50 protein-coding genes and 5 pseudogenes (1 of these 55 cut by a window edge) are annotated in these 56,254 nt (G+C 69.3%); 22 read left to right on the top strand and 33 right to left on the bottom strand.

What is annotated here, in order from left to right; all coding sequences use genetic code 11:
• The 6 genes from ACWCRB_RS06190 to ACWCRB_RS06165 form a co-directional block, all read left to right on the top strand.
• Positions 1-93, top strand: partial view of a flavin-dependent oxidoreductase gene (locus ACWCRB_RS06190; protein ID WP_450994905.1) — the 3' portion only. The gene continues 1,143 nt to the left of window position 1, outside the view; only the last 93 of its 1,236 coding nucleotides appear in the window; the start codon falls outside the window, past its left edge; it ends in the stop codon at positions 91-93.
• A gap of 47 nt (positions 94-140) precedes the next feature.
• Positions 141-1,151 (top strand): amidohydrolase family protein, encoded by a 1,011-nt coding sequence (locus ACWCRB_RS06185; RefSeq protein ID WP_450994904.1) that lies wholly within the window; start codon positions 141-143, stop codon positions 1,149-1,151.
• A gap of 62 nt (positions 1,152-1,213) precedes the next feature.
• Positions 1,214-2,113: an MBL fold metallo-hydrolase gene (locus ACWCRB_RS06180; RefSeq protein ID WP_450994903.1), complete on the top strand. Its 900-nt coding sequence runs from the start codon at positions 1,214-1,216 to the stop codon at positions 2,111-2,113.
• Positions 2,114-2,287: 174 nt separating this feature from the next.
• A complete protein-coding gene (locus tag ACWCRB_RS06175) occupies positions 2,288-3,571 on the top strand; it encodes an MFS transporter (RefSeq protein WP_450994902.1) in 1,284 nt (427 codons plus the stop codon).
• A 51-nt stretch (positions 3,572-3,622) separates the two neighbouring features.
• Positions 3,623-4,501, top strand: a complete 879-nt coding sequence (locus ACWCRB_RS06170) for a fumarylacetoacetate hydrolase family protein (RefSeq protein WP_450994901.1) — start codon at positions 3,623-3,625, stop codon at positions 4,499-4,501.
• Between the two features lie 88 nt (positions 4,502-4,589).
• Complete coding sequence (locus ACWCRB_RS06165) at positions 4,590-5,282, top strand: class II aldolase/adducin family protein (RefSeq protein WP_450994900.1); 693 nt, start codon at positions 4,590-4,592, stop codon at positions 5,280-5,282.
• A 125-nt stretch (positions 5,283-5,407) separates the two neighbouring features.
• On the opposite strand, the gene ACWCRB_RS06160 is transcribed toward ACWCRB_RS06165, so the two are convergent.
• The 3 genes from ACWCRB_RS06160 to ACWCRB_RS06150 all read right to left on the bottom strand — a co-directional run bounded on the left by ACWCRB_RS06160 (position 5,408) and on the right by ACWCRB_RS06150 (position 8,386).
• Positions 5,408-5,713 carry a hypothetical protein gene (locus ACWCRB_RS06160; RefSeq protein WP_450994899.1) on the bottom strand — a complete coding sequence of 102 codons (306 nt, stop codon included), beginning with the start codon at positions 5,711-5,713 and terminating at the stop codon, positions 5,408-5,410.
• Positions 5,714-6,659: 946 nt separating this feature from the next.
• Positions 6,660-7,604, bottom strand: a complete 945-nt coding sequence (locus ACWCRB_RS06155; RefSeq protein WP_450994898.1) for an LLM class F420-dependent oxidoreductase — start codon at positions 7,602-7,604, stop codon at positions 6,660-6,662.
• Positions 7,601-8,386, bottom strand: coding sequence for an ABC transporter ATP-binding protein (locus ACWCRB_RS06150; protein ID WP_450994897.1), 786 nt, complete (start codon positions 8,384-8,386; stop codon positions 7,601-7,603). Before ACWCRB_RS06150 ends, ACWCRB_RS06155 begins: the two co-directional genes overlap by 4 nt.
• 270 nt (positions 8,387-8,656) lie before the next feature.
• On the opposite strand from ACWCRB_RS06150, the gene ACWCRB_RS06145 reads away from it, so the two are divergent.
• The 4 genes from ACWCRB_RS06145 to ACWCRB_RS06130 all read left to right on the top strand — a co-directional run bounded on the left by ACWCRB_RS06145 (position 8,657) and on the right by ACWCRB_RS06130 (position 12,572).
• Positions 8,657-9,685 (top strand): ABC transporter substrate-binding protein, encoded by a 1,029-nt coding sequence (locus tag ACWCRB_RS06145; protein ID WP_450994957.1) that lies wholly within the window; start codon positions 8,657-8,659, stop codon positions 9,683-9,685.
• 46 nt (positions 9,686-9,731) lie between these two features.
• On the top strand, positions 9,732-10,490 hold the full coding sequence (locus ACWCRB_RS06140; RefSeq protein ID WP_450994896.1) for an ABC transporter permease: 759 nt from the start codon (positions 9,732-9,734) through the stop codon (positions 10,488-10,490).
• Positions 10,491-10,552: 62 nt separating this feature from the next.
• A complete protein-coding gene (locus ACWCRB_RS06135) occupies positions 10,553-10,699 on the top strand; it encodes a hypothetical protein (protein ID WP_450994895.1) in 147 nt (48 codons plus the stop codon).
• Positions 10,700-11,756: 1,057 nt separating this feature from the next.
• Complete coding sequence (locus ACWCRB_RS06130; protein WP_450994894.1) at positions 11,757-12,572, top strand: carbon-nitrogen hydrolase family protein; 816 nt, start codon at positions 11,757-11,759, stop codon at positions 12,570-12,572.
• Between the two features lie 378 nt (positions 12,573-12,950).
• On the opposite strand, the pseudogene ACWCRB_RS06125 reads toward ACWCRB_RS06130, so the two are convergent.
• The 13 genes and pseudogenes from ACWCRB_RS06125 to ACWCRB_RS06065 form a co-directional block, all read right to left on the bottom strand.
• Positions 12,951-13,685 (bottom strand): annotated as a pseudogene (locus ACWCRB_RS06125) (transposase family protein); the annotation flags it as partial.
• 265 nt (positions 13,686-13,950) lie between these two features.
• A complete protein-coding gene (locus ACWCRB_RS06120; RefSeq protein WP_450994893.1) occupies positions 13,951-15,321 on the bottom strand; it encodes an esterase-like activity of phytase family protein in 1,371 nt (456 codons plus the stop codon).
• A gap of 123 nt (positions 15,322-15,444) precedes the next feature.
• Positions 15,445-16,380 carry an ABC transporter permease gene (locus tag ACWCRB_RS06115; RefSeq protein WP_450994892.1) on the bottom strand — a complete coding sequence of 312 codons (936 nt, stop codon included), beginning with the start codon at positions 16,378-16,380 and terminating at the stop codon, positions 15,445-15,447.
• On the bottom strand, positions 16,377-17,498 hold the full coding sequence (locus ACWCRB_RS06110; RefSeq protein WP_450994891.1) for an ABC transporter permease: 1,122 nt from the start codon (positions 17,496-17,498) through the stop codon (positions 16,377-16,379). The genes ACWCRB_RS06115 and ACWCRB_RS06110 overlap by 4 nt, the downstream gene beginning before the upstream one ends.
• On the bottom strand, positions 17,495-19,081 hold the full coding sequence (locus tag ACWCRB_RS06105; RefSeq protein ID WP_450994890.1) for an ABC transporter ATP-binding protein: 1,587 nt from the start codon (positions 19,079-19,081) through the stop codon (positions 17,495-17,497). The genes ACWCRB_RS06110 and ACWCRB_RS06105 overlap by 4 nt, the downstream gene beginning before the upstream one ends.
• 16 nt (positions 19,082-19,097) lie before the next feature.
• Positions 19,098-20,189 (bottom strand): BMP family lipoprotein, encoded by a 1,092-nt coding sequence (locus tag ACWCRB_RS06100; RefSeq protein ID WP_450994889.1) that lies wholly within the window; start codon positions 20,187-20,189, stop codon positions 19,098-19,100.
• 112 nt (positions 20,190-20,301) lie between these two features.
• Positions 20,302-21,039 carry a purine-nucleoside phosphorylase gene (gene deoD, locus ACWCRB_RS06095; RefSeq protein ID WP_450994888.1) on the bottom strand — a complete coding sequence of 246 codons (738 nt, stop codon included), beginning with the start codon at positions 21,037-21,039 and terminating at the stop codon, positions 20,302-20,304.
• 11 nt (positions 21,040-21,050) lie between these two features.
• Positions 21,051-21,800 (bottom strand): glutamine amidotransferase, encoded by a 750-nt coding sequence (locus ACWCRB_RS06090; protein WP_450994887.1) that lies wholly within the window; start codon positions 21,798-21,800, stop codon positions 21,051-21,053.
• Positions 21,801-21,874: 74 nt separating this feature from the next.
• Complete coding sequence (locus tag ACWCRB_RS06085; protein WP_450994886.1) at positions 21,875-22,915, bottom strand: LacI family DNA-binding transcriptional regulator; 1,041 nt, start codon at positions 22,913-22,915, stop codon at positions 21,875-21,877.
• A complete protein-coding gene (locus tag ACWCRB_RS06080) occupies positions 22,905-24,272 on the bottom strand; it encodes an amidohydrolase (protein ID WP_450994885.1) in 1,368 nt (455 codons plus the stop codon). The genes ACWCRB_RS06085 and ACWCRB_RS06080 overlap by 11 nt, the downstream gene beginning before the upstream one ends.
• 380 nt (positions 24,273-24,652) lie before the next feature.
• On the bottom strand, positions 24,653-25,873 hold the full coding sequence (locus ACWCRB_RS06075) for an SGNH/GDSL hydrolase family protein (protein ID WP_450994884.1): 1,221 nt from the start codon (positions 25,871-25,873) through the stop codon (positions 24,653-24,655).
• Between the two features lie 216 nt (positions 25,874-26,089).
• Positions 26,090-27,613, bottom strand: a complete 1,524-nt coding sequence (locus ACWCRB_RS06070; RefSeq protein WP_450994883.1) for an FAD-dependent monooxygenase — start codon at positions 27,611-27,613, stop codon at positions 26,090-26,092.
• Between the two features lie 56 nt (positions 27,614-27,669).
• The gene (locus tag ACWCRB_RS06065) at positions 27,670-28,368 is read right to left on the bottom strand and encodes a TetR/AcrR family transcriptional regulator (protein ID WP_450994882.1); all 699 of its coding nucleotides are present in this window, start codon (positions 28,366-28,368) and stop codon (positions 27,670-27,672) included.
• Positions 28,369-28,517: 149 nt separating this feature from the next.
• On the opposite strand from ACWCRB_RS06065, the pseudogene ACWCRB_RS06060 reads away from it, so the two are divergent.
• Positions 28,518-28,718: pseudogene (locus ACWCRB_RS06060) on the top strand (FAD-dependent monooxygenase); the annotation flags it as partial.
• Here the strand turns inward: ACWCRB_RS06060 and ACWCRB_RS06055 are convergent.
• Together ACWCRB_RS06055 and ACWCRB_RS06050 are read right to left on the bottom strand one after the other, a co-directional pair.
• Positions 28,718-28,924 (bottom strand): annotated as a pseudogene (locus ACWCRB_RS06055) (hypothetical protein); the annotation flags it as partial. The pseudogenes ACWCRB_RS06060 and ACWCRB_RS06055 overlap by 1 nt on opposite strands.
• A 196-nt stretch (positions 28,925-29,120) precedes the next feature.
• Positions 29,121-29,996, bottom strand: a complete 876-nt coding sequence (locus ACWCRB_RS06050) for a PhzF family phenazine biosynthesis protein (RefSeq protein ID WP_450994881.1) — start codon at positions 29,994-29,996, stop codon at positions 29,121-29,123.
• A gap of 554 nt (positions 29,997-30,550) precedes the next feature.
• On the opposite strand from ACWCRB_RS06050, the gene ACWCRB_RS06045 reads away from it, so the two are divergent.
• Complete coding sequence (locus ACWCRB_RS06045; RefSeq protein ID WP_450994880.1) at positions 30,551-31,219, top strand: hypothetical protein; 669 nt, start codon at positions 30,551-30,553, stop codon at positions 31,217-31,219.
• 90 nt (positions 31,220-31,309) lie between these two features.
• Entirely contained in the window at positions 31,310-31,552 is a 243-nt protein-coding gene (locus ACWCRB_RS06040) for a hypothetical protein (protein WP_450994879.1), read from the top strand.
• A 7-nt stretch (positions 31,553-31,559) separates the two neighbouring features.
• Here ACWCRB_RS06040 and ACWCRB_RS06035 read toward each other — a convergent pair whose 3' ends face one another.
• A complete protein-coding gene (locus ACWCRB_RS06035) occupies positions 31,560-31,946 on the bottom strand; it encodes a hypothetical protein (RefSeq protein ID WP_450994878.1) in 387 nt (128 codons plus the stop codon).
• 475 nt (positions 31,947-32,421) lie between these two features.
• Between ACWCRB_RS06035 and ACWCRB_RS06030 the strand changes: the two are divergent.
• Positions 32,422-32,538 (top strand): annotated as a pseudogene (locus ACWCRB_RS06030) (nSTAND1 domain-containing NTPase); the annotation flags it as partial.
• On the opposite strand, the pseudogene ACWCRB_RS06025 reads toward ACWCRB_RS06030, so the two are convergent.
• From ACWCRB_RS06025 to ACWCRB_RS05970, 12 genes and pseudogenes are all read right to left on the bottom strand, one after another.
• Positions 32,507-32,792, bottom strand: a pseudogene (locus tag ACWCRB_RS06025) (PHP domain-containing protein); the annotation flags it as partial. The pseudogenes ACWCRB_RS06030 and ACWCRB_RS06025 overlap by 32 nt on opposite strands.
• Before the next feature lie 116 nt (positions 32,793-32,908).
• Entirely contained in the window at positions 32,909-33,157 is a 249-nt protein-coding gene (locus ACWCRB_RS06020) for a PaaX family transcriptional regulator C-terminal domain-containing protein (RefSeq protein ID WP_450994877.1), read from the bottom strand.
• Between the two features lie 151 nt (positions 33,158-33,308).
• Positions 33,309-34,730, bottom strand: coding sequence for an aldehyde dehydrogenase family protein (locus ACWCRB_RS06015; protein WP_450994876.1), 1,422 nt, complete (start codon positions 34,728-34,730; stop codon positions 33,309-33,311).
• A gap of 1 nt (position 34,731) precedes the next feature.
• The gene (locus ACWCRB_RS06010) at positions 34,732-36,060 is read right to left on the bottom strand and encodes an MmgE/PrpD family protein (protein ID WP_450994875.1); all 1,329 of its coding nucleotides are present in this window, start codon (positions 36,058-36,060) and stop codon (positions 34,732-34,734) included.
• Between the two features lie 30 nt (positions 36,061-36,090).
• A complete protein-coding gene (locus ACWCRB_RS06005) occupies positions 36,091-37,698 on the bottom strand; it encodes a thiamine pyrophosphate-binding protein (RefSeq protein WP_450994874.1) in 1,608 nt (535 codons plus the stop codon).
• Position 37,699: 1 nt separating this feature from the next.
• Entirely contained in the window at positions 37,700-38,707 is a 1,008-nt protein-coding gene (gene tcuB / locus ACWCRB_RS06000) for a tricarballylate utilization 4Fe-4S protein TcuB (RefSeq protein ID WP_450994873.1), read from the bottom strand.
• A complete protein-coding gene (gene tcuA / locus ACWCRB_RS05995; RefSeq protein WP_450994872.1) occupies positions 38,694-40,076 on the bottom strand; it encodes an FAD-dependent tricarballylate dehydrogenase TcuA in 1,383 nt (460 codons plus the stop codon). The genes tcuB and tcuA overlap by 14 nt, the downstream gene beginning before the upstream one ends.
• Entirely contained in the window at positions 40,073-41,098 is a 1,026-nt protein-coding gene (locus ACWCRB_RS05990; protein WP_450994871.1) for an ABC transporter substrate-binding protein, read from the bottom strand. Before ACWCRB_RS05990 ends, tcuA begins: the two co-directional genes overlap by 4 nt.
• Positions 41,095-41,979 carry an ABC transporter permease gene (locus ACWCRB_RS05985; protein ID WP_450994870.1) on the bottom strand — a complete coding sequence of 295 codons (885 nt, stop codon included), beginning with the start codon at positions 41,977-41,979 and terminating at the stop codon, positions 41,095-41,097. The genes ACWCRB_RS05990 and ACWCRB_RS05985 overlap by 4 nt, the downstream gene beginning before the upstream one ends.
• A complete protein-coding gene (locus ACWCRB_RS05980; protein ID WP_450994869.1) occupies positions 41,976-42,737 on the bottom strand; it encodes an ABC transporter ATP-binding protein in 762 nt (253 codons plus the stop codon). The genes ACWCRB_RS05985 and ACWCRB_RS05980 overlap by 4 nt, the downstream gene beginning before the upstream one ends.
• Entirely contained in the window at positions 42,734-43,684 is a 951-nt protein-coding gene (locus ACWCRB_RS05975) for a DUF6282 family protein (RefSeq protein WP_450994868.1), read from the bottom strand. Before ACWCRB_RS05975 ends, ACWCRB_RS05980 begins: the two co-directional genes overlap by 4 nt.
• A 124-nt stretch (positions 43,685-43,808) precedes the next feature.
• Complete coding sequence (locus ACWCRB_RS05970) at positions 43,809-44,480, bottom strand: GntR family transcriptional regulator (RefSeq protein ID WP_450994867.1); 672 nt, start codon at positions 44,478-44,480, stop codon at positions 43,809-43,811.
• A gap of 74 nt (positions 44,481-44,554) precedes the next feature.
• Between ACWCRB_RS05970 and ACWCRB_RS05965 the strand changes: the two genes are divergently transcribed.
• The 7 genes from ACWCRB_RS05965 (at position 44,555) to ACWCRB_RS05935 (ending at position 53,564) form a co-directional block, all read left to right on the top strand.
• Entirely contained in the window at positions 44,555-45,370 is an 816-nt protein-coding gene (locus ACWCRB_RS05965) for a DUF1932 domain-containing protein (RefSeq protein ID WP_450994866.1), read from the top strand.
• 503 nt (positions 45,371-45,873) lie between these two features.
• Complete coding sequence (locus ACWCRB_RS05960) at positions 45,874-46,440, top strand: phosphotransferase (protein WP_450994956.1); 567 nt, start codon at positions 45,874-45,876, stop codon at positions 46,438-46,440.
• Between the two features lie 151 nt (positions 46,441-46,591).
• The gene (locus tag ACWCRB_RS05955) at positions 46,592-47,386 is read left to right on the top strand and encodes an LppX_LprAFG lipoprotein (RefSeq protein ID WP_450994865.1); all 795 of its coding nucleotides are present in this window, start codon (positions 46,592-46,594) and stop codon (positions 47,384-47,386) included.
• 312 nt (positions 47,387-47,698) lie between these two features.
• The gene (locus ACWCRB_RS05950; protein ID WP_235472450.1) at positions 47,699-47,884 is read left to right on the top strand and encodes a hypothetical protein; all 186 of its coding nucleotides are present in this window, start codon (positions 47,699-47,701) and stop codon (positions 47,882-47,884) included.
• Between the two features lie 513 nt (positions 47,885-48,397).
• Positions 48,398-49,156: an FG-GAP repeat domain-containing protein gene (locus tag ACWCRB_RS05945; RefSeq protein ID WP_450994864.1), complete on the top strand. Its 759-nt coding sequence runs from the start codon at positions 48,398-48,400 to the stop codon at positions 49,154-49,156.
• A gap of 512 nt (positions 49,157-49,668) precedes the next feature.
• Positions 49,669-52,554 (top strand): alpha-L-rhamnosidase-related protein, encoded by a 2,886-nt coding sequence (locus ACWCRB_RS05940; protein ID WP_450994863.1) that lies wholly within the window; start codon positions 49,669-49,671, stop codon positions 52,552-52,554.
• Between the two features lie 296 nt (positions 52,555-52,850).
• The gene (locus ACWCRB_RS05935; RefSeq protein ID WP_450994862.1) at positions 52,851-53,564 is read left to right on the top strand and encodes an AAA family ATPase; all 714 of its coding nucleotides are present in this window, start codon (positions 52,851-52,853) and stop codon (positions 53,562-53,564) included.
• An 82-nt stretch (positions 53,565-53,646) separates the two neighbouring features.
• Here ACWCRB_RS05935 and ACWCRB_RS05930 read toward each other — a convergent pair whose 3' ends face one another.
• Entirely contained in the window at positions 53,647-54,606 is a 960-nt protein-coding gene (locus ACWCRB_RS05930; protein ID WP_450994861.1) for a DUF1152 domain-containing protein, read from the bottom strand.
• Positions 54,607-54,753: 147 nt separating this feature from the next.
• Positions 54,754-54,912 carry a hypothetical protein gene (locus tag ACWCRB_RS05925; RefSeq protein WP_450994860.1) on the bottom strand — a complete coding sequence of 53 codons (159 nt, stop codon included), beginning with the start codon at positions 54,910-54,912 and terminating at the stop codon, positions 54,754-54,756.
• Between the two features lie 367 nt (positions 54,913-55,279).
• Between ACWCRB_RS05925 and ACWCRB_RS05920 the strand changes: the two genes are divergently transcribed.
• A complete protein-coding gene (locus ACWCRB_RS05920; RefSeq protein WP_450994859.1) occupies positions 55,280-55,828 on the top strand; it encodes a GNAT family N-acetyltransferase in 549 nt (182 codons plus the stop codon).
• The last annotated feature ends 426 nt before the right edge of the window (positions 55,829-56,254 follow it).

Raw genomic sequence — 56,254 nt, 5'->3', positions numbered from 1 at the left:
GTGGGCGAAGTCTTCGCCCCCGGGGAACGGGAGGCGCTCGCCACCGCATACCAACGTGTCGCCGGTTTCGCTCCGGCAAGTCTGCGGCAGTGACAGCGGCCGAAAGAGCCGGCCGTGACAACGATCGAAAGAAGATGACGATGGTGAATCCGGAGATAGACGTGGCGAGTGCCGTCGCCCGTCTGCGCCGACGCAGCGGCGGCGACCTGATCGACGTCCATGCCCACTACACACCGGCACTGACGGAAGCCGAGCTTGCTGGTCTGCTGGCCTCCTTCCGCGCCGGCCACTTCACCGCACCGCCGGCCGGCCCCTGGTCGGTCGAGAGCGCCCTGGAGTTCATGGACGGTCACGGCATCTCGGTGCAGATGCTGTCGAACCCGAATCGGCTCACTCCCGACGAGGCGAAGTCGTACAACGACTTCGGGGCGAAGGTGGTGCGGGAACACCCCGACCGGTTCGGGCTGCTCGCCAACCTTCCGCTGATCGATCCGGTCAAAGCGGTATCGGAAGTCGGCCGCGCAATCGAGGAACTCGGCGCCGACGGATTCGTCCTCATCACCAACTACGAGGGTGCCTATCTGGGGGACCCGCGGTTCACCGATGTCTTCGCCGCGCTCGACGAGAAGCGGGCCACGGTCTTCCTGCATCCGGTGGTGCCTGCCGGGTTCGGCGGGCTTGCGTGCGGACGTCCGGGGCCGGTCATCGAGTTCCCCATGGACACGGCGCGCACGATCGTCGACGCCGTCTATGCGCGGGTCTTTCTGGATTTCCCGAACATCAACTTCGTCATCTCGCATGCCGGCGGAGTCCTTCCCGTCCTTGCCGAACGCATCGGGTCGACCGGCCTGCTGCCATGGGTGAGCAATTCCCGCGGCGTGACCAAGGACGAGGTGCGCCGGCAGATTGCCGGCCTGTTCTATGACACCGCGCTCGCGACATCACCCAACGCGCTTCTTCCGCTCCTGGAAGTCACGTCTCCCGATCACATCGTGTTCGGGTCCGACTACCCGCCGGGGGATGTCGAGTTGATCGAAGCCCACATGGATGTGCTGAGCCGGACCACGCTACTCACTGACCGTCAGCTGACCCAGTTCTCGGCCACTGCGACAACTCTCTTCCCGCGCCTGGCAGCGCGCTCGGACGCGTAGTCCAGAGCCCCCCAAGTCCTCCTGACGGAAATCAAGCACCACCTGAGAAAAGGAATTGTGGAATGACGGCCAATATCGGAAAACTGGGATCCCAGTCCGCGGTGCGCCGGTGGACGATGGACGAGTTCACCTTCACCTACATCGTCGACGGACCCATGTCGCTCATACCCACCCGCTTCCTCAAGTCGTTCCCCGACGCCTACTGGCGCGAGCACCCCGAGGCGCTGGACGAGGACGGCGGCGTGCCGATGACGGCAGGCGGACTGCTCGTCGAGCGGGACGGCCACCGCATGCTCGTCGACGCCGGACTCGGTGTCATGAACGTCAACTCGCTCTACGGGCCCATCGAGGGCGGCGCGCTGCTGGAGACACTTGCGTCGGTCGGCTACGCGCCCGAGGACATCGATGTTCTCGCCCTGACCCATATCCACATCGACCACACGGGATGGGCGTTCGTCCCCGACGGGAACGGCGCTCGGAAGGCAACCTTCCCGTCGGCGTCGTACGTGATGTCGCGGCAGGAGTGGGAGCCACTCTCCCAAGGGGTGCCGCCGGCCGACATGCCGGACCCGACCACCGTGGTCGAGCCGCTGCTGCAGCATCCGAAGCTCACCCTCGTCGACGACGGCGGAGAGGTGGTGCCGGGCGTGACGGCACTCGTCACCCCCGGCCACACCCCCGGGCATGCCACCTACATCGTGACTTCGTCGAGCGGCAGGCGGCTGGTGGTCTTCGGCGACGCGTTCCACTCGCCCGCGCAGCTGACCCACCCCGACTGGGGCTCGGCACCCGACAGCCACACCGAGTCCGTGCAGGAGGCACGTGCCCGCGTGCTGTCGGAGCTGCTCAAGCCCGACACCTACGCCTTCGCCTTCCACTTCGGCGACCAGCCCTTCGGCCGTGTCGTCCGCGACGAGCAGGGCCAGGTCGCCTGGGAGCCGATCCCCACGCACGTTCTGTGACGACTTCCTCCGCGTCCCGCACCACCTGAGTCACGCGGAACATCTCCTGGGCAGCGGTCGAGCATTCAGGGCCGGCCGCTGCCCGGGTTCGGCACGTTCCTTTTTCCGGCAGGTCATGCAAAGGACCCTTCCATGGCTGTTGCAAAAGAAATCTCGGTTGCGGATCCCACCCACGTGGATCCGTCCACTCTCAAGCGTGTGACGGTCCTCGCCACTCTCGGCAACGTCCTCGAGTGGTACGACTTCACCGTCTACGGCTTCCTCGCCGTTCATATCGGAGCCACCTTCTTTCCCGAACAGGACGGCGTCACATCGATCCTCGCGGCCTTCGCGGTCTTCGCTGTCGGGTTCGTCGCCCGGCCCTTGGGGGCTTTTGTCCTCGGTCCGTTCATCGACCGCAAGGGACGCAAGTCGGTCATGCTGCTGTCGATGCTGCTGATGGCGTCCGGCTCACTCCTTATCGGCCTCGCACCGGGGTATGCCGTCGCCGGCTCGCTCGGTGCCGTCATCATCGTGATCGGGCGCCTCGCGCAGGGATTCTCGGCCGGCGGCGAATTCGGGAGCTCGGCCGTCTTCCTCATCGAGTGGGCCCACCGCGGGCGCCGGGGATTCTTCGGGAGCTTCCATCAGGTCGCGACCTACGGTGGCCTGTTGCTCGGTGTGCTGGTCACCGCCGGGTTGACCGGCGCCCTGGGCTCGACGGCGATGCGCGACTGGGGCTGGCGTGTCCCCTTCATCCTGGGCGCCCTGCTCGCCGTGGTCGCCCTGTTCCTGCGACGACGCATAGAAGAGACCCCGGTCTTCACCGCGTCCCGCGGTCAGGCATCCACGGAGTCCGGCGCGGAGATCGACCACGGAACGAACCCGCGGCCGAGTGTCGGATTCCTGCTGACGGTCGGGGTGGTCGCTCTGTGGGGAGTGACGGCCATGGTCGCGCTCACGTACATGCCCAGCTACGCCTCGGAGTTCCTGGGGATCGAGCTGGAGACCTCGCTGGTGGCGACGCTCATCGGCGCGCTGGTGACGGTTGTCCTGCTGCCTGTCGCGGGTCACATCTCCGACAAGGTCGGGCGTAGAACCCTGATCGTGTTCAGTGCCGTGGGCTACGTGGTGCTGCCGTATCCGCTCTTCCTGCTCATGGTCGACAACAGGTCGTTCGGGTCGCTGGTGATCGCGCAACTGGTCTTCGCGGTGTTCACGGCGGCCATCGCCGGCACCGGCTCCGCAACGATCACGGAGCTCTTCAGCGCCAAGCACCGCGGCTCGCTGGTCTCCATGGGCTCCGCAACCGCTGTGACTGTCTTCGGCGGCTTCGGCGCGATCATCTGCACCTGGCTCATCGACGTGACGGACAGCGCCGTGTCTCCCGCCTTCTACATCTCCGGCGTCGCGCTGATCACGCTCGTGGCGGGACTGTACCTGCCCAGGAACCTCGCAAGCGACGACCTGCGTAGGTGAGAGTCCGGGGCGCGGGACGCTCCGGACGGTATTCATGGAGAGGAAAGTACGTTGAAACTGAGCATGTTCGACGATTTTCGGCTCGGAGTCTGGGCCCGGGACGACTCGATAGTCGACGTGACAAGTGTGCTGCCGGAGACAGCCCGTCCATCGGATCGCATGAGTGCGCTGATAGCGGACTGGGCGAGAGTCGAGTCCGAGATCCGGGACGCCGCACGCAGCACCGGAAGACCCCGCTCCCAGGTCACGTTCAGACCGCCCCAGCCAAGGCCGTCGAAGATCCTCGCCGCCCCGGTCAATCACGGTCCGCATCGTGAAGAGATGATTGCTGCGGGAGCTTTCAAGGACGTGCCGGGAACGATCGAGAAGTATGTCGCTTTCCTCAAGGCGCCTTCGTCGATCGTCGGGCCGGACGGATCGATCGAGCATCCTGATCCGACGCGTCGCATCGACTACGAAGCCGAACTCGGCATCGTCATCGGTGCCCCGGCACGCCAGGTATCCCGTGGGAACGCACTGAGCCACGTCTTCGGTTATCTCGCCCTGATCGACGTGACGATGCGAGGCGACGAGGACCGCTCGTATCGCAAGAGCTTCGACACCTTCACGCCGCTGGGGCCGGCCATCGTCACCGCGGACGAGATCCCGGACCCGTCGGTGCTCGAGCTCGAGCTGCGCGTCAACGGCCGTCTGCGTCAGAAGGGGAGGGTCGCCGATCTCATCTACGACGTCGCGCAGCTGATCGAGGTGTATTCCCGGGCGATGACCCTCGAGCCGGGAGACATCATCGCGAGCGGCACCCCGGACGGGGTCGGACCGCTGACCCCAGGTGACGAGGTGTCGTTGGAGGTGTCGCACGTACCGCCGCTCACCATCCGCGTCACGGCCCGCGACCCGCACCACCAGCCGTCCACACCGGGCACTCCGTGACGGCCGTCTCTCCCCCAGGCGGGCTCTGCCGTCTCCGCGGACTGGCTCCACCAGCCGTACGCCACCCGACCGACTGAAATGGACCCTGATGAAGGAAGAGATCGACGAGACCGTGCGCGCCAGCCGCGCCCTGGCCGCTGCCGGGCTGACCGACATGGTGTGGGGGCACGCCGCCGTGCGTGACCCGGACGGCGACGGAGTCTGGATGAAGGCCTCCGGCTGGGGATTCGAGGAGATCGACACCGAGCGGGTGCTGCTCGTCGGCCGCGCGGGCGACGTCCGCCACGGCGAGGGCAAGCGGCACATCGAGTACCCGATCCACACCGAGATCATGGCGAGGCGCCCGGACGTCGGCTGCGTCGTGCACACGCACGCACCCGCCCTGAGCGCCTTCGCCTCCCTCGACACACCCCTGCTGCCCATCTCCCACGACGGCGTCGTGTTCTGCGATCCGCAGGTGCCGCGCTTCACCGAGACGGGTGCGCTCATCGCGACCCGCGAGCTCGGCGCGGCACTCGCCGAGACGCTCGGCGACGGCCCCGCATGCCTGATGCCGCGGCACGGAGCCGTCACCGCCGGTCCGGACGCCGCGACTGCCGTCATGTACGCCGTTCTGCTGGAACGGGCGTGCCGTACGCAACTCATGGCCATGGCCGCCGGAGGCCCCAAGACCTGGTCCGACGATGCCGAGGCGGCCTTCAAACGCAACCAGGTCTGGAACCCCGCTCAGCGGGACGCAGGCTGGAACTACCTGCAGCGTCTCTCGGAAAGGAGCCTGTGACGACGGAGTCGTTGGGAGAGCGGACGACCACGCGAACCCCGAGCGAGGGCCGAACCCACCGCAACCGTGGAGCAGCGGTACGAGGCCCTCGGCCGGCTCCTCGGCCGGGCCCGCCGGGCGCCGGCTCAGCTCGACGCGAGCTCCACCAGCCTGGGTGCGAACAGGATACGGCGGTGTTTGTAGCGCGGGTCGCGTTCCTCGTCCGGGAGGAGGAGGCCGGCGGCGGGGTGGCCGAGCGCGTGGCCGTCAACGCGGACCAAAGTGAGCTGGATGCCGGCGGTCTGAGCGGCGACGATGTCGTCGTAGCCGACCAGGGGTGGCCGGGTGCGGCGAGGAGACGTTCGGCGGCCCTGTCGGCGGCCGTCGTCGGCCTCGTGGACGAACCGCACGAAGTCCCCGTCGGAGGTGCCCGTGCGGCGGCACTGCTGCACGACTACCGAGATGCCGACCCTGGTGGATGTGGTGCATGTCGCCGCCCATCGCCGACAGCGGACTGGTTTCCGCAGCTCAGAGCAGGGGTTCCGTGTGTGCCACCAACAGACGAAGAACCTGCCGGTGACCGCCCCTCGGCCTTCGGGTTCGGCAGCCGCTAACGCGACCCAGCGTTATTACGTCTGATTCCTGCTGTTGACCTGCAACAACCCACCGAACGAGGCGAAAGGAAGGAAAATTCGACCGGATTCGACCCCGCCCCCATCACGGGAACAACCAGCCTTGATCTGCAGCCATGCGAGTTCTGCCGCCGTACCAGCCGTACGCAGCCGAGAAGTCGCCACAAAGAAACCAAATCGGTCACTCGATCAAACCTGCCTGGTTGGCACCGCCGGTGATCACCGCGAACGGCGGCGCCCGCGACAAAAGCGGGGCAGCCCCCAAAGCGCAGGCGAGTCCACACTCCGGGTGACCGAGACCAGGCCCCACCTCGAACACGCACTGATCAAGGCAGAGTTTCTGACGCAGTTACCCTGGCTGCTCACCACGACGCGAGTCCACCTGGCCCAATCCCGTGGCCAACGACGTGTTCTACGTCCTGAGCCCCGAAAACCCGGTCGCCCTGTCCCTCTTCGTCGCCAGTCTGTTCTGCCCGCAATGCCAGCAGATGGAAGTCTGCTACGCCGCTTGGGCCGCCAAGAGGACCGGGCCAGCAAACTCTCAAGAGCTTCGCCCGAGGACACACCGTCCACTCTTCCGACCTCGGCGACGAGACTCGCTCACTGCCCGACCACCGGCCTGAAACCACCCGGTGAAAGGCGTTGACCGGCGGTGGGGCGTCCCGTCGCCGGAGCCGGACAAGCCACCGCACCTGGAGAGAACGCGGCCGAGCCATGGCTGACGTCGGCCTCTTCCGGCACCGCAGCGTGCCTCGGTTTTCACGCTCTACAGCTGCGGGAGCACCTCAGCGGCGATGAGTTCCAGGTGGTCGAGGTCATTGAAGTCGATCAGTCGCAGATGGATACGGCTTGCGCCGATCGCGGCGAACTCGCCGAGCCGTTCCACGAGTTGGGCCGGGGATCCGATCACCGGATCCTCCGGCGGCAGCGCGCTCTTGGCGTGCAGCGGGGCGGCTCGCCGTTGCGCCTCCGCGTCCGTACGGCCGATGGCCGCCACGACACCGGCCGAGAGCACCAGTGGTGGCCGACCGGCGCCGGACCGCCCGGTCCGGTCGCACGCCTCGGCAACCCGTCGGTACGCCAGGGCAGTCTCCGCCACCGACTTGAAGGGCATGTTGAACTCGTCGGCGTACCGGGCCGCCAGCTCCGGGGTGCGCTTGGGGCCGCGGCCCCCGACGATGATCGGCGGCGCCGGCATCTGCACGGGCTTCGGCAGGGCGGGCGCGTCGACGAGCTGGTAGTGGTCGCCGCGGTGGCTGAAGCTCTCGCCGACCGGTGTCCGCCACAGGCCGGTGATCACCGCCAGCTGCTCCTCCAGACGGTCGAAGCGTTCCGGGGCGGGCGGGAACGGGATGCCGTACGAGGTGTGCTCCCGTTCGTACCAACCCGCGCCGAGGCCCAGCTCGACCCGTCCCCCGCTCATCCGGTCGACCTGCGCCACCATGACAGCCAGCGGGCCCGGCAGCCGGAAGGTGGCCGAGGTGACCAGGGTGCCCAGCCGGATCCTGGAGGTCTCCCGGGCGAGCGCGCCGAGTGTCAGCCAGGCGTCGGTGGGGCCGGGCAGGCCGGGATCGGCGCCCATCGCCTGATAGTGGTCGGCCCGGAAGAAGCCCTCGAATCCGCCGGCCTCGACGAGTTGTGCGAAGCGCAGCTGATCCTCGTAGTCGGCGCCGCGATGCGGCTCGGTGAAGACGCAGATCCGCAGGCTCATCGCCCCTCCGTTTCGGCCGCCAGGGATATGTCCCGTTCCATCAGCAGCTCGTGCAGATCGGCGCTGCACCGGGCCACTTCGTCCAGGTGCGCGGTGCGGCCCAGCGTCCTCGGCCGGGGTATGGCGATGTCGACGATCTTGCGGATCCGGCCCGGGCGCGGGGTGAGCACCACGACCCGGTCGGCGAGCAGCACGGCCTCGTCTATCGAGTGCGTGACAAAGACGACGGTGGACGAGTTCTCGATGTGGATGCGCTGCAGCTCCACCGCTAGGTCCGCGCGGGTCAGCGCGTCGAGTGCGGAGAACGGCTCGTCCATGAGCAGCACCTGCGGCTCGCCGATCAGCGACCGGCACAGCGCGACACGCTGCTGCATACCACCGGAGAGCTCGTGCGGCCGGTGCTTCTCGAAGCCGCTCAGTCCGGCCGTCTCCAGCAGCCGGTACGCCCGCTCGCGATGCTTCGCCTTGTTCCAGCCGAAGATCTCCACGGGCAGCAGGACGTTGTCGAGGACGGACCGCCAGGGCAGCAGTGCCGGCCGCTGGAACAGCATGGCGACATCCCGCCGGGCTCCGGTGACTCGCTCGCCGCCGATGGTGATCTCGCCCTCGGTGGCCGACAGGAGGCCGGCGATCAGCCGGAGCAGTGTGGACTTGCCGCACCCGGACCGGCCCACCACCGCCACGAACTCACCCTCGGCGATGTGCAGTCCGATGTCCTGGAGCGCCGCCGTCGACCCGGACCGGCTGGTGAAGCTCCGGGACACACCGGTGAGTCTGATCATCCGGCGGTCTCCCCATCCCCTGGCAATCGTCATGCCGGCCGGGTCCCAACGCCCAGTCAGGCTACCCGCGGCAGGCGGTCGGCGGTACCTGCCGTCGTATCGCTCCATGCCCCCGTGCCTCACAGCTGGCCCACAACTGCTCATCCCTCGTAGGCTGTTGCCCGCCCCAAGTGTCATGCCCTCGGCAGTTCCGTGACGCCGTTCCGTCTCGTCTTTCTCGACGCCCCTCCGCCGGCGCGTTCGGCGGTCGGAAAGGACACCACTGTGCGCATGATCAGGTTCGCCCGTACGGTCGCCTCGGTAGCCCTGACCACAGCGCTGGCGCTGGTGGCGGGGTGCGGCGGCTCGGATTCCGACGAGGCTGCCGGTGAGGACGGCAAGGCGCTGAAGAAGGTGACCTATCTGACCTCTTTCGGTAACTTCGGCCGGGACGCGTATGCCTGGGTCGCGAAGGACAAGGGGTTCTTCGAAGCGGCCGGCTTCGACGTGACGATCAGGCCGGGCCAGGGCACCGGTGGTGTGATTCCGGCCGTCGTGAGTGGCCAGGCGCAGTTCGGCCCCATCGACCTGACGGGAGGTCTGCTGCATATGGGCAACGGTCAGGCGAAGGACTTCGTCGCGGTGGCCGCCATCCAGCAGCGCACCATGGCCGCGATCGCCACCACCGAGGGCAACGGCATCGCCACGCCGAAGGACCTCGAGGGCAAACGGCTCGCCGACACGCCCGGCTCTGTCGTGCGCAACCTCTTCCCGACGTACGCCCGGCTGGCCGGCGTGGACGCCGCCAAGGTGACCTGGGTCAACGGCGAGGCACAGACCCTGATGGGCACGCTGGCAGGCGGCTCGGTGGACGGCATCGGCCAGTTCGTGGTGGGCAAGCCGACCATCGAGGCGGTGACGAAGAAGAAGGCCGTGCTGCTGCCGTACAGCGACGTGATCCCCGACCTGTACGGAAACGTGCTGATCACGTCGACGAAGATCGCCGAGCAGGATCCGGAGATGGTGCAGCGGTTCACCGCCGCGCTGCTCAGGGGCTTGGAGTACAGCCTCGCCCACCCGAAGGAAGCCGCCGAGGTCCTGAGCCGGAACGTGGACGCCACGAATCCGACCGCTGCGGCAGCCGAGTTGGAGTTGATGGCCGCGTACGTCACACCAGAAGACGGTTCCGGCACGGTGATCGGAACGCTGGACTCCGGGCGGGTGGCGAGGAGCATCAGGATTCTGGAGGACGCGGGCACGCTGCCGAAAGGAATGAACCCTGAGCAGATCATCGACTTCGACCTGGTGCCGAAAGCCTGACCGCGCCGCGCTGGAGCGGAGCGGCGGTCCACGTCGCAGGACGGGCGTGGGCATCGTGCTGCTGCCCATGGCCGGGCTGCTGGTCGCGCTCGGCGTGTGGTGGCTCCTCACGTCGGTGCTGGAGGTGATCCACCCGGCAGTACTGCCTCCGCCAGGTGCCGTGCTCTCGGCGTTCACCGCAACCCCGGTCCGGTTCCTGGAACACACCGTTGACACCACGGTGGAGACAGTTGTCGGGTTCGTTCTCTCCAGTGCCTGCGGAGTTCTGATCGGACTGTCGCTGGCCGGCTCACGGGTACTGGAGCGCATGTTCACGCCGCTGCTGGTCGCCGTCAACGCGGTTCCGAAGATCGCACTCGGACCACTGTTGGTGGGGGCGCTCGGCTGGGGGCAGAAGCCGGTCCTGACCATGGTCTTCCTGCTCTGCTTCTTCCCGATCGTGCTGTCCACCGCAACCGGCCTCACCTCGACCCCGGCGGACCTGGCCGAGTTGGCGCGCTCGATGCATGCCTCTCGCTGGCAGGCATTCCGGAAGGTACGGTTGCCTGCCGCGCTGCCGCAGATCTTCGTCGGGTTGAAGGTGGCCATGCCTCTCGCCGCGATCGGTGCGGTCATCGGCGAGTTCCAGGCCGGTGAGGCCGGGCTGGGCTATCTGATCGTGCAGGCCGGTGGGGTGGGCGACACCGCCACCGCCTGGGCCGCGATCATCCTGATCGGGTTGATGAGCATCCTTCTCTACTTTGCTTTGGTGTCGTTGGAACGGTTCGCGCTGCCCTGGGTCAGGGACACCACCTGGCACGGCTGACGTCTGGGACGCTGTCGCCCGACTCCGGCACCCGGCAAGCGGGCCCGGGTCGCACTCCGGTCGTGGTCGGCACCGAGACCGCGGCGGTGGCGGCCACCCTCGGCACCCGCGTGATGCTGCTCGAACCCGCGCGTGCCCGTCCCACACCGTCCTCGACCACCGCCTCGCTGGCCACCAACGCCCTGGCCATGGCCGGGAGTCGCCCTTGATCTGGTTGAGGTGCTTCTGGATCCCGGGTTTCGTCGGCACCGGCACGCGTACCTTCTTACGAGCCTCGGCCTCCGGCACGCCCTGGTCCACGACCTCCAGGACTTCCGGCCCCACTCCCCCACCCCCCTCAACTCGTGTAGGCGACAGCGTCGTTGAGGACTGTAAAGGCCACCACAGACAATCGGTCCTGGCCTGCACATTCATGTCGAACGCCTACGACTGATCGAGATGGACGAAACCTGCTCGAGGCGGCTCGCACCAGGGCCTGTCCGGCGGATCATGTGACGTCCGGATCTTTGGCTCGTTGTTCTCGGCGTGGGGCGGGGTGATCTGACGCACGCGGAGTGGGCTCGCTTGGAGCCACGGTGACCGGTGCACCGGGACAGCGGCGCAGCGTTTCGGTGAGCGCGGCGCTCTCGGCGGGGTCGACGGCCAGCCGGTAGCGGGTCTTGTCTGCCACCCAGTCGGTGGCGTGCCGGCAGGCGTATCGGGCCGAGGGCGGCAGCCAGGGGCTGGGTCCTGTTCGGCCTTGGGACGGTTGGAAGCCGCGGACACCCCAATCAGCACGCGAGTCGTCGAGGTCGTTGACATGGCCCCGCGTTCCTTCGCCGTCCGAGTGGCGGCCCCGACACCAATTCCGCCTACTTGCTGTCCCATGCTTCGGCGAGCGGGGCCATGCGGTCGACCGGATCTTCGGCCTCAACCGTCCCGGCGCGGGACGGGCACGGGCTGCGCCGGCACGGTGATCCGGCAGCAGATCGGGGGCGCAGGCCCTGCTCGACTCCCGTTTGTCGATGTCGTGCACGCCATGGCCCGGCTCGGCCCCGAATATGCCGAAGTAGTGTCGGCCGGCGCACCGTGCTCCCCCTCGATCACTGATGCAGCATGTACGGGAGTTTATGGCCCTGTCGTCCGCACCGATCGTGCTGCCGGTGTCCAGGTCACCTGCCATCGCTCCCGTCGTTGGCAGAGACCCGCCAGACGACACCAGGTGAAGCGGATGATGGGACTGCCATGCCTAGGGTGCTGTTCGTGGCCTCTCCATCTTCGCTTCGTATGGCGATCGCCCAGACAACGATCAGTGCCGACGCCCGCCAGAACGGCCTGACAGTCCGGCGGCTCATGCGGGAAGCCGCCGAGGCGGGCGCCCGCCTGATCCAGTTTCCCGAAGGCTGCCTGTCGGGCTACGCCAAGGAGCAGATCCGCGACTGGGACCAGGTGGATTGGCGTGCGATCGAGGAGGAGCACCGTCATGTGGCCGCTCTCGCGGCCGAGCTGCGGCTGTGGGTGGTACTGGGCAGCGCCCACCGGCTCACCCCACCGCACCGCCCGCACAACAGCCTGTATGTCATCGCCGACAACGGACAGGTGGCGGGGCGCTACGACAAACGCTACTGCTCCAACACCGAAATCCTCCGCTACTACACCCCTGGGGTCAGACCGACCGTCTTCTCCGTCGACGGATTCAGGTTCGGCTGTGCCATCTGCATCGAGGTCAACTTCCCGGAACTCTTTGAGGAGTACGAACGCCTCGGGGTGGACTGCCTACTGCTGTCCGCCTATCCGGTCGACACGGTCTTCGAAGTCAAGGCCCGGGCGCATGCCGCGACCAACAACTACTGGCTGGCGATGGCCACACCGGCGCAGACGACCGCTCTTCTCAACTCCGAGCTGATCGGGCCGGACGGCACCGTCCTGGCACGAGCCGACGCCACGACCGAGCTGATCATCGGTGAACTGGACCGCCACGCGCCCGAGTTCGACACCGCTCTCAACCAGGCCCGCCCCTGGCGAGCCGGCGCCCGGCAGGGCGACATCTACCGCAGCCGCCACGTCTCCGATCCACGCAGTGACGATCTGACCGGCTTCTGACAACCGGAGCGCTTCCGTCGTGGCGCATGTTGATCACCCCGGGTGACCGGTGCGATCGGTGCAGCGGCTGAGATGACGGCCAAGTTGTCCAGCGAGTTCAGCCGGCGCCTGTTCGCGAAGCCGAGCCACCCCTCGAAGGCCTGCCGGCACGCCTCGGGTGCGCCCTCACAGGCTGCGAGAGCGCACACCGGACTCCCCGCCCCGGCCACGGAGATCCGCGACGTCCTCAACCTCTCATCCGCGCCGGTGAGCTGGACCCATGGGCGCGAGGGTCACACCAGGTGATCAGCAGCCGATGGCGCCGACAGCGTGACGTACGGCCGCAGCCGCAACCGAAGCGGCCCTCGCGGCGCTCTGGACCTGTGATCCGCAATTCACGGCAAGGAGAGCGTCAGCGGTGACGACCGCCCCAGCGAGGTCCACGTCGTCGACCTGGTCGAGCAGGGGCTGGAACTCGGGGATCTCGTTCGTCTTCGCACCGATCTCACGCGAGGCCAAGGTGATGCCGGCGCCATGGCGGACTGCGGACAGCACGAAGTCCCGGCTGCCGTCAGGGCGTCTGGCGCCGCGCAGGGACTTGCCGTCCACCGCGATCGCCTGGCGCAGGCGGCGCAGCGGATCGGCCTGGGCGGCCGCCCGATGGGCCCGGCGCTGTTCGCGCTCCGGGCCGCCATCGGGCGTCAGCGGCACGGGAGTTGCGGGCGCGGCGGGCAGCAGGGACTTCACGTGGGCGAACCCGGCCGCGCTGAGCTCGGCCGGATCAAGGCGCCCCAGCACACTGCCCAGCGTCTTCTCGCTCGGCACCCGGTAGCGGCCCAGGAGCGGGTGGTAGGGCGGACCGAAGGCGGCCAGTTCCTCGGGGACTGCACGCCGGCACCACTCCGCTGCCACGGTGAGCGAGTCGTGGTCTGCGGATGTCATCACACAGACCACCGGGGCCAGCAGCGAGGAGAGCCGGTAGTGCACGCCGCTGGCTCCGCGTGGATCGGTGAGCGATCCGAACTCGGCGACCAGGCTCCGGACTTGATCCTGCGAGGCACCCTCGCGCAGGGCTTCCAGACGGGGCGCGGGGCAGGCGGGGGCAGTGGAGTTCTCGGTGGTGATCCGCTGGATGGCCTCCTCGGTCCGCTCTGCTTCCAAGTCCCGGATCTGTCCGAGGAGTTCGCCGATGCGGGTGCGCTGGGTGAGGATCTCGGCGTGGGCGGCTTTGAGAGCGGCCTCGGCGTTCAGCGCCCGCTCACGGCAGGTTGCCTCGCGTTCGTCGTCCTGCTCGACGAGGATCCCCGACCGTCGTTCGCCGGCCCCCGCCCCGACGCTGAACGCCGGCGGACGCATCCCCGCACAGGTCGAACTGGGCATCCTCGCCCAGGAGTCCAACCTATGGCAGGCCGAATCCGGTGCCATCCCCGGGGAAGGCGCGGGTGTACGAGATCCACAGGCGGACGTCGGCGGCGTCCGTACGGCCGTTGCCGTCGAGGTCTCCGGCCGGGCCGGCAGTCGGGACGGCCGCCAGGTCCTTGGCGCTGACGGCGCCGTCGCCGTTGACGTCCGGTGTGCGGCTCGCCAGCAGCCCCGAACGCACCGACAGCAGATGGAACTTGGTGACGCTGCCGTTGAAGCCGAAGTTGTCGTCGGCGACGAGGACGAGCGAGCGGGAGCCGTCGGGCAGTCGCGGCCCCCAGGTGATGCCCTCGACGTTGTCGGCGTCGGTGCCGGAGGTGGTGAAGTCGTACAGGAGCTTCTTCGGCATGGGCTTCTCGGTGCCGGACAGGGCGTCCTTGCCGTTGACGTCGGTCGCGCCGATGGTGCTGGTCCAGTAGAGGCGGATGGAGAAGCCGACACCGGAGGCGAAGGACCGTTCGACGGTGAGGTAGTCGGTCTCGTTGATCGCGAGGATCTCGGAGACGCCCCGGTCCGCCGCGTATGTGCCGACCGGGGCGGGCAGGGGTGCGGTGGGCGCGTCGGAGATCGGGTCGACCTCGTAGACGTGCTCGGCCTCCGGCTTCCCTGTACAACGGTCCATCAGCAGCAGGCGGGAGGGGCTCTTGGTCGTCAGCCCGGCCGCCGGGCCGTCCTGGACGAGGGCGTTCTCGGTGATGGTGGTCACCGTGTGCCCGTCCGGGGAGAGGGTGAGCCCCTCCAGGGCCTGGTTGTTGCGCACCCCGGCGGTGAGGGTGCCCGAGGCCGATCGGACGGGAGCGTACGCCGTGGGGAGCGGCAGTTCGCGGACGTACCCACCGGACGTGGCCGCCTCGCGGACGAAGGCGGGCTGACCGGCGGAGGAGGCTCCCTCGCTGGTCCAGAGCAGGCTCTTGCCGCCCGGGGTCCAGCGGATCGCCTCGGGGTCGACCGCCTTGGGGGCGAACGGTTCACCGGTGGTGTCGGCGAGCACGGTCAGACCGTCGAGGTCGGGCTTGTCGTCGGCGAAACCTGTCCTGTCGAGCGGCAGTCGGAGGGTGTAGAAGCGGGCCTTGCCGTTCTCCGAGCGGTCGTCGCTGACGGCGACGTACTCGCCGGACTGCGGGTCGTAGTCGATTCCGGACAACCCGCCGAAGGGCATGCCGAGTTCGGTCGTCCCGGCGGGCACCGTGAGGGTGTCGAGGAGCCGCACGTCCTGCGGCTTTCCGGAGGAGCCCGCCCCGGATTGTGCCGCGAACCCGTTCGTGAGCCCGAGGCTGCCGAGGAGGCCGGCCGTGGCAAGGCAGCTGAGAAGCGCGCGTCTGCGGCGCGCTGGAGATCTGTGGCGCATGGGTGTCCTTCGGAAGGGGAGGCGAACGGAGCGTGCGGGCATGGCTCGCCGGCCCGTTCGCTCGGCGAATCGCGGGTGGTGGGAGAGCTCTGTGGTTGAGGGAAGAGAGGTGTCGTCGAGGCGTCAGAGTGAGGCAGCGGCCGGCACAGCACCGCCCCGGCGCTTGCGGCGCCACGCGTACAGCGCGAGCGCGACCAGCGTCATCACGTACGGGATCGTCGACACCAGCTGCGGTGGTACGTCGAGCGTGCCGAGCTGCACGGCAAGTGCCTCCGCCGCTCCGAAACCGAGTGCGGCGAGGAAGACACCCCACGGCCGCAGGCCGCCGAGGAACACGGCGGCGAGGGCGATGAAGCCGCGGCCGGCCGTCATGTCCCGTACGAAGAAGGAGACGTAGCCCATGCTGAGGAAGACCCCGGCAAGTCCGGCGAGTGCCCCGCTGAGGGCGAGTCCGGTGTACTGGACACGCCGTACCGCGATCCCGACGGACTCGGCGGCGTCGGGCATCTCGCCGACCGCGCGCAGGTGGAAGCCGAAGCGGGTGCGGTAGAACAGCCAGGCGACGAACGGCGCGGCCAGGAAGGCCAGCCAGGTGACCATGTTCTGGCCGCTCAGCACATCGCCGAGCACCGGCACGTTCTCGATGCCCGGCAGGGTGACCGTCGGCAGGCTGCCGCTCTTCAGGCCGGAGGTGCCGCCCTTGTCGTCGAGGAGGCTGTAGACGGCGTAGGCGGTGCCGCCGGAGGCGAGGAGGTTGAGGCCGATGCCCGCGATGATCGCGTCGGCGCCCAGTTCCAGGCGAAGGGCGGCGAGCAGCACACCCAGCAGGGTCGCCATCGCTACGCCGCTGACCGCGCCCAGCGCGACGGAGCCGCTGTAGCCGGCGACCAGCGCCCCGGTGCAGGCGGCGGAGAGCATCTGACCCTCCAGGGCGATGTTGCTGATGCCGGCGCGTTCGGCGACCAGCCCGCCGAACGCGGCGAGCAGATACGGCGTGGCGATCCGCAGTACGGCCGCCAGGAAGGCGCTGCTGAGGACGACGTCGAACACGGAACTCATCGGACACCCGCCTGCCTGCGTGCGATGCGCCGCTTGAGCAGGTTCGGCAGGGCCTGGGCGGTGACCAGCAGCACGATGACCGCCTGGATGACCACCACGATCTCGGTGCCGACGTCCGTCTGCTGTTCCATGATGTCGCCCCCGGCGCGCAGGTAGGAGTAGAAGAGTCCGGCGACCACGACGACCAGCGGGTTGTTCCTGGCCAGCAGGGCGACCACGATCCCTTCGAAGGCGAGGCTGCCGGCGAGCCCAGGTTCCAGTCGCCCGTACACGCCCTGGACGAGATGGGCACCGGCCAGGCCCGCGACGGCACCGCCGATGACGAAGCTCCACTCGATGACGCGGGGCACGCGGATCCCGCCGTACGCCGCGAAGTCGGGGTTGGCCCCGGTCATTCGGATGCGGTAGCCGAGCGGGGTGCGGGTGATGAGCAGCCACAGCGCGACGGCGGTCAGCAGCATCACCCCGAAACCGATGTTGGCGCGGCCCAGCGGGACGCCGAACCAGTCGCTCAGCGGGGTGAGCGCGGAGTCCTGCTGGATGGATTTCGAGTGCACGGCGCTGCTGCCCGACTCCTTCAGCGGGCCGTTGACGAGGTAGTCGTAGACACGGACGACGATGGCGTTGAGCATCAGCGTGGCCACGATCTCGTTGGCACCGAGGCGTGCCTTCATCGTGCCCGGCACCAGGCCCATTCCGGCGCCCGCGGCGGCGGCCGCGGCCATCGGCACGATCACGGCGACGACGGGCGGCAGCGGCACGAAGATCGCGACAGTCGCCGCCGCCAACGCACCGGCGTAGACCTGGCTTTCGGCGCCGAGGCTGATCTGCCGGGCGCGGAAGGGGATCGCGACCGACAGCCCGAGCAGGGTGAGCGTGGTGGCGTCCTCCAGCCAGCGGCCGACGCGGAAGGAGCGTTCCAGTGGGCCGGTGAGCATCACCTCGTAGGCCCGGATCGGGTCGTTGCCGGTGGCGAGCATGACGAGGAAGCCGATGGCCAGGGCGGCCAGGATGGTGGCCAGGGCCATGCTGAGGTCGACGGCGAAGTCGCGGCGCCGGGTCGTTCGGTACTGGCGCCGGTCTTCGGTCTCGATCGCTGTCAGCGGGGTGGTGGTCACGGGGCCTCCTCCCCCAGGTCTTCCAGACCGGCCGTGAGCCGGTCCCGGTCGTGCTGCTCGACGCCGAGCATGTAGAGGCCGACCTGCTTCTCGGTGAGGCCGGCCGTGTCGTCGAACCGGGCGACCAGGCGGCCGTCCTTGAGGACGAGCAACCGGTCGGACAGCGCGAGGAGTTCGGTGAGGTCGGCGGAGATCAGCAGGACGGCGGCGCCCGCGTCACGCGCGGCGACCAGACGCTCGTACATGAACCGCATCGCGCCGATGTCCACCCCGCGGGTGACCTGCGAGGCGATCAACAGGCGTGGCCCGGCGGAGAGTTCGCGGGCGACGATCACCTTCTGCATGTTGCCGCCGGACAGTGCGCGCACCGGGACCGACGGGTCGGGGGTACGGATCGCGTACTGGTCGATCAGTCGCTCGGCATGGGCGCGTACGGCACCCGGGCGCAGGACGCCACGGCGGGCGAGGGGTGGTCGGTCGTGACGGTCGACGACGAGGTTGTCGGCGATCGACGCGTCGAGGGCGGCGCCGTTGTGCAGCCGGTCCTCCGGTACGTAGCCGATGCCGGCCCTGCGGTGTCCTGCCACGTCGAGACCGGCCGTGTCGGTGCCGTCGATGTGGACCGTGCCCGCGGTGGGGCGGCGCAGCCCGGCGAGGATCTCGGCGAGTTCGCTCTGGCCGTTGCCCTCGATGCCGGCCACGCCGACGATCTCCCCGGCGGCGACGTCGAAGGCAAGGCCGTGCAGGGACTGGGCGGTCGCGGCCTCGTAACCGAGGTTCCGTACCCGCAGGGTGGTCTCCGCCGTGCGGGCCGGGGTGCGCTCCACGTCCAGGGACATCTCGCGGCCGACCATCATCGAGGCGAGCGAGCGCTCGGTGGCGTCGGCGGTGGCGACCGTCCCCACCAGGGAGCCGGCGCGCATCACACTCACCTTGTCGCTGATCTCCCGTACCTCGCGCAGCTTGTGCGAGATGAACAGCACGGTCATCCCGTTGTCGCGCAGCCGGCGCACGGCGGCGAACAGGTCCTCGGTCTCCTGCGGGGTGAGCACGGCGGTCGGCTCGTCGAGGATCAGCACGCGGGCCCGCCGGTGGAGTGCCTTGAGGATCTCGGTGCGCTGCCGCATCCCGACCGACACCTCGTCGACGCGCGCCCTGGGGTCGACGACGAGTCCGGACTCCTCGGCGAGCCGAGCGGTCGTCTCCACGGCCGCCTTCGGGTCGACCAGACCGCGCCGGCCCGGCTCGACCCCGAGGACGACGTTCTGGGCGACGGTGAAGGACGGCACCAGCATGAGGTTCTGGTGCACCATGCCCACGCCCAGCGCGATCGCCGAGGCCGGGCCCCGCAGCACCCGGGGCCGTCCGCCGACCAGGATCTCGCCCGCGCTGGGCTGTTCGAGACCGTAGAACATCTTCATCAGCGTGGACTTGCCCGCGCCGTTCTCACCGACGACCGCCCGGATCTCGCCCGGCGGGACCTCCAGGTCCACGGCGCGCACCGCGCGGACCCCGTTGGCGTAGGTCTTGGTGACCTGGCGGGCGGCGACGGCCGGTCCGTCCTTGCCCCATGGCTCGTTCATCGTCAAGGCCGTTCGGCTAGAGGGCGCTGGGCACCGTGACGGAGCCGGACTTGACCTCGTCGGCGGCTTCCTGGACCTCGGTACGGATCTTCTCGGGCACCAGCTCCTTGAAGTGGTCGTCGTTCACATAGCCGACGGCGTCCTCGGCGAGGCCGACGGTGGAGACGGAGCCGTACTTCAGGGAGCCCTTCTGGTCGTTCTGCGCGGCCTCGTACAGGGCGTTGCCGACGTTCTTGAGGATGGAGGTGACGACGATGTCCTTCTGCGCCTGGTCGGTGAGGGTCTGGTACTGGTCGGAGTCGACGCCGAACGCGTACCGCTTGGCGCCGACGGCCGACTCGAAGGTGCCGAGTCCGGAGAGCCCGGCGACCGGCCACACCAGCGCGGCGCCCTGGCCGTACATGGCGGTGCTGATCTCCTTGCCCTTGGCCGGGTCGCCGAACGGCTTGTCGCCTCCCACGTACTGCACGAGGACGTCGGAGTTCTTTCCGCCGGCGGCCTGGAAACCCGACTTGAAACCGACGACGAAGTCCTCGATCAACGGGATCTTCACGCCACCCATGACGCCGACCTTCTTCAGCGATTCGGTTCCCTTGAGTGCTTTCGCGGCCACCAGCTTCTCCGCCAGGAATCCCGCGAGATAACCGCCCTCGTTCTGTTTGAACGTGACGGAGTAGACGTTCTCGCACTTGTTGGAACAGGCGCCGTTCTTGCCGCTGTAGTCGACCGGGGCGTCGAAGACCCAGAACTTCTTGTCCGGGAATTCCGGGGCGAGTTTGCCGATGTAGTCGGTGACGTCGAAGGTACCGGCGGCGAGGATGTCGTAGTCGTCGGCCGAGGCGGCGTCCTCGAAGCCGGGCTCCCACTTGGTCCGGTCGGAGCCGAGCTCCACCACCTTGAGCTCGTAGCCGAGGTCCTTCTCGGCCTTCTGCAGGCCCGCGTAGGCGGAGTCGAAGAACGACTTGTCGCCCAGCCCGCCATTGAGCACCAATTTGATGCGCGGCTTGCCGGAGGACGACGCTCCGGAATCGTCCCCGCCCGATCCCCCGCACGCGGTCAGGACGAGCATCCCTGTCACCGCGACGGCGGCGCTTCTTCCGTATCGCATCATCGACCTCCTGATCATTGTGTTGCTGAGTGAGCGGCTGCGTTGACAGTAGAAAGTGCAAAACGTTTTGGCTACGTTGCCCGGTTTCGATTTGATTTCCGGTGCGGGAATTTCAGACATCGGTCAGCAGCGCGGTCGCGGCGATGCGCAGCGTCCGGTCGAAGTCCGTCTCGCGTTCCTCGGCGGTGAGCGCGTCACCGGTGCGGAGGTGGTCGGACACGGTCAGCACGGCGAGGGCCTCGCCGCCCTCCGCGCAGGCCACGGCGTACAGTCCGGCCGCCTCCATCTCGACCGCGAGGGTGCCCCGGCGCTCCAGGGCGTCGAAGAGGGCGGGGCGATCGAGGTAGAAGTGGTCGCTGCTGAACACCGGTCCGATGTGCACGGCCTCGCCGCCGGGGAGTTCCCGCTCGGCGGCGTCCTCGGCGGCACGCAGCATCCGGTAGGAGGGAGCGAGGGAGAGGGTCACGCCGTCCACGAGGACGCGGCTGAGGCTGGAGTCGGTGTGCGCGGCGGAGGCGATCACCACGTCCCGTACGGACACCGAGGCCGGGATCGCACCGGCCGTGCCGACCCGGACGATCCTGCGCACGCCGTAGTGGCGGAACAGCTCCGTCGCGTAGATCGTCACGGACGGGATGCCCATGCCGGAGGCGAGCACCGACATCGGCACGCCCCGGTGGCTTCCGGTGTAGCCGAGGATGCCGCGTACGTCGGTGACCTGCCGCGCGTCCTGAAGGAACGTCTCGGCGATCCGCCGGGCGCGGCGCGGGTCGCCCGGCATCAGCACGAGTGGCGCGAAGTCGCCCGGCCGGGCCGCGATGTGTGGTGTGCCGGTGACGGAGGTACTCACGTGCGGGGCCATCACAGCTCCGCTCCGGCGAGCCAGCGCACCAGCCGGTCCCACAGCTCGGAGTACCCGTCCCAGGCAAGGAACGGTGGCGGCGCCCAGTGCGGTGCCACGTCGGACGTGAACGCCGCCGATCTGCCCGCGCCGTGGCCGCCGACGACGAGCAGGGGGTGCCCGGCACACTCGGCGAGCAGCGACGCGTCCGGCCGGGCCGTGACCTCGTTGAGGCCCAGCAGCGCGGGCCAGGACCGCTCAAGACCCCGTACGACCGCGTGCTCGCCCACCACTTCGGGGACGGCACCGGCCGGGAGCTCCACCCGGTCGTCGCGGTCCAGCATCGTCACCGGCAGGGCGGCGGCGAGCGGGGAGCGCCCCCATCGCGCGCGGGCGTCGATGCCGCTGAAGGTCAGATAGCCGCCGATCATCAGCACCCCGCCGCCCCGCTCCACGAAGCCGCGCACCAGCTCGGACCGGTCGGGCGCGGGGACGGAGTGGTTGAAGGTCTCGGGCGGCAGCTGGAAGCTGTTGGCGCCCACATCGCTGATGACGACGACGTCGTACGCGTCGAAGCCGTCGGCGGAGGCCGGTACCCGGCTCGGGATCTCGTGCGAGGGCACGTAGGTCACCTCGTGGCCGCGCGAGCGGAGCGCGTCGAGGAAGGCACCTCCGCCCTCGGTGTACTCGGAGGTGTGGAAGGCGTCGAAGCCTTTCTGGTGGACCGTGTAGGTGAACCAGGACTCGCCGACGACGAGCACTCTGGGCATGGCGAACCGCCTTTCGGGACAGGGGGTATTGCCGCGCGGCACGGCAACTCCGTGCGGGGCGTGGGTAGTTGAGGTCAGCGGGCGGCGGGTGCCGTGCTGCCGCGGACCTTGAGTTCGACGGGAAGGGTGTGCCGGGAGGCGGGCGGGACCTCGCCCCGGGTGACGTACTGGAGGAGTTGGGCGGTCGCGGTGCGGCCCACGTCGTAGGCGGGCTGGTGGACGGTGGTCAGGGGCGGATGCGCCAGTGTGGCCGCCCGGATGTCGTCGAAACCGACCACCGAGACGTCGTCCGGCACCGACAGTCCCGCCTCGCGGAGCGCGGTGAGGGCGCCGAATGCCATGAGGTCGTTGGCCGCGAAGACGGCCGTGCAGTCGTCGGGGAGACCGCCCTCCTGGAGGAGTTCGGCGACGAGGCCGTATCCGGAGGTCTCCTTGAAGTCGCCGACGCGTTCGACGACCTCTCCCCGGAAGGCCCGTACGAAACCGCTCGCACGGGCGTTGCTGCTCTTCAGGGCGCGCGGACCGGTCAGCATCAGGGCCCGGCGGTGGCCGAGCGCCCGGAGGTGCTCCCCCACCAGCCGTCCGCCCGCCTCGTGGTCGGCGGTGGCGATGAGGGCGCCTTCGAGGCCCTCGACCTCCTCGTCGGCGAGCGCGATGGGGAACTTGCCCATCAGGGCCTCCAGCCTCCGCCGGGACGGCGGGGATCCCGAGGCGTACACCATGCCGTCGATGAACCGGCTGCGGATCATGCCGAGATAGCGGTCCTCGCGGTCGGCGTCGAACTCGGTGTTGCACAGGATCAGGCCGTAGCCGAGGTCATGGGCGGCGTCCTCGGCACCCTTGGCGAGCTCCGCGAAGAAGGTGTTGCTGATGTCCGGGATCAGCAGGCCGATCACCGAGGTGGAACCGGCCTGCAGGCTGCGGGCCAGGGACGCGGGGACGTAGCCGAGCCGGTTGACGACACTGCGGACCCGGGCGGCCGTGTGCTCGTTGACCGGCCGGTTGCCGCTGAGGACGTGGGAGACGGTGGTGGCGCTGACGCCCGCCGCGGCGGCCACGTCCTTGATGGACGCGGGACGCCGGACCGCCGCCCGCGTGTACGGCTCAGGGGTCATAGTGCTGCACCGCCCTGCCGTGGGAGGTGTCGAGGATCCGGGCCACCCGCGCGTCGGCCTCGGCCAGTAGCTCCGGCACGTCCACGGTGAGCAGCCGGCCGTCGCGCATCAGGACCCGGCCGTCCACGACGACCGTGCGCACGTCACTGGCGCGGGCGCTGTAGACCAGTGCGGCACGCGGATCGTGCAGCGGACGGCAGTGCAGCCCCGACAGGTCGGTCAGGACGAGGTCGGCGCGCATGCCCGGCTCCAGCGCCCCGATCTCCTTCTGCAGGCCGAGGGCCCGGGCCCCGCCGCGCATGGCCAGGCGCAGGGTGTCGGAGACGGTCATCCAGGTGGCGTCCCGCACGGCCTGCTTCTGGGTGAGGGCGACCAGCCGCAGCGCCTCCCACACGTCCAGCGTGTTGTGGCCGGCGGCGCCGTCCGTGCCGACCGCGACCGCGACTCCGGCGCCGAGCAGGTCGCGGACCGGGGTGAGCGGGGACAGGGCGTGCTTGAGGTACACCTTCGGGCAGCAGGCCACGGCGGTCGTGCCGGCGTACTCGGCCAGCAGCGGCAGGTCGTCCTCGACGATCCCGCAGCCGTGCGCGATCAGTGCCCCGGCGTCCAGTACCCCGGTCTCGTGCAGCACCCGGATCGGGGTGATGCCACGCCGCTCCAGGCTGGACCGCGTCTGCTCCAGGTGCTCGGCGGCGTGGATGTGCACCCGCAGGCCGAGCCGCCGGGCGTGCCCGGCGAGGGTCCGCAGGTCGCCGTCGTCGACCGTGTACGGGGCGTGCGGTCCGAGCGAGACGGTGACCCGGCCGTCGGCCAGGCCGTGCCAGGCCTCCGCGAACCCGACGGTGGCCTCCAGGGCTTTGGCGCCGCCGCTGCTGAAGTAGGTGGGCGCGATGTCGGCGCGCAGGCCGGTCTCGGTGACCGCCTCGGCGATCTGCTCGGGGAAGAAGTAGTGGTCGGCGAAGGTGGTGACGCCGGAGCGGATCATCTCGGCGCAGGCCAGCCTGGCGCCGATCCGTACGTCGTCGGGGGTGAGGTTGGACTCCATCGGCCAGACGCGGTCGTTGAACCAGCCCTCGACCGTCACGTCCTCGGCCGCGCCGCGCATCAGGGTCATGGGGCTGTGCGTGTGCGCGTTGATCAGGCCGGGTACGGCCAGCAGTCCGCGCCCGTCGATCACATCAGCCGCGGGGGCCGGACCGAAGGGGCCTCTGGTCGGTCGTACGTCCTCGATGACGCCGTCCGCCACCACGATGTCCTGCGCCCGCAGAACCTCGCACTCGCCCTGCGTCGGGACACGCAGCACATCGCAGCCGCTCACCAGGAGGCGGCCGGTCGGTGGAGGCGTTCTGTCGCTCATGGCGCACAAGCTAGATATCCAAAACGTTTTGCACAACCATGAGTTTCACCGGGACGGACAGTGCAGATCCCCATCGGGGATGCACCGCCACCGTGAGGCGTTCGGCGGCTTGCCAGCGTTCGGCTTCGCACCGGGGGTCACAGGGGTCCTCCGACGAGCGGTCCGCACGGGCGTACGGGCGCCGCCCACTGCCGGGGTCGGGCGGATAGCGGTGAGTGAGCGTTCGAGCTCGGTGACTGGCGCTGTTTCGCTGGTGTGGCCCGCTGGCCAGGGCGGCTGGCAGCGGGCTCTGGCACAGCTCTTGGAGAGCGGGTACAGAGGCTTGCTGGAGCAGGATCATCTTGCGGAGCAGTTCGAATCCGGCCCGACCGTACAACTGCCTATTGATCCTCGAAGAGGGAGAGGTCGACAGACTCCGCGAGGGCGGCATAGCCCGCGTCACTGCCGTGGAGGTTGTCTCCCATGTGGAGGTCGCTGCGGATGTGGCTGGGATCGGCGGGGTCGCGCCAGACGGCGTCGAAGTCGAGTACGCCGTCGAAGGCGCCGCTCGTGCGGATCCATGCGTTGACCTGCTCGCGCGCCTTGTCACCCTGGGCTGTGTACATTTCCGAGCCGCCGTAGGGAGCGATGGTCGCGGCATGGACCTTCACGCCGTGCGCGCGGGCTCGAGCCGCCAGTTGGAGGTGGGCTGCGACGATGTCGTCGACGTCGACGGGTGAGCCGGGGAACATCGAGAGGAATCCGGCGGTCTCCTCGGTGCGTGGGGCGAAGGAGAAGATGAGGTCGTTGCCCACGGCGATCACCACATGGCTGAGGCCGGGCGTGGCGAGGATGTCGCGATCGAAGCGGGCGAGGGCGGCGGTGCCGATGCCGTCGGTGAGCATCCGGTTGCCGCTGATGCCCTGGCTGACCACACAGAGTGCCTGTCCGCCGCGGGCTGCCAGGCGTTCGGCGAGCCTGTCCGTCCAGCGTCGGTCGGTGCCGGGGGTGGATCCCACGCCATCGACGCGGGAGTCGCCGATGACGGCGATGGCCCGGGTCGGTGTCTCAGGCTGCACTTCCACGGCCGTGATCAGGGCTTGTGCCGGCAAGGGCGCGGCGTCCGCGGGCAGCGACATGAGGGCGCTCGCGTCGCCGGGGATGAGCCAGCCGAGCGTGTGGAAGGTCCCGTGACAGGTCGCGGTGTCGACTCGGCCGGGCAGGTAAAGGCTGATGGTCAGCCGGGACAGCGCGGCGGTCCGCAGATCGATGGGGTCACTGAGGATCGGCGCGCCCGCCGGCACGGTGACGGTTGACTGACCGCTGAAGGTCACCGCGTGATCGCTTCCGTGCTGGACTCCGTCGTCGGTGTCCGTGATGGCGACACGTGCGGCGCCGATGGTCAGCGGTGCGGTTCCGTACTCGTTGCTTATACGGATGCGGATGCGGTGTCCGCCTCCTGTGATGCGGACGATTTGCCGCAGCGTCGCGTTCTCGAAGGGCTCGACGCAGCTGACGGAGTTGTCCGGTGCCTGCGGGGAGGCGCCCCATGTGCGAACCCAGGCAACTGTGTGCGGGGCCGAACCTTCTCCGCTGGAGGGGGTGTTGATGGTGCTGTTCACGGTCGTTGCCCTTCGGCTGTCGGGTATGACGGCGGTGCTTGAGCGTGTTGGTGCTCGAGGAGTTCGATGTCAGGCCGCCTTGCCTGACGCGGTGGAGGGGCCTGGGCCTCGTTCGCGGTCTTGCGCTTCCAGACCGATGCTCCGGCGCAGGGGAGGTCGATCCGCAGCGGGTGAACGGCGCCGGTCTGGAACGGGGCCGGGGAGCCGCCGTTCGTGCTAGCTCTGCGGCGCGCCGAACCACTGGGCAGCCGCCTGCTCGAACGCGTCGCGATCCGGGGCGGGTTCGCTCGCCCAGGCCACGACTCCGTCGGGCCGAATCAGCGCGGCACCCAGCCCGAGGTCGTTGCGCGCCGGGCCGGCCGCGTAGTGGATCCGGCCTTCCCACCCCTTCGCCGCGACCTGCAGCGCACGGTCGGTGCTGAAGTCGAGCACGACTCCCTGCCCCTGGCGCAGCAGTTCGCCGAGGCGAGTGCCGTCCTCGAAGCGGAAGTCCGGGGCGGTGCGGCCGATGAGGGGCTGTTGGCTGCCCAGGTCGTAGCGGTTGAACAGCCCCGACGTCTTTCGGTACACGTGGGTCGTTCCGTCGGTGGTGCTCATCAGATCGTGGACGAGTTGACGCAGCGCGGGGGCGTTGGGGCCCGGCTTCATGGTCGCGACCTGGGCGCGAGACCAGTCGAGCACGGCGGCGCCGACGGGGTGCCGCTCGGTGGTGTAGGTGTCGAGCAGACCCTCGGGAGCGGTGCCACGCACGGTGGCGGCGAGCTTCCAGCCGAGGTTGACGGCGTCGCCGATGCCGAGGTTGAGGCCCTGGCCGCCCAGGGGCGAGTGGATGTGTGCTGCGTCGCCGGCCAGCAGCACCCGGCCCTCGCGATACGTCGTCGTCTGCATCGCGCGGTCGGTGAAGCTGGAGGCGAGATGGACCTCGCTCAGCGTCACGTCGGTGCCGCTGACGCGGCGCAGGACCGTCTGGAGGTGTTCACGGGTCAGCGGCTGGGAGCGGTCGAAGGTGCCGCCGTCGAAGTCCATCATGCCCAGGTGCCCTTCGAGGGGCGTACGCAGATACATGCCGGTCGGCGTCAGGTTGAACCCGAGCGGCAGCTGCCCGGGGTCGGCGAAGGTGACCTTGGCGACGTAGCCGGTGAACAGCGGCTCGGTGCCCACGAATTCGATGCCTGCGAGCTGACGTACGGCGCTGCGCCCGCCGTCGCAGCCCACCAGCCAGCGCCCCTGGTACTCCTGGCCGCCTGCCGTGACGAGGACAGATCCGGTGTCCTGCGCCACGGCCGTGACGGGAGCATTCCGGATGATCTCGGCTCCGAGCGTGGTGGCCCGCTCGGCCAGCACCGCTCCGATCGCTTCCAGGCTCGTCATGAACCCCTCCATCGCCGGGCTGGGCAACCGAGGCGGGAGGGTGGCTGTGTCGATGTCGGCCGCGTCGAGCGTCATGCCCGCGAAATGGCTCAGCTCACGAGGGTCGGGCGCCTCGACCGCTTCCGGATCCGCGCCCACCTTCGCCGGGTCGACTCCCGAAGCCTGCGCCATCGCTTCCAGGAGGCCGCGGCGGTAGAACGTCTCGGCCGACGCGGCGTTCAGGCCCCGCAGCCCGAGCGGTAACGCTTTCAGGGGCGAGGTGAGTTCCGGGTCCCGCTCAAGGACCAGAACCGAGCAGCCGGACAGGGCCAGCTCGCCGGCCAGGAACAGACCGACCGGGCCGCCACCCGCGATCACGACGTCATGCATGAGAGATGTCCTTTTCGAGAAACGAACGATGGGGTCACCCAGCCGGATCGGCCGGGTCAGCACAGACGGGTGAGGCCGTCGAGGATGACGGCGATGCCGGTGAGGAACTGCTCGCGGTCGTCGTGCTCTCTCATCTGGCCGACGATGGCGTGCATGAACGGGTATGCCTCCGGGTCGAGTCCCTGCCATGCCGTCGACGCCGCGTCGAAGAACTCGTCGCGATCCCCGCTGGGGTCGATCCCCGAGGTGTCCCCCTCGATGCGGGCGTTTTGGCTGACGGCTCCGAGGATGTAGTGCACGAGCATCGAAGCCGCGTCGAACCAGGAGGCTCGCGGCACGCCCAGGGCGCCCACCTGCCCGCCGATCCGCTCGAAAATCCCCACCGTCACCGGGCCGACCGGATTCCGGACGATCTGGAGGGTCAGCCGCGTCGCGAGCCACTGATGTGCGGCGATCGCGTCGAACAGGGCCAGCGCGACGACACGGATCTCGTCCCCGGGCGTGGCCGCGGTCCCGGCGGGCCGGGTCGCCAGCGCCGCACCGATCACGGTTTCCGTCGCCGTGTCGAGCAGCTCGTCGCGGGTGCCCACGTGGTAGTAGATCGCCCCGGAACCGGTGGACAGCCGTTCGGTCATCGCCCGGATGGTCAGCGCGCTCTCGCCGCCCGCATCGAGCATCTCGACCGCAGTGCCGATGATCTGCTCCCGGGAGAGCACCTGGTTGCGCCGCTGTGGCCGGCGCGCTCGCGTCGTCATGCCTCGATGCTGCCACATTTGGTGCAGCGATCCAAATTGGTGCGCCGTACCAAAGTGCCATGCGGCCCCACTTTGGAACAGCGCACCAACGCGTTGGTCGGCCGACTCCGGCCGCAAGAGCAAAGAGGCGTCACGCACCCCACGTCACGATCATCGGAACCGGGCTCGGCGGACTCACGCCGGCCCACGCCCCGCACATCCACGGCATACCAGCAGAGGTCTACGAGGCGGAAGAATCGCCGAAGGCGCGGGCGCAGGGCGGGATGCTCGACGTCCACAACCACAACGGGCAACGCGCCATCGAGGCGGCCGGGCCGATGACGGAATTCCGCGCCATCGTTTCGGAGGGCAGCAGCCGCTCCGCGTCCAGCACATCGGCGAGCCGGTGCTGCGCCACATCGGCATAGCGGACGGAGTCGGTCAGCACCGCGCACACCCAGCCGGTCGGCCAGGCCGGTCGTCCGCGCGGCCCGGCACAGCGACCCGGCCCGGTGCCCTGCCGCCCCAGCCACACCGCCTCCAGCCGCAAGGACGCCCCGGCCGGCTCCCGCCACGGCGGGGCTGGCGGATCGGTCCGTCCCACCAACTCGGGGGTGTTACGGGCCTGGTGGACCTGTTCAGGGGGGCGTCCGTCCCTCGGACGTGGGGGGTGTTCCGCCGACTTCGATCTCGGTGCTGTCTGGCCACGGGAGGTCTGGCCCGATCTTCTCCACCCGCAGCTGCCACGGGCTGCCCTGCCATCTACCTGGCGCTCAGCCAATGCGGGCTCCCGCGCCGCTGACACGGACGCGCGGGTCTCCCGCGCGCAGCGTCACCGTGAGTTCGCCAGGGCGGCCCAGCTCCTCGCCCTGGTGCAGGGTGAGGACGGCGTCCTCGGAAACCAGGCCGAGTTCGCGGGCGTACGCACCGAACGCGGCGGCCGCGGCGCCGGTTGCCGGATCCTCGACGACGCCTCCGACGGGGAACGGGGCCCGGACATGGAAAACGGTGGCCGACTCTCGCCACACCAACTGGAGCGTGGTCAGGTCCAAGCGGTGCATCAGGGCTTCGAGGCGCGCGAAGTCGTACGCGAGATCCGCGAGGCGCGCACGGGTCGCCGCCCCGAGAACGAGATGACGGGCACCGGCGAACGCGATCCGGGGCGCAAAGTCCGGGTCGAGATCGGCGGCCGGCCAGCCGAGCGCGGCGAGCGCCTCCGTGAGATCCGCATCGGCGATCTCCTCGACGTGCGGCTCGACACTGGTGAGTGTGGCCCTGACGGTCCCCTGCTCCTCGGTCACTTCCACCGGCACGGTGCCCGCGCGCGTCGCGAACACCAGCTCCCCAGGTCCTATCCGCTCCGCGAGGGCGACAGCGGCCGCGACGGTCGCGTGCCCGCAGAACGGCACCTCGGCCTTGGGGCTGAAGTAACGGATGCTGTACGCCCGACCTTCCTTGCCGCCGAGGCCCTCCGGGGGTGCGGACAAGAACGCGGACTCCGAGTACCCGAGGTCGGCGGCGATGGCCAGCATGTCGCTGTCGTCCAGGGCAGCGGCATCCAGAACGACGCCCGCGGGGTTTCCGCCGTCAGAGATGCTGGAGAAAGCCGTGTATCGCAGTACCTCGGGCCAGGGCCCATCCGTCGTCATGCTCGCGGGAACGCGGGACGGGCCCGCGGCTATTCCTGAACGCCGACGGAGACAGGCATGGGCCCCTGCGGCGAACCGCACATCGATACGCACCCACGCCAGGATCCACAGGACCGTGGCACCGGGCAGCACGGCCGGCTGCCCGATCGTCTGCGCCTCCAGGGCACGAAGCGTCTTGGCCTGCGCCCGCCGGTCCCTGACAACTCGTCAACCGGAAGCAGCCCGAGGAAGTCGCGTCTCATCAGGCGGGTCCTGGCTTACGCCGCCGTGAGGCCTCACTCTCGACAGCGGGTTCAGCGGCTTCGCGATCTCCCACAGCCCGTCCGGAACGACGGCCGGGCAACCGATGGGGACAGGGCAGCATCCCGATGAGCGGCCAGATCCGCCGACGGGCCGAGGGATTTCGAAGCGGGGAGCTACACACCCGTATTGGGATGAGAAAAGCATCCTGCCCTCTTTACTTGAGGCGGAGCCGATGACCGTTATCGCAGGTCAGCCGCGCGGCGAAGGTGTAGCGCAACCGAGAAAAACTCAGCAGCGTCTGCCCTCAGTACATGAGGAGAGCGGAGGTCTCGGCCGTGGAGGTGGGGCGGTGCGGGCGAACCAAGGGCGTGGGCGGGCTGTCAACGGCCGATGTGTGGACAAGCCCGAAGGCGTGGGCGGCCAACAGTGCGGGTGAGGTGACCGCGGTGCAATGGGCGTTGATCGCCGGACGGAGAGTGTGGCCGCCGATCGTGGCGTGGGCCGTCCTGCTGGGCTGGGGAGCCCTCGTGATCGGTGTGGGGATCGCGGTGGACGCCTCTCGGAGGCAGTACGTCGGCCTGCCGGAGGAGCAGAGGCCCGGGGCGCTGGAGATGATGGTGACAGTGGGTGTGATCTTCGGCCTCCACGCCGTGCCGTTGGCGGTGTGGGCCGGACAGTCCCGGTGGCGGGCTCGGCGGCGCCGGCGGGGCCGTATCGCCGCCCTACGGGCAGGCCGGATCGCCGTCGCCCTGGGGGAGATCGGGGCCTCGGCGCGTGTGGGCGAGACCTGCGTTCTCCTGCCCGACGGCGCGCCGCCGCTGCCGCCACCGGGGGCGTACCGGCTGTACTGGCTGGAGCCGGCCCGGCGCGGCGGCAAGCCGCTGCTGTTGTCCGCTGAGCCGGTCGACACCGAGGAGACCGCAAACCGCACGCACCGCCGGGAAAGCGACGAGGACGGCCCCACCGACCGTCGTGCGTGACAGGCGCCGGCAGGAGCAGATGTCTGGCCATCCGACGAACAGGGCCACCGATCTCTGCTCTCTGGCCTGTGTTGTCTACGAAGCCATCGCATGCAATCCAGATTTCCCCGCGCTGAAGAAGCGGCGCTGATGTGGGCGTACAAACACGATGAGCCGCCTCCTCTGTCCCAGAAGATTCACGGGATCACGCCGCATTGCGATGATGTGATGCGGGCTGTGCGGGCTCTGGGCATCTCGCCCGCCGACGGGGACGCAGTACGCGAGCGTCACCCCTTCACCACGCGACACGTGGTGAAGGGCTTCACGTTCCAGCCGCGGTCGAACCTGCGCTGAGCTCAGATCAGTTGTAGGCGGTGCATCCGATCACGCCGCGACTGATGTCCTTTCCGCAGGCACGCCACGGTGACCCGAAGGTGCCGACCGTGCCACTGTTCATCGAGGTCGCGCCCGTGGGCACCGTACGCCAAGCGGTCACGGCGCCCGATGCGTTCGTCACCCAGATCTCATCCCCAGGGGTGGCACCAGTGATCTGCCCATGCCAGCCGTTGTCGCACAAGAAAAGGTGAACCTGCGCCGCCCCGGCGCTCACGGGATTCACCGGCTGGATACAGGCGGCGGCCTGGTCGAAGGGAGTCATCTCAGGCGAGGCGGCGGTCGGGGACGTGCTGATGAGTGCGGCCGCGATGGCTGTCGCTCCGACTGCCAGAGTCGTACGAAGGTTCTTCATCGGCAGATCCTTTCGGGAGTGTGAGTATCCGTTCCTTGCTGTTTCCGGACAGACGGGGCGACGAGTCTCATCCTGTACTCCCGCTCCGGTTCCTCAACCTCGGCCGTTGGCCGTCACGAGTGCGGCCGGGCCGGTCGCTCCAGGTGTAGTGGCCCGCGCGTTGTTCGTCTTCGGCGTACTGGTGCCGAACAAACAACTCATGAAAAATGTGACGCGGCTGTCGGGCCGTCACCTGGGGGAACGGGGAGGTGTGGCGATGCCGCACAAGGAGCGACCGCTGGACGCGGGGGACGGTCCGCTACCGGAGTTCGCCTTGGGCTTGCGGTAGTTGCGGCGGAAGGCAGGCAGGCACTCCGCCCTACCGGACACTGGCGGTGCGGTGCCCCTGGCGCACGTGCGCTCCTGCGACGGGGATGCCCAGGAATGAGAGCGTCGTCGGCAGGACGCGGAGTGGTTCTTCGGCCGGGAGCAGTTGGTGGAGGATCTGGCCGGGCGGCTGGAGCGGCAGCGGTTCGTGATGGTGATCGGGGCTTCGGGTTCGGGTAAGTCGTCGCTGTTGCGGGCCGCTCTGTGCGTCCAGCCACTTCGGGAGGCGCCTCCACCGCAAGATCCGCTCCGAACAGGGGGGCGGATACCGGCCCGGTCCACAGCCTTGGCGAAACGGACGGCCCCGCCGAGGGTGTCCCAGTCGGTCAGGGCGACCGCGTCCATGCCCCGCTCGGTGATCCGCTCCGCAAGCTGCTCGGGGTGCGAGGCGCCGTACCGCAGGCAGAACCCGCAGACGGCGTACAGACGCCTACAACCTCGCACCTGGACCACCCCTCGCGACTTACTGCCCCTGCCCATCCCCTCATTGCCACTCCGATCCCTCCGGGGTGATGTCACCGCCCTGGACCAGACTCGAACATTTACGTGATTCGAAGAACGTGCCTCACCCTCGAACACTTGGGGAGGCCCGGCGGTCACCCCGAGCCGGGGCGCGGCAGTTGGTCGATCTCTTTGTCGGCGCCGGGGCCCAGCCGCCTGCGGAGGCGGGACAAGGTCCGAGCCGATCGGGGTGCGGGCCAGTCGTCGTCCAAGTTCGCGGCGGGCAGGCCCGGATCGCTCCGCAACAGCCGCCCCCAGTCGTCGATGAGCAGCAGAAGCTGCGACAAAGCTTCGCCGGAGGGCGGCTCGGCGTGCTCCCAGCGTTGGAGGAGTGTTTCGTGCACCGCCCGAGCGCACTCAAGTCCCAGGCTCTGTCGACCAGTTCACGGGGATCGCTGGGAGCTCTAGGTGTGCCGTGGAACGCCTGGGCCAGATGGCCGACGTCGACCACCTCATGTACGGGGCCGAGGGTCGCGGCGCGAACAGTGACGGGGTTCAAGAAGCAGGCGGACGGTGCCGGATCAGGACCGTGCGGGAGTCGGTCATGTCGGCGACGGCATAGCTGGGTCCTTCGGCTCCCTGGCCGCTGTCCTTGACCCCGCCGTACGGCATCGGATCGGGGTGGCAGCTGGACGTGTCGTTGATGATGACGCCGCCCATCTCCAGCCGGTGGGCGAAGGCGAACGCCACGTCGAGGTCCTGGCAGAACACCCCGGCCTGGAGGCCGTATCCGGTGGCGTTGGCCATCCGTATCGCCTCGTCGAGGGAGCCGACCGGGGCTGTGGCGAGCACGGGTGCGAACGCCTCCTCCGAGGCGAGCCGGGCCTTCTCCGGCAACCCGGCCAGCAGCGTTGGGGACATCATCGCGCCCTCCCGCATTCCTCCGGTGAGCAGGCGGCTCCCCTGGCCGACCGCGTCCTTGACCAGGGATTCCGCCCGCCCGGCCGCCGCCGCGCTGATCAACGGCCCGACCTGGGTTCCGGGGGCGCGCGGGTCGCCGTACGGGATGGCACCGATCAGGGTGGTGAGCCGTGAGGTGACCTCGTCCGTGATCGTCTCGTGCACGAGCAGGCGCTGTACGGACGTACAGACCTGGCCGGCCTTGCGGTACCCGGCGCGGACGATGAGCGGCAGCGCGTGGCCGAGGTCGGCGTCCTGCCAGAGCAGGGTCGGGGAGTTCGAGCCGAGTTCGAGGTGGGTGCGGGCGAGGCCGGAGACGGCCCGGATGTGCCGGCCGACCTCGGTCGATCCGGTGAAGGTGATGTAGCGGACGTCGGGGTGGCGTATCAGCTGGTCGCCGACCGTCTCGCCGGGGCCGGGCAGCAACTGCACCAGCCGGTCGGGCAGACCTGCGTCGAGGAGTGCCCGTACGAGTGCGATCGAGGACAGCGGGGTCTGTTCGGCGGGCTTGAGCACCACCGCGTTGCCCGCCGCGAGGGCGGGGGCGATCTTGTGGGCGACGGTGCTGAGCGGTGCGTTGAACGGCGTGATCGCGGCGACTACGCCGACCGGGACCCGCAGGGTGAAGCAGAGCGAGTTGTCGTGCCCCGCGGCGGCCTGGACGGGGACCATCTCGCCGGTCAGCCGCAGGGCTTCCTGGGCGCTGAGTTCGAGGATCAGGAGGGTTCGGTCGAGTTCGGTGGTGGCGTCCGCCGGGGTGAAGCCGGTCTCGGCCACGTACTGCGCGAGGATCGTGGCACGCCGTTCGTCCAGGAGCCGGGCCGCACGGCGGAGGATCATCGCCCGTTCCCCGCACGGGAGTTGGCCCACGGCCCGGGCCGCCGAGGAGATCGCCGTGTCGATCTGGTCGGGCCCGGGGACCTGGAGTTCGGCGATCAGGTCGCCGGTGTACTTGTCGGCCACCGGGAGCCTGCCCGGTCCCTTCGCCCAGGTGCCGTCGAGGAGAAGTCCCGTCATGTCAGCACCAGTCCAAGGTGGTCATTCGCGGGAGAGCCGGCAGCTTCCACAGGGCGCTCGCGATCGTCTCGGCCCGTGTCCGGCCGACGACCGACGGCACCAGCTCGTCGTACTTCTCGCGCAACTCCTGGTCGCTCAGGGGGTCTTCGGGGTCGCCCTTCCGCGTGAGCCGCAGTCGTTCGTACGAGGCACCCTGCCGGTCGGTGATCCGTACGCGGGCGGCCCGGCGCCCGGGGGCCATGGCGTCCAGCTCCGGATCGACCCGTGCCGTGGTGCGGGCCACGAGGTTGCGGACGGCCGGATCCGACAGCGCCTCGGGCTCGAAGGCCCGCAGTCTTACGCTGCCCAGCACCAGTGCGGCGGCCACTGTGTACGCGAGGCTGAACCGGGCCTCGCCGGGCTCACGGGGGTCGACGCGGCCGGCGACCCGGGTGGCGGTCGCGTAGGTCTCGATCTCGATGCCGGTGATGTCCTCCACCCGTATGCCGTCGGCGCGCAGTTCGAGTGCGGCGTCGATCGCGGCGAAGGTGTGTCCGCAGCAGGCGTGGTACTTCACCGTCGTCGCCGTGACACAGAACGGATCGCCCAGGCCGGAGACGGAGAGATCGGTGATCCCGGCGGTGGCGACACCGAATCCGGCCGGCCCCTCCAGGACGTCCAGGGCGCCGGCTAGGCCCTTGTCGGCGGCGAGCGCGGCCACCACCCCGGCCTCGGCCGCGTGTCCCGAGTGCAGGGGTTTGCCCGTGGACGGTGACCGGAAGGTCTGCTGCAGTCCGGCGGCCGTTGTCGCGGCGAGCGCCAGCGCGCCCGCGAACCGGCCGGTGTCGAGGCGGAGGAGTTCTGCCGCCGCGGCTGCGGCGCCGAAGGTGCCCACCGTCCCGGTGGTGTGCCAGTGCCGGTAGTGGGCGGGCCCGACGGCCAGGGCGATCCGTGCGCCGATCTCGTACCCGATGGTCACGGCGCGGAGGAAGTCCTCGCCGGAGACATCGAGTTGGTCGGCGACCGCGAACGCGGCGGCGATGGTCGGTGCGCCGGGGTGGTAGAACGCGTCGCGGTAGATGTCGTCGAGTTCGGCGGCGTGCGCGGCAGTTCCGTTGAGCAGTGCCGCGGTCCTTACGTCTGTTGCTCGCCCCGAAGGAACGAGCCGTGCGGGTCCGGGAGTTGGGGTGAGCGCTTCGGTCAGTGCGCGGGCGGCCGGGGTGACCGAGCCGGGGACGGTGGCCGAGACCCAGTCGACGACCGCGCGCACGGCCGCGTGCGTCACGTCTTCCGTGAGGGGTTTCGCCCGCTGGGCGACCGCGAACTCGGCCAGTTGCTCGACGACGGTCATACCGGCTCCCTGCGCGACTGGTGGTGGGCTCTAGAACTGGGCCTCGTACTGGGCGGGGTCGATCCGTGCCTCGATGAGCAGCGGCCGGGTCAGGCCCGCCAGCCCTGCCGTGGCCTTCTCCAGTTCGGCCGTCGATGTCACGCGTACGCCGTCGCAGCCCATCGAGCCCGCGAGCGCGACCAGGTCGATGTCGTCGAGGCGGGTCGCCGTGCTGGGATAGCCGAGGGCCCGCTGTTTGAGTTCGATGCGGTTGAGGCTGCCGTCGACGAACACCACGACGGCGAGGCGGAGTTGGCGCGCGGCGGCCAGTCTGAGTTCGGTCGCGGCCATCGCGAAGCCGCCGTCACCGATCAGGGCGACGACGGGAGTCTCACCGAGGGTCATCTGGGCGGCGATGGCCCCGGGCAGCCCAAGTCCCATCGCGGACAGGCCGTTGCTCATGAGGACGCTGCGGGGCCGACTCGTCCGCCAGCCCTGGCCGACGAGGAGCTTGTGCGAGCCGACATCGCAGGTGACGACGGTTTCGGGATGCGCGCTCGCGCGGACGACGTCTATGACATCGGTGGGGTTGAGGCGGCCCGCGACCCGGCCCGCGTAGTAGGCCGTACGGAGCCGGTCGCGGTGGGCCGCGACCTCCTGTTCGTTCCAGCGGGGTTCGCCCCGCCAGCCGTCCGCGAGCCAGTCCAGGCTCGCGGAGACGTCCCCGACCAATTCGCAGGCGCTGGGGTAGATCTGGTCGGTGTTGGGCGTGGTGTCCACATGCAGGACCGGTACCGACAGGGACCACGGTCTGATCAGCTCGACCGGGTCGAAGCCGGCCGCGACGACAAGATCGCTACCCGCCAGGAACTCCCACACGACCTGGTTGCACGCCATGTCGAGGACGCCGGCGAAGAGCGGATGGTCCTCGGGGAACACGCCTTTGGCCATCGGCGACACCACCACCGGGGCTCCGACCTCCTCCCCCAGCCGGATCAGGGCGTCGGACGCACCGCACCGGGTCGCCCCCGCCCCGGCCAGCAGCACCGGACGGCGGGCGGAACGCAGGAGGGTCGTGGGGTCCGAGCCACCGGGGGCGACATGGACCCGGACGCCTCCGGCGGCGCCGTCGAGCGGTGGCGGCGCCACGGCGGTTTCGGGTGCGTCCGTGGCGAAGGCCTCGGCGGAGCCGGTGAGATGGACGGCCCCGGGTCGTTCGGCGACGGCCAGGCGGAGGGCCTTGCGCAGCACGGCGTCGACGGACCTGGGGTGGATCCGGCCCGCCCACTTGGTGACCGGCGAGAAGAGCAGTTTGTGGTCCACCACCTGGTGGGTGACGAAGTCCTCGCGTCCGGGGTCGATCTGACCGGAGATCGCCAGCAGGGGAACCCGGTCCCAGGTGGCGGCGGCCACCCCGTTGACGATCGCGGTCGATCCGGGCCCGAGCGTCGAGAGACAGACCCCGGGCAGCCCGGTCACCATCGCCTGGGCCTCGGCCATGAACACCGCGGTGCCTTCACGGCTGCCGAGGACGACCTCGACGTCGGCGGCGCGCAGTGCCTCCATCAGCTCGATGATCGGGTCTCCCGGGTAGGCGAACACGAACCGGGTGCCCAGGGCACGGACGTATCCGGCGACCACGGAGGCGGTGTTGCCCATGTCAACGCTCCAGGTTGTCGTGGTGGATGGACAGCATCCGGAAGATCCAGTGGACGAACTTGGTGTACGGCGCGATCCCGAAGGCGACGACGACCGCGGCGACATGGAGGAGCAGCAGCGGCCCGAAGGCGGCGGTCTCCCGCAGGAGCAGGGTGAGCATCCCGGTGGCGGCGAGGACGAGCAGCGCCCACAGGAAGCCGGTGCCACCGCGGCGCATCCACAGCCCGGTCCCGCCGACGATCATGGCGATCCCGCCGACACTGCCGCTGATCACGGGGACGGAGAGGTAGGGGTACGGGGGATGCTCGCCGAGCACGTTCTGGAGGTAGGACGCCGCTGTCGTGGAGACGACGCAGAGCCCGAAGCCGTACATCAGCACGAGATGGAATCCGCGCCGGCCGGGTGGTTCGCATCCGGCGCCGCCGCCGGTCATGTGCCGCAGCCGCGCCGTCTGTGTGCAGGTCGTCAGCCAGGCGCGGGGCTTCAGGAGGTCGGTGAGTCGGCCGTGGATGTCGTGCCAGTACCGGAGCGCCGCCCAGCCGAACATGCCGGCCGCCCACAGGCTGGGCGCTCCGACCGCGATCAGCATCGGCATGTGTGGAAGGATCTCGTACGGGTCTCCGGGCGTGTCGGCCACCACGAAGAGGCGGCCGGTCGACAGGTAGGACAGCAGGGCGAGTACGAGGCACGCCACGCCGAAGGCGACGCCCGTCCCCAGTCGCCCCGGTGCGCGGTGCGGCCAGACGTAGCGCCGGTACGTCACCTCGCGGATCTCGGTGAACACCTTCGGGGGATCCACGGCGAACTCGTGCGGCGGTGCGTACATGCACGCGCTGAGGCAGTCGCCGCAGTCGTGGCAGAGGTTGGCGAGGTGGGTGACGTCCGAGTGTTCCAGCACGGTCCGCAGCTCCAGCGCCGGCCAGACGGGGCAGTAACCGGCGCAGTAGCGGCAGGAGTTGCAGATGGTGAGCTGGCGCTCGGCCTCGTCGAAGAGGTCATCCAAGGGCATGGCGGGCCGCCTCTCGTCCGGCGATGCGGCCCCACACGGTGCCGATGGTCATGCCGAATCCGGCGAGGTATCCGGTGGAGAGGATGTTGCCCGACATGATCTCTCCGGTGGCGAAGACGTTGCGGAAGACCCCGCCGTCCGCCCGGCGCACCCGTGCCTGTTCGGTGACGGCGACGCCGAGGTAGGTGAAGGTGATCCCGGGGCGCATCGGGACCGCGTGGTAGGGCGGGGTGTCGAGGCGCTGGGCCCAGTTGCTCTTCGGCGGGTCGAGGCCTGCGGTGGCCCGGCCGTCGGGGCGGGCCATGGTGAAGGGGCGGGGCGGAACGCGGTCGACGGCCGCGTTGAAGTCGGCGACGGTCTCGGTGACGGCCCGCTTGTCCAGGCCCAGCAGCTCGGCCAGTTCCTCGATGCTCCGGGCGCTGTAGGTGCCGTACATGGGTGGGAGGAAGGCGCCGTGGACCTTGGCGTCCCACAGAGCGTAGGCGAGCTGGCCGGGCTGCAGGGCGATGTTCCGTCCCCAACTGGCGTACCGCTTGGGCCAGATGTCCTCTCCCTCGTCGTAGAAGCGGCGGCCGTCGCGGTTGACCACGATGCCGAAGGGGATGGCGTCGATGCGGGTGGCGATCCCGCCGTCGTACTTCGGGCTGCGGGCGTCCACCGCAACGGCGTGGAACCCCCTCTCCTCGCCCGCCTGTTGGGCTCCCGCGTCCAGTAACTCCCGTAGCACTCCCCCGTCGTTGTACGCCGGTCCCCGCACATGGAAGCCCTTGGCGGCCTCGCCCCAGTAGCGGCCGAGCCAGTCGAGGTTCGCCTCGAAGCCGCCGCTCGCGCAGATCACGGCGGCCGGGTGGATCGTACGGCCGTCCTCGACGAGTACCCGGGTGCAGGTGTCGCCGTCCATGTGCAGGTGGGTGACCTTGCTGCCGTACTCGACGCTCACCCCGGCCCGTTCGGCCGTCCGGTAGTAGGAGTTGAGCAGCGCCTTGCCGCCGCCGAGGAAGAACCTGTTGGTGCGGGCCAGGTTGAGCGTGCCGGTGAGCGCGTGCTGCCAGCTGGCGCCGTGGGCGCTCATCCAGGCGGGGGCGTCCACAGATTGACGGACCGTCAGTTCGGCGAGGCGTTCGTCGCTCGGCCCCTCCCCCACCCCGCACAGGTCGCGCCAGAGTTCGTCGAAGGGGTAGGGGCCGGTGGTGAAGTCGTCGCCGGTGTCGTGTGCGCACCGGATGTTGCGGGTGTGCCGGCTGTTGCCACCGCGGAAGACCACGGGTGCGCGTTCCAGCAGCAGCACCCGCGCTCCGGCGTCGGCGGCGGTCAGCGCGCTCACGATCGCGGCGTTGCCGCCGCCGACGACCACGACGTCCGTGTTCACGTCTCGCGCAGGTTCGCCGGGACGAGCTGGTCGTAGTCGGGCTCCTTCGTGATGAGGCCGGAGGTCGTGTGGAACGCGACCGCGGCGTCGAAGGACGAACGCGGGAAGCCGTTCGTCGCCCGGATCTCCTCCTTCAGCAGCGGGAGCAGTGCTTCCAGCGCCGCGTCGGGCATGCCCTTGCGGTACGCGGCGAGCAGCTTCTTGACCTCGGCGGAGTCGCCGCCGTGGATGTCCTTCCTGGCCCGTACGAGGGCTCTCTGGAAGGCGGCTATCTCCTTCCCCTTCTTCTTCATGACGCTCTGGGTGGTGAACATGACCCCGTGGGACACATGCAGCAGTCCGGGGACGTCGCCGCGGCACGGGGAGATGTACGTGGTGCCGGAGCCGGCTCCCTCCGCCTGCTGGGCCAGTGGCTGGGCGAAGGAGAGGGCGTCGACCTGGCCGCCCTTCAGGGCGCCGAGCGCCGCGGTGGGCTCGCTGCCGAGGTTGACCAGTTCGGCGTCCTTCTTGGGGTCCAGTCCGACCTTCTTGAACAGGTAGACGACCAGTGCCTCGGTGCCGCTGCCCGGCCCGGTGATGCCGATCTTCTTGCCCTTGAGGGACGCGATCCGCTCGTCCAGCGGGGCGTCGGCCGCCGCGCCGTCGAACTTCGTGCCGGTGATGATGTCGATGTAGTAGGTGTCGACCATGTCCGCGACGAGGCTGAGGGCGCTGCCGGTCTCCGAGAGTTTGAGGACGTCGGTCATCACCCCGCCGCCGAGTTCGATGCTGCCGGACTTGAGGGCGGCGGCCACCTTGGAGCCGTTGCCGAGGACCACGGGCTCCTCGAAGGTGACGCCCTCGTCCTCGAAGTAGCCCTTCTCCCTGGCGACGAACATCGGGAAGAACGCGATCGACGTGCTGACCTGCCCTATCGAGAGCTTGCCGGTCTTCGTCGCACCGCCGGCGTCGGCGCAGCCCGCGCCGGCCAGCGTGACGACCCCGCTCGCGAGTGCGCTCTTCAGGAGTTGACGACGGTTCATGTGCGGCCCTCCAGAGGCTTCCAGCGATTGGCCCTGCGATCGAGCACGCCGACGATCAGGTTGAGGACGGTGGCGATCGTCCCGAGCACGACAAGCGTCGCGAAGACGCCGGCCGTGTCGTAGTTGGCCGCCGCGTCGCTGATGAGATAGCCCAACCCCCGGTTGGACGCGACCAGTTCGCCGATCACCGCGCCGATCAGCGAGTAGGGGACGGCGACCTTGAGACCGGTGAGCAGACCCGTCATCGAGCCGGGAAGGACGACCTTCCACACCACGTCACGCCGGCGTCCGCCCATCAGACGGACTGCGTCGATCAGTCCGCGGTCGACCTCCCGCACACCGACGGCGGTGTTGAGGAAGACCAGGAAGAACACGGTGACGGCGGCGAGCAGCACCTTCATCTGGAGGCCGATGCCGAACCAGACGATGAACAGCGGTGCGAGCGCGACCTTCGGCAGCGAGTACAGGGCCACCATGAACGGGTCGACCACTCGGTAGAACGTCGGCAGGGAGGCGAGGACGAACCCGGTGAGCGCGCCGGCGCCGGCACCGAAGGCGAACCCGAGGATGACCTCCTGGAGGGTGACCCAGGTGTTGGACCAGAGGATGCCGTCCCGCTGCCAGTCGGTCAGCCGGTCCAGGACGTCGAGCGGCCTGCTGGTGTAGGTGACATCGAACAGGCGGCCCGCGGACGACTGCCAGGCGACCAGCAGCACCACGACGAAGACCAGCCGGCCGCCCCAGATGATCACCGCGCCGCCGTGCTTCTCCCACCAGCTGCGGTTCAACGGCACGGTGACCGACTGACCGGTGCTCTTCTCGGCGCTTTCCTCGGTGCTCATGGCCGCATTCGCCGTCTTCTTCTCGTCGACCGTGCTCACTGCGCCTCCCGGAGCGCCACTGTCATCTCCTTGTGCAGGCTGACGAAGTGCGGGTCGACCCGCAGTTCGTCGCCGTCGCGCGGCCTCGGCAGGTCGATCTCCTTGTCCAGGACCACCCGGCCGACCCGGCCGAGCACCACGACCCGGTCGCCGAGCAGCAGCGCCTCCTCGATGTCGTGGGTCACGAAGACCACGGTCTGTCCGCTGCCCTGCCACAGCCGCAGCAGTTCGGCCTGGAGAATGGAACGCAGTTGCGCGTCGAGTGCGCCGAAGGGCTCGTCGAGCAGCAGCACCTCCGGGTCGCCGGCGAGCATCCGGGCCAGGCTCGCCCGGCGCCGCATCCCGCCGGACAGTTCGCGCGGGTAGTGGCGTTCGAAGCCGGTGAGGCCGACCCGCTCGATGAGGTCCAGCGCGCGCTTGCGGCGCTCTTTGGACTCGACTCCCTTGATCTCCATAGGCATTTCGACGTTGCGGACGACGTCGCGCCAGGGCATCAGGGTGTCGGACTGGGTCATGTAGCCGACCTCGGTACGCGGGCCGGACACCGGCCTGTCCCGGTAGGTCGCGACGCCCGACGTGGGGCGCATGAGCCCGGACATCATGTTCAGCATGGTCGACTTGCCGCAGCCGCTGCGGCCGAGGACCGTGACGAAGCAGCCCTCCTCGATCCCGAGGCTCAGCTCGCGCAGCGCCACGATTCCCAGGTCGCCCTTGACGAACTGCTTGGTCAGCCGCCGGACTTCCACCACGCTGCTCATCGCTGCCACCGGTCGTCCGTCACTCCGGCGAGCCAACGGGTGTTGTCCACGGCCATGACGCGGATCTCCTGCTCGGTGAAGCCCGCGACGAGCAACCGGTCGGCGAGGAGCGCCAGTCCGTCCTCCACCGGAGGGTTGAAGGGCTGTCCGAGATCGCTGGAGAGCACGGAGTGCTCCGGGCCGACCGCCCTGATGTTCTCCAGCCACAGCTCCCAAGAGACCTTGCCGGTGTAGGGGGTGGTGAAGCACCGTTCCAACAGGGCGCCCCGGGCGGCGAGTTCACGCTGGCGTTCCACACCCACCCGCTGGGAGGTGAACTCCGGGTGCGTGATGACGATCCGGCGCACGCCCTCCTCGACGGCGGCGTCCACTACCGCGGCGATCTCGTCGGCATGGAGATGGCCGGTGGCGAGCGTCATGTCGTGCGCCGCGATCGCCCGGAGGACCTGCCGGGTGGTCTCCAGCGCCTTGCCGTCGGGGCCGACCACGTCCACCGGGTCGGCCGCCATGCCGGCGGCCCGCAGCTCGTTCTGGAGCTGGACCCACATGGGCGGTGTGGCGCCCTCGGGGCTGTCCGCCGTACAGGCGCGTTCGTTGGCGCTGTCGACGGTCGGCAGCCAGACGAACTGGGCGCCGCCGCGACCGGCGATCTCCACGGCGACCGGGTTCATCCCGCCCACCGAGCCGTTCAGCGTGATGGCACCGACCGCGCCGAACCCGGGTACGGCACGGCGAACCACCTCGGCCCGTTCCGCCGTCGGAACGTAGTGCGACTTGAGCACGAACCCGCCGAGCCCGACCTCGGCGAAGCGGGGCGCGAGGGTCAGATCGTCGACGCGGCGCTTCATCAGGTCGGGTGCGATGTGGACATGGATGTCGTAGGCCCCCGCGACGAGCGCGCGGGAGCGGTCCGAAGGGGTCGGATGCGTGGCTGCTCGGTCGGCCATGTGCGGCTCCCTGTCGCCAATTTGGTGACCCAGATTGTTGACAATCAATCAGGGCCCGTCAATGGTCCGCGCAGAGAGTGGTACCTGGCCTCCGGCCTGACGCCTCCCACCAGGGGGAACGCGCTCAACTCGCGGAGAATGGAGGTGAGTTGCCCGTACCGCGCAGGGTGTTGATCATGCTCCCGCGGTGGTGTCGGGCGGCCCGTTCCGCGGCGTCGGGATCGCGGCCGCAGATGGCGTCGATGATCCCGAGATGCTCCGGCAGTGAGACGGAAGGGCGCCCCGGCTGCATGGCGAGCCGGAACCGGTGCCGGACCGACTGTCCGCGCAGCCGCTCGATCACCCCCTCGTCGGTGCGCGGTCCGCTCGTCTCCGGCATGCGCCGGTGCAGTCGGTTGTTCAGCTCCGAATAGGTCGTCACCACACCGGCGCCGACCGCGGTGGCCATCCGCTCGCGCAGCTCCCGCGGTTCGGCGATCTCCGCCTCGGTCACCCGCTGCGCGGCCTCGGCCGCACAGAGCGCCTCGATCACCATCCGGACCTCGGGGATCTCGATCGCCTCGGCCAGGGAGACCGCGCGCATCCGGGCGCCCCGGTTCGGGATGTGCTCCACCAGCCCCTCGTTGCCCAACTCGATCAGCGCGGAGCGCACAGCGCCTCGGCTGACCGCGAACTGCTCCGACAGATCGGCGTCCACCAGCCGTTGGCCCGGGACGCAGTCCCCGCTCACGATCGCCCTGCGGACCGCCTCGACGACCGGGCCGGACCCGGACGAGCTTTCGCGCGCCGCCGGCACGTGGCCTCCTTCCGGGTCTCCCCACCGAGAGGGCAGACTGGCAACGATATTGTTGCCAATTCTGAGGAGTGCCGATGCGTTCCGCCACCGTCCAGGACCTGCGCATCGCCGTACTCGGCCTGGGAGAGGCGGGCGGCGCCGTAGCGGGCGACCTGGTCGCCGCGGGCGTGCATGTGCGCGGCTACGATCCCAGGGTCACGGCACCCCCAGGGGTGGTGGACACCGGCAGCGAGGCGGAGGCGGCCGCGGGCTGCGATCTCGTCCTGAGCGTCAACAGCGCCTCGGATGCCGAGCACGCACTCCGGGCAGGACTGGCCGGCCTGCCTCCCAGCGGCCTCTGGGCCGACCTCAACACCGCCTCCCCCGCCCTGAAGCGACACCTCGGCGAGATCGCCGGGGCCAACGGCGTCGACTTCGCCGACGTGTCCTTGATGGCGACCGTGCCCGGGAGGGGACTGCGAACGCCGATGCTCGTCTCCGGGTCGGGGGCCGGTCGCTACGCCGAGGCGCTCCGCCCCCTCGGCGCGAACGTGGACGTCCTCGACGGGCCGGCCGGTCTGGCGGCCGAACGCAAGCTGCTGCGCAGCGTGTTCTACAAGGGCCTGGCGGCGGCCGTCGTGGAAGCCCTCGACGCGGCTCGGGCCGCGGGCTGCGAGGACTGGCTGCGCACGATCATCGCCGAGGAGCTGACCCGCGCGGACGCCACCACCCTGGACCGGCTGGTCGAGGGCAGCCACCTGCACGCCGTACGCCGGACCGTCGAAATGCAGGCCGCCGCCGACATGCTCGACGACCTCGATGTGCCACCGCTGATCGCCACGGCCAGCAGGGAGGTACTGCGGCGGCTGTCCCGTGGGGAGGAGTACGCGTCGGGAGGAAGCGTGACGTGAGGGCGAGTGGGAGAGCCAGCGCCTCGATCCGTTTCGCGCTGTCGTGCCTCCAGCGCGGGGATCCGCCGCGCGGGTTGGGCCCGGGGGGATGGGGGCCGGGGGGGGACGGGAGGGTGTCGACCGCCTCGAACTGTTCCTGTTCGTCGGGGATGGGAGGCGAGGATCTCGTGGATGGTGTGGGAGACGCCCGTCCGTCGGCGTTCCTTCGGCCAGCGCGACAGCAACGCGTCGGTGAACTCGAACAGTTCATCCCCACGCGCGGTCAGGCAGTCGAATAGGTCGTCCCTGAAGCGTGACGCTTTCGCGAACGCGTCCCCCGGAACATGATCAGGCAGCGAACTCACCCTCACGGCCTTGGTTGTGGTCACGGGTGTCCTTGGTCGGAGCACATGATCGGACGAAGGCCGCCTCAGCGTCTGGCGAATGCCCAGGTGAGCGACCTGGTTCGATACGCATTTCGGGACCGTCCTCCACACGGCCGACCCAGAGGTAGCGTGATCGACATGACTGCTGAGGGCGAGACGGCAGAGGGCGAAGCCCTGGCCGGCGGCATGGTGAACGTGGGCGCGGTGTTCCGCCGCGGTGCCTTGGTGGAACGCCCAGCGCCGCCCACCGCGCGCGCCCTTCATGCCCATCTCCTCGCACTCGCAGAGCACGGGTTCGACGCGGCCCCGAGGCCGGTCAATCTCACCGCAGACGGCCGCGAGCAGCTGACCCTGGCCGACCCGGCGGGAGGAACGATGCTGTGCCACAACGATGTGTGCCCGGAGAACGTCGTCTTCCGCGACGGCCGTGCAGCAGCCCTGATCGATTTCGATATGGCGGCCCCCGGGCGAGCAGTGTGGGACGTTGCCATGACCGCCCGCTACTGGGTTCCCATGCTCGATCCCACGTCCGCGGCGGCTCTCCATCCCACGGGGCTCGACGCCCCGACACGACTGCGGATCCTCGCCGACGGCTACGGCCTCTCCCCGCAGGACCGCGCTGAACTGCCGGGCGTCATCGAACAGGCCACCGCGTCCTGCCTGGTGACTCACCGCGAGGTGTTCACGGCTGCCCTGTTGGGATGACTGGCTCAGAGGCTGAAGAACAAACCAAGGGGCAAGGGGAGCAAGGGAGGGGCAAGGCCGAAACGCTCGGGCCCCGTCATTGGTTTCGTGCGAGGATCTCCAGGTCCTTTCGGGCTTCGCCCTGCCGCAGTAACGATTTCCCGGAGAGCCCATGCGCCGCGTCCATATCCTCTGCGCTGCCGTCCTTGTGCTCTGCACCGCCTGTTCCGGCGGTGCGGACCGTGACGCGCAGGAGAGCGCGGAGCAGGCCGTGGACCACGGGGCGGCCGTGCGCGCCGCGATCGGGAGGACGAGCGCGGACAGCGCCCGCGTGGCCGAGAGGATCGAGCTGCGGTCCTCCGACAGCCCCACGACGTACGTGTTCGCGATCGCCGGTGCCTTCGACCTGGCGGGTGACAGGGGCCGGCTCACGGTGGAGCTCGAGGACAGTGGCATGGACCCCGTCGAGGAGGTCTTCGTCGGCGACACCGTCTATGTGCGGGGCTCGCGGGCGGTGGACGCGGGCATGTGGGCTGCGGCCGTCCGGAGCGAGGCTCTGACCCGCTATTTCCTGCGGGCGCCGCTGAACGATCCCGAGCACCTGCTGCGCCAGATGAAGGCGATCCGACAGGTGTCGAACGAGGGCGAGGAACAGGTGAACGGCGCCCCCGCGGTGCACTACCGGGGCACGATCGACCATGCCACCGCGACGCTCCGGATGACGACGCAGACGAAGCAGGGGCTGGACAAGCTGCGCGAGAAGCTGGGCGCCGACGTGCCCGTCTACGCGGACGTGTGGGTCGACGGGAAGGGACGCGCCGTCCAGGCCCGGCTGTCCTACTTCGGCGGTATGAAAGCCACGACGACGATGACACTGTCGGACTTCGGGACCCCGGTGCAGGCCGAGGCGCCGCCGGCCACGCAGGTCGTCGCGGTGACGGCGGGCGAGGACGTCCTGCTGGCCTGAGAAGCGGTGTCGCGTCCTGCCATGACAGCTTGCTGGGCATGTCGGTGCAGGTGAGGGGCTCCTCGCTGCTTGGGCGGATCCGCCACGAGCAGGGCCGGTCGGATACACGCTGCGGCCGTGCGGAACTCGCCCTCCGGATTCTGCCGATCGATGGCGGTGCAGAGATCGGGTTCAGCACCGATGAGCCGTGTGAGGACGAAAGGAAGATCGTCTCGGAGACGGTGGCAGGACCGATCGGCCCGTAGCCCCACGACCTTGGGTAAAACGCCAACGGCCCATGCCGACCGGTGTGTTGGAGGTAGCTTCGTCGCCATGAGCAATGACGTTCGTATCGACCGTGCCCCGTCTGCCGGGGGCGGCATCCAGATCACGGTCAGCCTCTCCCCCACCGTTTTGGCGAAGCTCCAAAAGGACGGCTCCTGGACCGAGTCCATCACTGACGGCCAGGTCACCGGCGACGGGCCGGCCATCACCCAGATCGAGTTCAAGGTGCCGTAGGTCTCGCAGCGCACGAGCGACGGCACAGGCCCGGCCACCGCTCGGTACTCGCCGCCCTCCAGGCGGCCACTCGGAAACCGCCGTGGCCGAACCGGAAGATCCGGCAAGCCGCAGACGCGGGAGAAGGCCGGCGGGCCGGGAAGTTGTTCGGTGACCAGTCGGCCGCCGATCTCAGGGGTTCCGCGATCGAGGCCACAGCCACTTCCTCCGGCGCCTGTGAGCACGGCAGTTCGACGAGCCACGGTCTTCCTTCGCGTGCCCCATGGGAAGTTGCCGAGTGGCCTTGGGGCACCTTTCACAGACGAACCAGAAACGGGCAGCGGCGCTCGGTCCAGCCATGGCCATGCCCTTGGTGTGCAGGGCTGGACGGCGGAAGGTCCGATCCGGCGCGGGGCCCTCGATCGGCGCCTGCTGCGAGTCAGTAGGCTCGGTCGTTCCCGGCGGTGGCGTTGCCGCCTGGGCCCAAGGCTTCAGCGGTCATCTCCCGTTGTCTGAAAGGTGCTTGTCACAGTCATGCGAACAACGAGCCGTCCGAGCGGGCGTGCGCAGCTGTTCCGGCGCGCGGCCGGTCTGGTGTCGGCCGTGGTCCTGCTCGGCGCCTGCGGTGAGGCTGTCGAAGGGGCACCTCCACTTCCCACGGGCAGCCCCTCGGTCCTCTCGTGCGTGACGCCGTCGGGGGATCTGCTGGCGGACATCGACGGCGACGGCCTCACCGACCGTGTCTCCGACCCCTCCCACACCGGTGCCCGACTGACCGTCGCCTTCGGCAAGGAGACGGGCTACGGCACCCCGGTCGGCGTACGGAAGCTGGTCGGCCGCTCCGGCAGCGGCGAGAAGGACGTACTGGCCGCGGTGGCCGACTTCGACGGCGACGGGTGGAGCGACCTGGTCGTCGTGGCCACCGGGCAGATCCAGGGAGACGACGCGATCGAGCCGACCGTGGACAAGCTGATCTCGGGCCCCTTCTCGGCCTCCGGACAGGGACAGCGCACGCGGCAGCTCGACCTCGGCGAGACCCGCGGCATCACCGTGGCCGACTACGACCACGACCCCCACCCCGACCTCGCCGTGTTCAGCTACGCCGGCGACGGCGTCTACCAGACAGAGGCACGCCTCGGCGACGGGGACACCGGACTCACCGACGCGACCGCCGACACGAGCAGGTACAGGGCCTACGCGGACCAGACCGATGACGACACCCCGAGCAACATGCCCGACTCGGGCCTGAGCACGTTCTACCCGGAGTGCGGGAAGGCCGGTGGCCAGGGCTGACCTCTGCTGGTGCGTGTGCGTGCACGCGAAGGCTGAGGGACGGTCGGCGTCGCCCATCGGAGTGACGGGGACGCGGGCACCGCGGCCGGGACGGCCGGCGCCGCACGCGCGAGAGCCGCCGTCAGCAGAAGGCCGACGAGTCGCGACCGCTTACCCGATGACGATGTCGGAGTCGTGCAGGGACATCGTCGCTCGCCTCGATTCCACGATGGGGACCCCAGCGGGCCGGGCGGGAATCGTGCACTGGTCCATACCAGCCTCCGGGCAAGTGAATCGACTTCACGAGACCCTGTCAATGGTCCCAACGAGCTTCATTTCAAGGGCTGTTCGCGGTGACCGTGACGGGTTGACACCCCGTTTTCAGGCGCCCATCATCGGTGGCACTTCGGCGAGACTCCTCGCGCGTCCCACTGTCCGATCAGCCACTGAGCCTCACGCGTCACAGATTTGAATCGTTTCATACGTAACGCCTCAACGTCTCCGTGTTCCCGCACCCGTTCCGGGAGGTTTCCATGCGCCGTCGTTCCCCGCTGAGCAGATCGCCAGGCCGGTACCACTTGCTCAGCCTCGCCATGGTCGCGGCTGCCGTGCTGGCCGCAGGTCCCGCACCGTCCGTCTCCGCTGCGGCCCCGGTGACCCCGACGGGCGTCAGCAAGGCGGCCCTTGACGCCCTGAACTACTCGCCGACCTCCCGCACCCTCAAGCCGACCGCCGTCTTCCGAACGTCCGGCAGCGTCGCGAACCCGCAGAACGTCCTCGGCGGACAGCCGACGCGGATCTCGGGCTCGCAGTCGGCCGTCACGCTCGACTTCGGCAAAGAGGTCGGCGGAGTGGCAACGTTGTCCTTCGGCGCCACCAGCGGCAGCGGCCAACGCGTAGGCCTGGCCTTCAGCGAGTCGTCCCTGTACGTGGGCACCAACAGTGACCGCAGCAGCGGCCGCGACGGCGAGGACGGGGCCCTCTACGCCACGGCCTCCGCCAACGGCACCTACACGATGCCCACCGCGAGACAGCGCGGCGGCTTCCGCTACCTCACCGTCTTCCTCGACACCTCGGGCTGGGTGGATCTCACCGATGTCAGCCTCGCCTTCACCGCTGATCCGGGGAAGGCCAACCCGGCCGACTACGCCAACTACTTCCACTCCAGCGACGACCTGCTCAACCGCATCTGGTACGCGGGGGCCTACACGGTGCAGCTCAACACGATCGCCTCCGACCAGGGCCGCGCCTGGCCCCCGCCGGCCACGGAGTGGGACAACAGCGCGACCGTCGGCGTGGGCGACTCCGTCCTGGTCGACGGGGCCAAACGCGACCGTACGGTGTGGCCCGGCGACCTGGGCATCGCCGTACCCACGCAGTACGCGTACTCGGGCGACCTCACCTCGACCCGCAACGCACTCACCACGATGTACAACGTGCAGTCGACGGCAGGCGAAATCCCCTGGTCGGGCCCGCCGTTCAACCTCACCGGCTCGGACACCTACCACACCTGGACCCTGCTGGGCACGGCCACGTACTACACCTACACCGGCGACCGGACGTGGCTGGACTCCCAATGGGCGAACTACACGCGCGGGATGGCCTTCATCATCGACAAGATCGACGGCAACAACCTGCTCAACGTGACCCGTACGCAGGACTGGGCCCGGGTCGGCCAGGGCGGCGAGAACATCTCCGCCAACGCGCTGCTGTACGCCGCACTCAAGAACGGCGTCACCCTGGCCCAGGTCAAGGGCGACAGCGCACTCGCCGCGACCTGGGCCGCCAAGGCGGACGCCGTCAAGGCCGCCGCCAACTCCCGTCTGTGGGACGCCTCGAAGGGCATGTACAAGGACAACCCGACCAGCGGCCTGTACCCGCAGGACGGCAACTCGCTCGCGGTCTGGTACGGGCTCACCGACTCCGCAGCGAAGTCGCGCAGCATCGTCGGTCAACTCGCCACCCGGTGGGGCATCTACGGTCCGACCACCCCCGAATGGGGCGGCAACGTCTCGCCGTTCGCCGGCGGGATGGAGCTGAACGCCCACTTCGCCGCCAATGACGACCACACCGCCCTGGCGCAGATCCGCCGTACCTGGGGCCACATGCTGAACAGCGACATCGGCACGAAGAGCACCTTCTGGGAGGGCATCAGGGCCGACGGCGGCCTCGCCTACGGCGGTTCGTTCATGAGCCTCGCCCACGGCTGGTCCTCCGCGCCCACCTCCACACTCACCTTCGACGTGCTCGGCACCACCCCCGAGTCGGCGACCGGCGCGTACCGCTTCGTCCCGCACCCCGGCAACCTGACCAGCGCCGAGGGCCGCATCACCATGCCGCAGGGCGCGATCAACGCGTCCTGGTCCCGTGTCCCCGCCGCCGGCACCTACTCGGCGCACCTCACCAGCCCGGCCGGCACCAACGGCCGTATCGGCGTCCCGAAGTTCGGCAGCTCCGACATCTCCGTTTCCGTGAACGGCAACGTCGTCTGGAACGACGGGATCTTCACGCCCACCGCAGGAATCACCGGCGGAAGCCAGGACGACACCTACGTCTACCTGACCGGCGTCGCTCCGGGCAGCTACACCGTGACCGCCGCGGGGCTGGGCAATCCTCCTCCGCCCGCCGAACCGGGAACCGGTGCGCTGCGGGCGGGCTTCACCCGGTGCGCGGGCGAGGGCGGTACGTGCTCCTTCAGCGGCACCCGCGCGGTGGCCTACGGGGCGGGCACGTACAGGTACAAGACGGCGAGCGGCAGCACCGCCTGTACCAACGCCTCCTTCGGCGGCGACCCGGCGGCGAACCTCCTCAAGTCCTGCTACGTCGCCGACGCGGGCGGCCCGCCCGGATACACCGTCTGCGCCGCCGAGGGCGGTACCTGCGCCGTACCCGGCTACAACCGTGACGTCGCCTACGGCGCCAACGGCAACTTCGCCCACCAGGTCACAGGCGCCTCCGTCGCCTGTACCAACGCCCACTTCGGCGATCCCATCGACGGCGTCGCCAAGTCCTGCTACCTGCCGCCCGACGGTGCCCCGGCCGGCGGCTGGACCAAGTGCGCGTCCCAGAACGGCACTTGCCCGGCCGCGGCGGGACAGCCGGTGATGTACGGCGCCTTCGGAGCGTTCGCCACGAGGACGGCCACCGGCGACACCCCGTGCACCGACGCCACGTTCGGCGATCCCATCTCCGGTGAGTCGAAGGCCTGCTACACGGCCAGTGGCGGCCCGGTCGGCTACTCCACGGCCTGCTCGGACGAAGCCGGGACGTGCGCCTTCAGCGGGCAGCGGACCGTTGCCTACGGCGCGCGGGGCGCCTTCGTCCACAAGACGTTCACCGGCGGCACCGGTTGTACGACGGCGGCCTTCGGCACCGATCCGCTGCCCGGTGTGCGCAAGGGCTGCTACCTCACCCCCTGAGGAGCGCCGGGTCCACTGGCCTTCGCCTTGCGCAGTCAGGGCGAAGGCCGGCAGCGCGTTCGGGCGATGCTGGAGATTGGAGTGCGCCGGACCGTGGTCCTGCGCCGCACGTGGCCGCACAGCCCAGCTCGCCGACTCGAGCGTGCGGAGTTCAGCTCGGAGGTGTTGAGGGCACCGCCTCACAACGCGTGGGACGGCTGCGTGACCGATCGGAGCCCGGGCGACAACGAGCGCAAGGTACTGACGCCGACCACACGGTGCACGTACGCCTTCCAAGTCCGGGCGACACTGGTTGCGTGATTGTCGAACGCGCGTATGCCCATCTCTCCTCGTACGACGAGGACGCCTGGCCTTGGTCGGTGCCCTGTGTCCGGCAGTTGCTCGACGAAGGGCTGCGGTTCACCGCGCCGGTGACCTTTCTGGTCGGTGAGAACGGCTCGGGAAAGTCGACCCTGGTCGAGGCGTTGGCGGAGGGGTTCGGCCTGGACTCCTACGGCGGCTCCCACGACTGGCGCTACGCCTCCCCGCGCGGCAAGTCGGCGCTCGGCGAGCGGATGAAGTTCGACGCCGCCTCGGGGCGCGGGCGCCGCATGGCCACCAACTGGTCGGCCCGCAAGGGCTTCTTCCTGCGGGCCGAGACCGCGCTGGACGCCCTGGACAGGGAGGGGTTCTCGCCGGACCATGTCAGCCATGGTGAGGGCTTTCTCGCGGCGTTCCGCGGGAAGTTCCTGCACGCCGGGCTCTATGTTCTCGACGAGCCGGAGGCGGCGCTCTCCTTCTCCTCGTGCCTCGAACTGATCGGGCACATCGACCGGTTGGCCAAGGAGGGCGGCCAGGTCATCTGCGCCACACACTCACCCCTGCTCACCGCACTGCCGGGCGCGGACATCATCGAGATCGGCGAGCACGGTATGCGGAGGGCCGTCTGGCGGGAGCTCGGCGTCGTGGATCACTGGCGCCGCTACCTCGCCGACCCGCACGCCTATCTGCGACACATCCTCGAACCATAGACGGGTTCCCCCCTCAACCCTTGTCACACGGGCGATGGCGGACGCAGCGATGGCACCGGGCAGCGCACCGTCGGCCTCGTCACTAGTGCGGGAAGCGGCGGGGTGGGCGAGTGATGATGGATTCGCGGAACTCGGCGATCCGTGAATGGACTTGGCGCATCAGGTGGGTCTCCTCGATCCGGTCCAGGTAGAGGCAGCGGGCTGCCAGACCCGGCAGGTCGAAGGCGAAGTACAGGGACATCAGCGGGTTCACGAACAACTCGCTGCCCCGGGTGCGGTCAGTGAACCGGACATCGCCGAACGAGCCGCGCACGGCTGCCGCGATGGAACCGTTCACGATGCTGGGGTGCTCCGGTGTGTGCTGCTGAGCGTGTGTCACCGCGTCGAGGTAGAGAGCGCCCTCACGGGTGGCACGCGGTATCGAGAAGGCGCCGAGGTACGCGCCGTCGCGCTCCAACGCGGCGATATTCTCCAACACCTGCACATGGTTCACGCCGTGGTACGCGTCCACACCGAAGCCGACTGAGACGACGAGCCGGGTCGGTACGCCGTCCAGCGCGGCCAGCGCCGCCACGCTGGCCAGGTCCTCCTCCGGAGTGCCGAGCCCGGCTTCGTCACCGCGCATCAGAATGTCCGTACCACCGTCGACCAGCACCACGGCGTCGACGCGGTACAGATCGATCAGTGCCTGGTAGGCGGCGCGCAGCGGACGTACCCCGGTCTGGGGGAAGGCGTACACGGTGGACGGGTAGTCATGCCCGCGCAGCCACTGAGCAAGGGTCCGCTCCGGGAAGTAGCTCTGGTGCAGAGCGGATTCGGGAGTGATCGCGGCCAGGTCGGGGGCGGCCCAGTCATCGATCGGAAGACCGTCGAGGGCGCTGAACGAGAGGTTCGCGAGGTACACCTGCTTGCCCTGGTGCAGGAGAGAAAGAGCCAACGGCAGGCCGGAGTAGATGTCGAAGCCGCCGCCCGCTCCCGCGACGAGGATCCGTTCGGCATCGGCAAGCCGAGCAAAAAGTGGGTTGGAGTCGAGAGACGTCATGACGATCATTGTCCCGGGGCCTGGCACCGGGCGCTCCCGAGTTCCCGCACGACGACAAAGCCGCGGAGCAACGGGAGTGAGTGGTTCTGGCTGGTGGCCCGTGAGCAGGGCGCTGTAGTAGAACTGTGCGCCCTGCGAGCTGCCAGGTCAGTTACCGGCCTTTTTGTTGAACCATCCGAGCGACTGGACGACGGTCGCGCCGGTAACCAGGATGCCGAGCGGAACGATCGTGAACCAGGCGGCGTCGGCTTTCATGGCCGCGAGCAGGGCGATGGCGCCGATGGCCAGCGCCAGGAGCACGAGCATGCCCAGAAGGACTCGAATCTTGGAAACCAACGGAGGACTCTCCAATGTTCAGCTGGGCTCTAGCGACTGGACAGCGTTCGCTACCCGTTGGACCGCTGGCGACGGTTGTCCAGTAGGGAAGCAACAAGCTCCCCGGCGTGACACCACGGCTCCGTCGGGAAGCTCATGGGGCGAGTCTCCCAACACTGCCTTCCGTGGGCGCCAGTAGAACTACGTAATCGAATACGTAGGTTCACCGGCCGGGACGGGGCAAAGCGGCGGCCAGCCGGGCAGTGAGCCGTTCCAACCCGCGGTGCACAGCATCGTGCACACAGGTAGGTGTTTTGAACTCGTAGCGCCGGCCGACTCGGGTTGGCAAGATCAACCCATGAGTCGGCACTCGGTGGCCTTGGACAAGATCTCGTTTGATGACTGGCAAGCCATTCACTCGTGGGCCTGTCTCCCAGAGGCCTGTCGTTTCCAGCCCTGGGGACCGAACACGGAGGACCAGACGCGCGATTTCGTGAAGGCCGCCGTCGAGGCTTGGTCGAGCACACCCCAGCAGAGGTTCGCCTATGCAGCGCGCTTCGGGGACGACGTTGTCGGGGTGGGCGAGCTGCATGTCCGCAGTCACACGCAGCGCCAGGGCGAGATCTCCTACATTGTGCATCCCCGGGTATGGGGGCAGGGCATCGGCACAGGAATCGGGCGCCGGCTTCTCTCACACGGCTTCGGCCAGTTGGGGCTTCATCGAATCTTCGCCACCTGTGACCCGCGGAATATCAGTTCCGCCCGAGTGCTGGCCAAGCTCGGCATGACGTACGAGGGGCACCTTCGACACACGGCATGGATACGGGACGGCTGGCGGGACTCCCTGACGTTCAGCATTCTCGAAGAGGAATGGCGTGCTGAAGACGCCGGAGTGATGCCGACGTAGGGACCGGTCGGTTCACGACGTGGAGCCGTGTTTCTTGCTCCCGTTGGTGCGGGGGCTTTTGCGGGGAACACGTCGAGTCATCATGGTGATGCTTCATCGGCAGGTGCGGTGCGCGCGTCGTTCGGTTCAGCTTGCCGCTGGGGTACTGCCGCGTGCGGCGACGGCGCGGCTTCGGAGGCGGGTGCATGGCCTGGCGCCGCGGACTCTCCTCAATGAGGCGCTGGATCTGTCGCAGTCGCTCCGGGGAGGGCTCCGGGCCGGTGGCCGGTCGCCCTGTCCCCGGTCCGCCATGGCGCGGCGGCGAGCGTCGGCTTCCCGGGTGAGGGCGGCGAGCTGGTTGAGGTTCTCCGGCGTGCGCGGCTTCGCCGCGATGGGAGCGCCTCACCACTTGGGACTCCCTCCCCGGCTCACTCCCCGAGTTCCACG

This window comes from Streptomyces sp. NPDC002156 (assembly GCF_053593675.1).
The sequence above is the reverse complement of the archived record's forward strand: the minus strand, read 5'-3'. Positions and strand labels throughout refer to the sequence as shown.

What these genes read in the sequence shown, in the direction of transcription:
- ACWCRB_RS06185 (WP_450994904.1), top strand. Translation starts at nt 141, where the DNA reads ATGGTGAATCCGGAGATAGACGTGGCGAGTGCCGTCGCCCGTCTGCGC.
- ACWCRB_RS06180 (WP_450994903.1), top strand. Translation starts at nt 1,214, where the DNA reads ATGACGGCCAATATCGGAAAACTGGGATCCCAGTCCGCGGTGCGCCGG.
- ACWCRB_RS06165 (WP_450994900.1), top strand. Translation starts at nt 4,590, where the DNA reads ATGAAGGAAGAGATCGACGAGACCGTGCGCGCCAGCCGCGCCCTGGCC.
- ACWCRB_RS06155 (WP_450994898.1), bottom strand. Translation starts at nt 7,604, where the DNA reads ATGAGCCTGCGGATCTGCGTCTTCACCGAGCCGCATCGCGGCGCCGAC.
- ACWCRB_RS06150 (WP_450994897.1), bottom strand. Translation starts at nt 8,386, where the DNA reads ATGATCAGACTCACCGGTGTGTCCCGGAGCTTCACCAGCCGGTCCGGG.
- ACWCRB_RS06145 (WP_450994957.1), top strand. Translation starts at nt 8,657, where the DNA reads ATGATCAGGTTCGCCCGTACGGTCGCCTCGGTAGCCCTGACCACAGCG.
- ACWCRB_RS06130 (WP_450994894.1), top strand. Translation starts at nt 11,757, where the DNA reads ATGGCGATCGCCCAGACAACGATCAGTGCCGACGCCCGCCAGAACGGC.
- ACWCRB_RS06120 (WP_450994893.1), bottom strand. Translation starts at nt 15,321, where the DNA reads ATGCGCCACAGATCTCCAGCGCGCCGCAGACGCGCGCTTCTCAGCTGC.
- ACWCRB_RS06115 (WP_450994892.1), bottom strand. Translation starts at nt 16,380, where the DNA reads ATGAGTTCCGTGTTCGACGTCGTCCTCAGCAGCGCCTTCCTGGCGGCC.
- ACWCRB_RS06105 (WP_450994890.1), bottom strand. Translation starts at nt 19,081, where the DNA reads ATGAACGAGCCATGGGGCAAGGACGGACCGGCCGTCGCCGCCCGCCAG.
- ACWCRB_RS06100 (WP_450994889.1), bottom strand. Translation starts at nt 20,189, where the DNA reads ATGCGATACGGAAGAAGCGCCGCCGTCGCGGTGACAGGGATGCTCGTC.
- ACWCRB_RS06090 (WP_450994887.1), bottom strand. Translation starts at nt 21,800, where the DNA reads ATGCCCAGAGTGCTCGTCGTCGGCGAGTCCTGGTTCACCTACACGGTC.
- ACWCRB_RS06085 (WP_450994886.1), bottom strand. Translation starts at nt 22,915, where the DNA reads ATGACCCCTGAGCCGTACACGCGGGCGGCGGTCCGGCGTCCCGCGTCC.
- ACWCRB_RS06080 (WP_450994885.1), bottom strand. Translation starts at nt 24,272, where the DNA reads ATGAGCGACAGAACGCCTCCACCGACCGGCCGCCTCCTGGTGAGCGGC.
- ACWCRB_RS06070 (WP_450994883.1), bottom strand. Translation starts at nt 27,613, where the DNA reads ATGCATGACGTCGTGATCGCGGGTGGCGGCCCGGTCGGTCTGTTCCTG.
- ACWCRB_RS06065 (WP_450994882.1), bottom strand. Translation starts at nt 28,368, where the DNA reads ATGACGACGCGAGCGCGCCGGCCACAGCGGCGCAACCAGGTGCTCTCC.
- ACWCRB_RS06050 (WP_450994881.1), bottom strand. Translation starts at nt 29,996, where the DNA reads ATGACGACGGATGGGCCCTGGCCCGAGGTACTGCGATACACGGCTTTC.
- ACWCRB_RS06045 (WP_450994880.1), top strand. Translation starts at nt 30,551, where the DNA reads ATGAGGAGAGCGGAGGTCTCGGCCGTGGAGGTGGGGCGGTGCGGGCGA.
- ACWCRB_RS06040 (WP_450994879.1), top strand. Translation starts at nt 31,310, where the DNA reads ATGCAATCCAGATTTCCCCGCGCTGAAGAAGCGGCGCTGATGTGGGCG.
- ACWCRB_RS06035 (WP_450994878.1), bottom strand. Translation starts at nt 31,946, where the DNA reads ATGAAGAACCTTCGTACGACTCTGGCAGTCGGAGCGACAGCCATCGCG.
- ACWCRB_RS06015 (WP_450994876.1), bottom strand. Translation starts at nt 34,730, where the DNA reads ATGACGGGACTTCTCCTCGACGGCACCTGGGCGAAGGGACCGGGCAGG.
- ACWCRB_RS06010 (WP_450994875.1), bottom strand. Translation starts at nt 36,060, where the DNA reads ATGACCGTCGTCGAGCAACTGGCCGAGTTCGCGGTCGCCCAGCGGGCG.
- ACWCRB_RS06005 (WP_450994874.1), bottom strand. Translation starts at nt 37,698, where the DNA reads ATGGGCAACACCGCCTCCGTGGTCGCCGGATACGTCCGTGCCCTGGGC.
- tcuB (WP_450994873.1), bottom strand. Translation starts at nt 38,707, where the DNA reads ATGCCCTTGGATGACCTCTTCGACGAGGCCGAGCGCCAGCTCACCATC.
- ACWCRB_RS05990 (WP_450994871.1), bottom strand. Translation starts at nt 41,098, where the DNA reads ATGAACCGTCGTCAACTCCTGAAGAGCGCACTCGCGAGCGGGGTCGTC.
- ACWCRB_RS05980 (WP_450994869.1), bottom strand. Translation starts at nt 42,737, where the DNA reads ATGAGCAGCGTGGTGGAAGTCCGGCGGCTGACCAAGCAGTTCGTCAAG.
- ACWCRB_RS05975 (WP_450994868.1), bottom strand. Translation starts at nt 43,684, where the DNA reads ATGGCCGACCGAGCAGCCACGCATCCGACCCCTTCGGACCGCTCCCGC.
- ACWCRB_RS05965 (WP_450994866.1), top strand. Translation starts at nt 44,555, where the DNA reads ATGCGTTCCGCCACCGTCCAGGACCTGCGCATCGCCGTACTCGGCCTG.
- ACWCRB_RS05960 (WP_450994956.1), top strand. Translation starts at nt 45,874, where the DNA reads ATGACTGCTGAGGGCGAGACGGCAGAGGGCGAAGCCCTGGCCGGCGGC.
- ACWCRB_RS05955 (WP_450994865.1), top strand. Translation starts at nt 46,592, where the DNA reads ATGCGCCGCGTCCATATCCTCTGCGCTGCCGTCCTTGTGCTCTGCACC.
- ACWCRB_RS05950 (WP_235472450.1), top strand. Translation starts at nt 47,699, where the DNA reads ATGAGCAATGACGTTCGTATCGACCGTGCCCCGTCTGCCGGGGGCGGC.
- ACWCRB_RS05945 (WP_450994864.1), top strand. Translation starts at nt 48,398, where the DNA reads ATGCGAACAACGAGCCGTCCGAGCGGGCGTGCGCAGCTGTTCCGGCGC.
- ACWCRB_RS05940 (WP_450994863.1), top strand. Translation starts at nt 49,669, where the DNA reads ATGCGCCGTCGTTCCCCGCTGAGCAGATCGCCAGGCCGGTACCACTTG.
- ACWCRB_RS05930 (WP_450994861.1), bottom strand. Translation starts at nt 54,606, where the DNA reads ATGACGTCTCTCGACTCCAACCCACTTTTTGCTCGGCTTGCCGATGCC.
- ACWCRB_RS05925 (WP_450994860.1), bottom strand. Translation starts at nt 54,912, where the DNA reads ATGCTCGTGCTCCTGGCGCTGGCCATCGGCGCCATCGCCCTGCTCGCG.
- ACWCRB_RS05920 (WP_450994859.1), top strand. Translation starts at nt 55,280, where the DNA reads ATGAGTCGGCACTCGGTGGCCTTGGACAAGATCTCGTTTGATGACTGG.